Origin of the sequence: Nitrospirillum amazonense (assembly GCF_007828035.1) — a bacterium.
In the GTDB taxonomy this organism is placed as follows: domain Bacteria; phylum Pseudomonadota; class Alphaproteobacteria; order Azospirillales; family Azospirillaceae; genus Nitrospirillum; species Nitrospirillum amazonense.
Window position 1 is genome coordinate 57,672 of sequence record NZ_VITV01000001.1, and the last position, 55,461, is coordinate 113,132.

The window sequence follows — 55,461 nt, forward strand, 5'->3', positions numbered from 1 at the left end:
ACCTTCGTCACCGGCTACCTCGCCATACGCCCCAAGAAAGGTGCCGCCCTGCAGGCCGCGATCAATGCGGGGCTGGAGGCGCTGGCCAAGGGCTTGGCCCTGGAACTGGCGCCGGTGCGGGTCAACGCCGTCTCCCCCGGCTTCGTCGATACCCCGCTGTGGGGTCACGCCCCGGCGGCGGAAAAGGCCGCCCGCCTGGCCGGCATCGCCAAAGGACTGCCCGCCGGCGTCGCCGGCCAAGGCGAACACCTCGCCGTTCAAATTATCTCAGGAATGGTCAATCCCTACCTGACCGGCAGCGTTACCTATGTGGACGGCGGCGGCGCCCTGGTCTGACCCAACGCCCCCTTTTCCCCTGACAGCCCCTTTCCCCGACAAAGAGAGCAGAACCATGCAGATCGACCTGAAGGGCCAGACGGCCATCGTCACCGGTTCCACCGCCGGCATCGGCTTCGCCATCGCGCTGGGCTTGGCCCAGGCCGGCGCATCCGTCATCCTGAACGGCCGCAGCCAGGCCACCGTCACCGCCGCCGTGGCCAAGCTGAACGAACTGGTACCCGGCGCCGACGCGCGCGGTGTAGCCGCCGACGTCAGCACGGCGGAGGGTGCCGCCGCCCTGGTGGAGGCCGTGCCCCAGGCCGACATCCTGGTGAACAACGCCGGCATCTTCGAGCCCAAGGACTTCTTCGAGACGCCGGACGAGGACTGGACCCGCATGTTCGACGTCAACGTCCTGTCGGGCGTGCGCCTGTCGCGCAGCTACCTCAAGGGCATGCTGGAGCGCAACCAGGGTCGCGTCATCTTCATCTCGTCGGAATCCGGGCTGAACATCCCGGTGGAGATGATCCACTACGGCTTCAGCAAGACGGCCCAGCTGGCGGTGTCGCGCGGCCTGGCCAAGCTGACGCGGGGCAGCAAGGTCACCGTCAACGCCGTCCTGCCCGGCCCCACCCTGTCGGAAGGCGTAGAAGCCATGCTGAAGGACCAGGTGGCCAAGACCGGCAAGCCCATCGAGGAGGTCGGCGCCGATTTCGTCCGCGCCTTCCGCCCGACCTCGCTGATCCAGCGCACGGCGACGGTGGAAGAGGTGGCGAACATGGTGGTCTACGCCTGCTCCCCCCAGGCGTCGGCCACCAATGGGGCCGCCCTGCGCGTGGACGGCGGCGTGGTCGACTTCATCGCCTGATACCGGAAGGTCCATCCCTCATGCGGCGCTTGATTCCCCTGATCCTGGCGGCCGCCCTGGCCGCCAGCCCCGCTGTCTCCACCACGGCGGGGGCCTCCTCCACCGTCGCCCCGGCGGCGGCGGAGCCCATCGGCATCGCGCTGGAGGGATGGCCCTATCCCTTCCCCGTCAGTTATTTCGAGTTCCAGGTGAAGGGGCAGACGCTGCGCCAGGCCTATATGGACGTGGCGCCCGCCGGCAAACCGAATGGCCGCGTGGCCCTGCTGTTCCACGGCCGCAACTTCCCCGCCAGCTATTGGGACAAGGTCATCCGCGCCTTCACCGCTGACGGCTACCGCGTCATCGCCACCGACCAGATCGGCTTCGGCAAATCGTCCAAGCCCGACCTGCCCTACAGCTTCGATTTCTTCGCCGCCAACAGCGCCGCCCTGCTGGACAGTCTGGGCATCAAGCAGGTGGATCTGGTGGGCCATTCCATGGGTGGCATGCTGGCCGCCCGCTTCACCCGCACCTATCCGGAGCGGGTGCGCCGCCTGGTGCTGGAGGCGCCGGTGGGTCTGGAGGATTACCGCCTGACCGTGCCGCCAGTCAGCGACGCCTTCCTCTACGACCGTGAATACGCCCTGACGGCGGACGCCTACCGCGACTTCCTGAAGAACACCTATTCCCTCTCCGTGCCGGTGGCGGAGATCGAGCCCTTCGTCGGCCTGCGCGAGCGGCTGAAGGCCAGCGGCGAGTATCCGCGCTGGGTGACGTCCTTCATCAAGTCCTATCAGATGATCCACGACCAGCCGGTGGTGCACGAATACCCGCTGATCGCCACCCCCACCCTGTTCATCATGGGGTCGGCCGACCACAACGCGCCGGGCAAGCCCTACACCACCAAGAATCTGGGGGCCGGCATGGGCCGCAACGCCGACAACGCCGACAACGCCAAGGCCATCGCCGCGTCCATGCTCAACGCCCAGGTGGTGGTGTTCGACGGCGTGGGTCATCTGGTCCACCTGGAACGGCCGGAAGATTTCAACAGGACGGCGCTGGGGTTCCTGGACCGCTAACACCTCAGAGGTCGTCGTAGAGGTTGCCCTCGTCCAGGGGCGGGGCGTGCTGTTTGCCGGGGCGGGCGGGCGCCTGCCTTGCCGCCGCCGCATCCGCGCGCACGGCGGCCAGCGGGCGGTCATCCACCATCACGTCCTCATCCGTGTCCGGGCCGGGGTCGCTCTCCGGCTTGACGCCGGCGTTGCGCAGCCATTCCCCGCACCAGTCGGTGGACAGGGTGGTGGGGAAGACGCCGCCCGGCGCCCGGTCGGTCACCACCGGCGGATAGCGCCGGCACTGTCCCTTGGGCCCCCGCTCCCGCACGCCGCCACCCAGCCAGTGGCGGCAGGTGTAGCAAATCTCGGAACGGCGGACGGCCATGGGACCAGGCTTTCAGCTGCGGATGTCGTGTGCGCCCCTTATACCATGCCCTCGAGCCGGCGATGCAAATGAGGATAAGCCAATGCCCATTTGCGGCGGGCGGTCACGCCAGTATCCGCGTATATGGTTTAAGGCCAACTTTGGAGAGCTTCATGGGCAAGACCAAGTATTCCCTGCGGCCCCGATCTTGGCCAAAATTGATTGCGAACCGTCTCACCAAGAAGCTGTCCGCCTTGGAAACGGAGGCATTTTTCCGCGACCGAGCTACCGACGGTTCACGCGATGCCTTCCTGGCTTTTCTGGATGGCGCTGGGGATGAAAAACCTGCCGCTGGCGATAGCCCTACGGAACCATCGCACTGACATGAGGGGGAGGACAGGCACAAACCCGCCCTCCCCACGCCCATCACGGCACAAATGGATCGACGGTCTGGATCGAGCCGTCGGCGTTGAAGTGCAGCTCGGTCACCTTGACGTTGCGCAGGTGGTTTTTGCCGCTCAGCTGGTTGTCGGCATAGAACAGCCAGGTCTTGCCGCCCCAATCGACGATGGAGTGATGGGTGGTCCAGCCCTGTACCGGCAGCAGGAAATGGCCCTGGTACTTGAAGGGGCCATAGGGGTTGTCGCCGGTGGCGTAGGCCAGGAAGTGGGTGTCGCCGGTGGAATAGGTGAAGTAGTAGGTGCCGCCGCGCTTGTACATCCACGACGCCTCGAAGAAGCGCCGCTCATGGTCGCCGCCCAGCAAGGGCTTGCCGTCCTGGCCCAGGATGACGACGTCGCGCGGCTTTTCCGCGAAGGTCTTCATGTCCGGCGACAGCTTGGCGATCTTGGCGCTGAGCGCGGGCTTGTCGTCCTGCTTCAGGTCGGTGTCGCCGATGCCGGCGTCGTAATGGCCCTTGGCCCACTTCTGCAGCTGGCCGCCCCAGATGCCGCCGAAATACATGTAGCTGCTGCCGTCCGCGTCGGTGAACACGGCGGGGTCGATGGAGAAGCTGCCGGGGATTGGCTTGGGCTCCGCCTTGAAGGGGCCGGTGGGCGAAGTGCCGGTGGCGACGCCGATGTGGAAGACGCCCTTCTTATCCTTGGCGGGGAAATAGAGGTAATAGGTGCCGTTCTTGTACGCGGCATCCGGGGCCCACATGAATTCCTTGGCCCAGGGGACCTGCTCCACCGACAGCGCCACGCCGCCGATGGTCACCTTGCCGCCGATCGCGTCCATGGACAGGACGCGATAGTCGCGCATGGCGTACTGGCTGCCCAGGTCGTCGTCGGGGATGCCGGCATCGATGTCGTGGCTGGGATAGACGTAGATTTTGCCGTCGAACACATGCGCCGAGGGATCGGCCGTGTAAATTTCGGTCACCAGCGGCTGCGACAGGAAATGCTTGCCGTTGAGCGCCACCGGATTCTGGGTGGTCGACTGGGCGGCGGCCTCGGGGGGCTTGTCCTGGGCTGTGGCGACCCCGGCCGCCATGAGCGCGCCCACGACAGGCAGGGTGAAACCGAACAAGCGACGCATGTGTCCTCCCGATATTTTTATGGCCCCTATCCTCGCGGCGGGGCGGCAAGGCCGGAAAGTTACCGCTACCATTGGCCGAACACAAGGGCATCCGCGCGGGCGTCACCTGCGGGCCATGGGCCTGATTTGCCAGCATTGGCTGTGTGGTTTCCCCGCCACTCAACGCAATATGCGGGGGCCAATATGCGGGGGTCGCGCTTGAAGGGCGCCCTTGGCCTCACTAGTCTCTGCACATCTCTTCCGGGCCGCCGCTGGGCGGCGCCGGGCCCAGACATGACGGAAGACGGCTTTGGACATACGCGACGGTTTCATCGGAACGATCGGCCATACCCCCTTGGTCCGGCTGGAAGCGGCCTCCAAGGCGACGGGCTGTGACATCCTGGCCAAGGCCGAGTTCCTGAACCCCGGCGGGTCGGTCAAGGACCGCGCGGCCCTGGCCATCATCCAGGATGCCATCAAGCGCGGCACGCTGAAGCCCGGCGGCACCATCGTCGAAGGCACCGCCGGCAACACCGGCATCGGCCTGGCCCTGGTGGGCAACGCCTGGGGCTTCAAGACCGTCATCGTCATGCCCGAGACGCAGAGCCAGGAAAAGAAGGACATGCTGCGCCTGATCGGCGCCGACCTGCGCCTGGTGCCGGCCGTGCCCTACAAGGACCCGGGCAACTATGTCCATGTCAGCCGCCGCATCGCGGAGGAACTGGCGGCGACGGAGCCCAACGGCGCCGTCTGGGCCAACCAGTTCGACAACCTGGCCAACCGCGAGGGCCACCGCGCCACCACCGGCGTGGAAATCTGGGAACAGACCGGCGGCAAGGTCGATGCTTTCACCTGCGCCGTGGGCACCGGCGGCACGCTGGCCGGCGTGGCCCTGGCCCTGAAGGATCGCAACCCCAACGTTCGCATCGTGATGGCCGACCCGCTGGGCAGCGTGCTGTACAGCTGGAAGAAGACGGGGGAACTGGTGTCCTCCGGCACCTCCATCACCGAGGGTATCGGCCAGGGCCGCGTCACCGCCAACCTGCTGGACGCCCCCATCGACGACGCCGTGCAGATCCCCGATGAGGAAGCCCTGCCCATCATCTTCGACCTGGTGAAGACGCAAGGCCTGGTGGTGGGCGGATCCAGCGGCATCAACGTCGCTGCCGCCATCCGCGTCGCCCGCGACCTCGGCCCCGGCCACACGGTGGTGACGGTGCTGTGCGACTTCGGCACCCGCTACCAGTCCAAGCTGTTCAACCCGGAATTCCTGCGGGAACGGAACCTGCCCGTTCCCGGCTGGCTGTGACCCGGCTGGCTCTGTGATAAGGAGGCGAAGCCCATGACCCCCAGTTCCACGACCCCGGGCGCCCTCGTCAGCACCGACTGGCTGGCCCAGCACCTGAATGACCCGGACATCCGGGTGGTGGACGCCAGCTATCACATGCCGGCCGTGCCGCGCGACGCCCAGGCCGAATTCATCGCCCAGCACATCCCCGGCGCCGTCTTCTTCGACATCGACGGCATCGCCGACAAGACCGTCCCCCTGCCCCACATGCTGCCCACCGCCGAGGTGTTCGCCCAGGCCGTGGCCGACCTGGGCATCGGCCGCGACAGCACCGTCGTCGTCTACGACGTCTATGACCTGTTCAGCGCGGCCCGGGTGTGGTGGACCTTCCGCGTGTTCGGTCACGACAAGGTCTATGTCCTGGACGGCGGCCTGCCCAAATGGCTGGCGGAGGGCCGGCCGGTGGAGGCCGGCCCCGCCCAGCCCAAACCGGCGGGAGAGCCGATCGCCGCCCGCCTGAACCCGGCCCTGGTGCGCGATGCCGACGCCATCCGCGAAAACGTGGACCGCAAGGTGGAGCAGGTGGTGGACGCCCGCTCGCAAGGCCGGTTCGAGGCGACGGCGCCGGAGCCGCGCGCCGGCTTGCGCGGCGGCCACATCCCGGGCAGCCGCAACGTGCCCTTCAACGACCTGATCGCGGGCGGCCGCCTGCGGCCGCCGGATGAACTGGCGGCGCGCTTTCAGGACGCCGGCGTGGACGTGAACCGTCCCTTGGTCACCAGCTGCGGCAGCGGGCTGACCGCCGCCATCCTGGCCCTGGCGCTCTATGAGATCGGCCAGCCTGAGGTCGCCATCTATGACGGGTCATGGACGGAATGGGGCGGCCGGGCGGACCTGCCCGTCGCCACCGGTCCGGCCTGAGGCCGTCCATGAAGCCCGAGACCTGGACGCTGCCGGCCGACCTGCCGGCCGGCAAGCTGCCCGTCACCGTCACCTACCTGGAAATGGCGGAGCCGCCGGCCGGCCCGGCGCGGACGAGGCCCGAGGACGTGGACGGCCCGGTGCATGCCCGGAACTGCCCGCCCGCCTATTACCGCTTCCTCTACGACACGGTGGGGGAGCCGTGGCTGTGGGAATACCGCCGCCGCATGGCGCCGGAGCGCCTGGCCGAGATCCTGGCCGACCCGGCGGTGGAGGTGCACGTCGTCTCCGTCCAGGGCGTGCCCGCCGGCTATATCGAGCTGGACGCGGAAAAGCTGGCCAGCGACGGCGCCATGGACGTGGCCTATTTCGGCCTGATGCCCTGGGCCATCGGCCGGGGCATCGGCCCCTGGCTGCTGGACTGGGGCGTGCGCCTGGCCTGGACCAAGCCGTCGGTGCGGCGGCTGACCGTCAACACCTGCACCTTCGACCACCCGTCGGCCCTGGGACTGTACCAGCGCGCGGGCTTCAAGGTCCTGCGGACGGAGGACAAGCTGGTGGACGATCCGCGCCTGACCGGCCTGCTGCCCCTGTCGGCCGCCCCGCACATCCCCCTGGCGCGCCGCCCTTAAGTCCCCGCCCTCAAGCCTGCGCCATTTGCCGCATCCCAAGACCCGCAAGGTTGCATGATCGTCCGACGTGCCATCCCCGAAGGGGCGCAACGCGTGCAGTTCTGCGCGCACTCCTGCACAGGAGCCGCCCCGCCACCAGGCAGGGGGAACGGGGCGATGACGACCATGGTGACGACGGCAGAGGCGCCGGCCGGCAAGCTGCCGGTGCTGGTAACCTTCATGGAGATGGCCAAGCGGCCCGGGACGCCGGAATGGCCCATGCCGGAAGGGGTGCACGGTCCGGTATTGGCCCGGCACTGCACCCTGGCCTATTATCGCTTCCTCTACGACACGATCGGCGAGCCATGGCTGTGGGAGATCCGGCGGCGCATGGACCAGGGTGAACTGGCCCGGATGCTGGCCGACCCGCAGGTGGAGGTGCATGTGATCCATGTCGACGGCATGCCCGCCGGCTTTGTGGAACTGGATTGGCGCCTGTTGCCGGCCGATGGCACGGTCGCCATCGACTATCTGGGCCTGATGCCCTGGGCCATTGGCCGGGGCCTGGGGGGCTGGCTGCTGGACTGGGCCGTGCGCCGGGTATGGGAACGCCCGCGCGTCCGCCGCCTGACCATCAACACCTGCAGCTTCGACCACCCCGCGGCATTGCCCCTGTACCAGCGCGCCGGCTTCCGCCGCCTGCGGCAGGAACGCAAGTTCGTCGACGATCCCCGGCGCGCGGGTGTCCTGCCGCTGGGGGCCGCCCCCCACATTCCGCTGGCGCGGCCGGTACCCCCCGCCCCGCCCCTTGCCCCGGCGCCTGACGGCGCACCGCCGCAAGCCGGTGACCCGTCCCGCCGGCCCATGGCCTTCCGCCCCACGGCTGGCAGCCCATGAGTTTGCTGGCGGCTGTGCGTGCGCCTGAGGTGCGATTGGCCTTCCGCGTCACCGTCGCCGGCACGGCGGCGCTGGCCATGGCCCGCCTGTTCAACCTGCCCCAGGGCTACTGGGCCGTCATCACCGCCATCATGGTCATGCAGGCCAGCATCGGCGGCTCATTGAAGGCGGCGCTGGACCGGTTCGCCGGTACCCTGTCCGGGGCCGCGTGGGGTGCCCTGGTCGCCACCTTCGGCCTGCACGACACGCTGTTGCACCTGTGCCTGACCCTGGCCATGGCGCTGGCGCCCCTGGCTTGGCTGGCCGCCCGCTATCCCGTGTGCAAGCTGGCGCCGGTCACCGCCGTCATCGTGCTGCTGACCTCCGGCGGGGGGACGCAATCGTCCTTCATGCTGGCGCTGGACCGGGTGTTCGAGATCGTCATCGGCAACGTCATCGGCCTGGCCGTGGCCCTGTTCGTGTTTCCCGCCCGCGCCCATGGCGTGGTGCTGGCCACCGCCGCACGGGTGGCCGACCTGTGCGCCGACATGCTGGATGTGCTGCTGGACCCGGACTTGGCCGACGATGTGCGCCAGGGACTGTCCAAGCGCCACGCCCAGCTGTGGGCGGCGCTGCGCCCTCTGGATACGGCAGCGGAAGAGGCGCAGCGGGAACGCCGCACCTGGCTGGGCGATCAGCGTGACCCGGCCCCCCTGGTACGCACCCTGACGCGCGTGCGCCATGACCTGGTGATGGTGGGCCGCGCCACCAGCAACCGCGCGCCCTCGGGCGTGGCCGCCGCCCAGCGGCTGGAAGGCCCCCAGGCGGAAGTGCGCCGGCAAGGCGTCCTGTTCCTGCGCCACGCCGCCATGGCCATGCGTGCGCCTTCGGCGCTGCACGGACAAGGACAGATACCGCCCGTCGAGCCTGTGCAGGCCGCGACCCACGCCTATCTGGACATGGTGCAAACCTTGCGGGCGGAGGGTGTGTTGCGGGAGCTGCCGCGCGGCGTGACGGGACAGATCTACACCCTGTCCTTCGCGCTGGAACAGCTGAGCCAGGATCTGACGGACCTGCATGCCCGGGCGGAGGAGATGATCCCGCCGGCCCGGCATCCGGAAAAGAAGCCGGAGGAAATCGCCGTGCTTGCCGGTGTGGAACCTGTGGCCACCCAGCCGCCGACGACGCCGCAGGATACCCCGTCACCAGGGTAAGGGTCCCCAGCGTGAGGCGGACCAGCGTGGGGCGAGAGCGGGCAAATCCCGCCGTCCCGCCCCGCACCGGAGAGACGCTGGTGGGCTTGATCAGCGGGCGGTGTCGGCCACCTGCTCGGCCGGCAGGGTGGCGAAGTCGCGGGCCACGACCTTCAGGTCATGGATGGTGCGATCATAGCTGTTGGCGATGGCGGCACGGCCGTCGGGCGTCCAGGCGATAACGCTGCGGGCGCTTAGATTGTCCAGGCAGGCCAGGCGGGCCTGGGTGGCCTTGCCATAGGCGCGGACCTCGGCCGTGGCGGCGCTGACCTCGGCGGCCGTGGCGGTGGCGGACAGGTGGTTCACGGGGGCCACGGGAGCCTTGCCGCAGGCGCGCTCAACACCCAGGGATTGGGCGGAGGCAGGAAGGGTGGCGGTGACCATGCCACCCAGGACCAGGGCGGCGAAAACACGGGAAACGGAAGCCATGTTGATCTCTCCGATGGCGAAAGGTTGTGCCTTGACGGTCGCGCCCTCCCCGCGGATTGATTGGCGAAACTGCCATTTCGCATACGCACATTATTTATTGTGCGCCGCGGCAACCGTACGATCGCCGGGTTGGGGTGTCAACAATGACCCGACCATTGATAACGCTATCATCGCCGAACAATTTTGCCCGAACCCCTTGGCTGAAAACAGAATTATCCTTCTGATCTGAATATTTTGCAGCCGCGCATGGCTGCCATGAGCAAAATGACAAAGGCGGCCGGTGACCGGCCGCCTTCGCTGATGAATCGTGAAAGAGACGACGCGGTGGCTAGTCGCCGGATGGCGCCGGGGCCAGGGTCGGGCTAGTGGTGCCGCTATTAGCGGCGACCTTGGCCAGGCAGGCGCTGCGCGCCTTGGCCTTGGCGGCGTAGCTGTTCACCTGGGCCACGAAGGCGTCGCCGTTGATGGACGCCGGCCGCGCGTCCAGGCGCTTCAGCGACAGGGTGGGCGCCGGACCGCAAGGGCTGGCCGCATCCGCGGCCCAAGCGGCGCTACTGGTGACGGTGCCACCGGCCAAGCCGGCCAAGGCAAAAAGGGCGCAAGCAATGGATTTGGACATCGCAGTCATGGGTCATCTCCTTGAAAAAACAAGGCCTTGGTGTCTTCTCGACCCGTACCCGCCCCGGTGCGGTCCGGCCTGTCGCCGGCTTCGTTAATTTCACGTTATAGTGGTTGCGTTATGTAATAACGCTACCTTTGCCTGTTACCGGTGTCAATCACGCCGACGGCAGGGAAGAGGCGCCTTCGCCATAGGGCGACGGGCGCAAAAGGTAGAGGGCTGAACCACTTGCCCACGGCATCGGCGCCTTAAGCGCGATACGTCGGTCACCGGTACGCATAGCTGCCATGCATCAACGCGAACCTGCCACAGGCTGGCCCGCGCGGGGCGGACAGGTACCCTTGCCGTCAGAAGGCTGCGCCGGATCAAGGCGATGGCGGCAAACAAGAAGGGGCGGTGACAATGGGTAAGCGGCATTTCGGCTGGATATTGGCCCTGGGCACGAGCGTGGGGGGCCTGATAGCCGCCGCCCTGCCGGCCCATGCCGGTGATCGTGAAACGGCGCAGGCCACGTTGGACACCCGCGCCGCGGTGGAGCAGCCCAAGATCATCGCCTGGCGCCGCGACATCCATGAACATCCCGAGCTGGGCAACCAAGAGACGCGCACGGCGGCCCTGGTGGCCAAACACCTGAAGAGCCTGGGCCTGGAGGTGCGCACCGGTGTGGCCAAGACCGGCGTGGTGGCCGTGCTGAAGGGCGGCAAGCCCGGCCCCGTGGTGGCCCTGCGCGCCGACATGGACGCCCTGCCGGTGGCGGAGCAGGTGGACGTGCCCTTCGCCTCGAAGGTGAAGACCCAGTACAATGGCCAGGAGGTGGGCGTGATGCACGCTTGCGGCCACGACACCCACGTCGCCATGCTGATGGGCGTGGCCGAGGTGCTGGCCGGCATGAAGGACCAGCTGCCCGGCACAGTGAAGTTCATCTTCCAGCCCGCCGAGGAAGGCCTGCCCAAGGGGGAGGTCGGCGGTGCCGAGCAGATGCTGAAGGAAGGTGCCTTCGATAACCCCAAGCCCGACGCTGTCTTCGGCGTGCACGTCATCTCTACCCTGCATGCCGGCGACGTGGGCTACCGCCCCGGCCCCTTCATGGCGGCGGCGGATGAGTTCGTCATCACCGTGCATGGCAAGCAGAGCCACGGCGCCCTGCCCTGGACCGGCGTGGACCCCATCGTCACCGCCTCTCAGATCGTGCTGGGGATGCAGACCATCGAAAGCCGGCAGATGGAGGTGATCAAGGAACCGTCCATCCTGAGCGTGGGCAGCATCCATGGCGGCAACCGCAACAACATCATCCCCGACACGGTGACCCTGAACGGCACCATCCGCACCTTCGACGAGGGCATGCGCGCCGACATCGACAAGCGCCTGCGCCGCACCGTGGCCGGCATCGCCGAGTCCGCCGGCGCCACCGCCGATGTGGACATCATCAAGGGCTATCCCGTCACCATCAACAACCCGGAACTGACGGCCAAGATCGTCCCCACCCTGCAGCGGGTGGCGGGCAAGGAGCATGTGAAGCTGATCGACAAGGTCACCCCGTCGGAGGACTTCTCCTTCTACGAACAGCAGGTGCCGGGCGTGTACCTGTTCGTGGGCATCACCCCGCCGGAGACGGACCTGTCCAAGGCGGCGTCCAACCACTCGCCCAAGTTTTTCGTGGACGAGTCCGGCCTGATCGTCGGCGCCCGCACCCTGGCCCACCTGACCGTGGATTACCTGTACGGGCTGTAAAGGACCATTGTGAATGGTCATATTCGTATAATAGCTTAAAACCTTGTCTTTATAGGGACCTGTTCAAAATGGAAGGAACGCCAGAACCTACAAAAGAGACGTATGCTGCAGTCGGTCATTTATGCGTGGCTTGGTCATATGTCGAGATGCTGAGCGAACAAACGCTATGGGGAATTCTCAGCCTAAACAGGGAACAGGGTGAGGCATTTATTTGGCGCATGCCATTACTACAACGCTGGCAGGTAATTGTCAGGGAGGCAAAAAAGAAATTTAACGAATCTGAAATTAAAGAATTGTTGAAAATAAAGCATCTGGTAGAGACGGTGCAACGGGATCGCAATATAGTAGTTCACGGCATAGTTCATGCATCTATCGCCTTGGCCAATCCCATCTCAAAATACGATAGAATTGCGGGCATCGGTGATCCGATTCAATTCTCCAGACCTCCCTGCTGGACTATCTACATCGGCGAAGATGCGGGTAAGAATTTTCAAGTCTCGACAGAGGCCGTACTTATTATAAAAGAGAATGCTGAAAAAGTTCAAGAGCTCATAAGATCGTACAATATTAATAAAGGCTTTACTGCAGGAACTGTTCCGAATGATAATATAGAGCCAAATTGGCCCAAAAGAATATAGAACTCAGGCGACCTATATTATATAATTTCAGCAGGACTGTAATATATTGCCCCTTCTTGGGACCGCGCGTAACCTCATTTCAAAACTTTGGACGCATTGGTGGCATGCCTCTGCATAGGAATGGCTCCGCTTCCGTCCGGTCCGTCACGGTGCCACCATATAAGCGCCCCTTCCCGCTTCGAACCTGCGCGCTATGGCTCACGACACAAAAAGCTCCAGCGACCCGACAAACCCCGCCACCCTGCTGGTCCATGCCGGCCGCAACCCGCTGGACAATTATGGCGTGGTCAACGTGCCGCCCTATCGCGCCTCCACCATCCTGTTCTCCTGCCTGGATGAGTTGGAGGGGCACGATCCCGAGCATAGGGCGCCGCGCTACGGCCGTCGCTCCACCCCCAGCAGCCTGGCGTTCGAGGACGCGGTGGCGGCGCTGGAGGGCGGGCACCGCGCGGTGGTGGCCAGCTCCGGCCTGGCCGCCGTCACCACCGCCCTGCTGGCCTATGCCAAGGCCGGCGGTCATCTGCTGGTGGCCGACACGGTCTATGGCCCGTCGCGCGATTTCTGCGACAAGGTGCTGACGCGCCTGGGCGTGAGCGTGGAGTATGTCGACCCGCTGATCGGCGCCGACATCCGGCACAAGCTGCGGCCGGAGACCACGGCCATCCTGCTGGAATCCCCCGGATCCCTGACCTTCGAGGTGCAGGACGTCCCCGCCATCGCGAAGGCCGCCCACGACAAGGGCGTGGCCGTGCTGGTGGACAGCACGTGGTCGGCCGGCATCTGCAGCAAGCCGCTGAACCTGGGCGCCGACGTCGTCATCCACGCCGCCACCAAGTATTTCGTGGGCCATGCCGACGCGACCGTGGGCGTCATCGTCGGCACGCGCGAGGCTTGGCAGCGGGTGAAGGACACCGCCCTGCAGCTGGGCCAGAACGTGGGCGGCGACGACCTGTATCTGGCCATGCGCGGCATGCGCACCCTGGCCGCCCGCATGGCCCGCCACCAGGAGACGGCACTGGCCATCGCCCGCTGGCTGAAGGGCCGGGACGAGGTGCAGCGCGTGCTGCACCCGGCCTTCGCCGACTGCCCCGGCCATAACATCTGGAAGCGCGACTTCACCGGATCCAGCGGCCTGTTCACGGTGGAACTGAAGAAGCAGCCGCGCGCCGCCGTCGCCGCCCTGGTCGACGGCATGTCCCACTTCGGCATCGGCTTCAGCTGGGGCGGGTTCGAATCCCTGATCCTGCCCACCGACCCGCGCAAGATCCGTACGGCCACGCCCTGGACTGGCACCGGCACCCTGGTCCGCCTGCATGCCGGCCTGGAGGATGCCGACGACCTGATCCGCGACCTGGAACGGGGCCTTGCCCGCATGAAGGGAACCACCGCGTGAGCATGAGTGCCGACATCGCCTATCCCCTGCCCGCCGCCACCGTCGAGGCGACGCTGGCCGCCATCCGCTTCGACGCCAACGGCCTGGTGCCGGCCATCGCCCAGCAGCACGACACGGGTGAGGTGCTGATGATGGCCTGGATGAACCGTGAGTCCGTGGCCGAAAGTCTGGCCACCGGCCGGGTCTGCTATTGGTCGCGCTCGCGCCAGTCCTTCTGGCGCAAGGGCGACACCTCGGGCCAGGTGCAGCACCTGCGGGAACTGCGGGTGGATTGCGACGGCGACACCCTGCTGCTGCTGGTCGACCAGGTGGGGGTGGCCTGCCATACCGGCCGCCGGTCCTGCTTCTACCGTTCGGCGACGCCGGACGGGCTGTCCACAATCGCGGATGTGGTCACCGACCCCCTGGACCTGTATCCGCCGCATGGCCACAAACACACAACAACTTAGCTAAAAGTCCAGCAATCGTTTCCTGTTTCCAGTATTGTCCAATTGACGGCGACTGCTTGGTGGCCGACCATTTGGCAGTGGGGTCCGATCCGGTTTTTGGGTGGAACCGGTGGATCCCCCGTGGGGGAAGACGGGTATGACTGGCGCTGTTCAGGGGGCTGGTGGCGAATTGGGATCGTCATCCCCACGCCCCCGTGACTTGGCGCAGGCCGCCACCCTGTTCGCGGCCCCCACCACACCATCGCAGCACGCGGCGGCCTTCCTGGTCGGCCTGGCGATGCTGGCCCTGTTCCTGATCGGCGCCATGGGGGCGAAAACGCCCGTGGGCAACATCCCCGGCCTGCTGCCCGCCTACGCCGTCATCATCCTGGTCACCGACCTGCTGACGTCCTTCCTGATCGCCAGCCAGTTCCTGCTGTCCGGCCACCGCGCGCTGCTGTGGCTGGTGGGTGGCTACGCCTATTCCGGCGCCATGGCCGTGCTGCAGGTGGCGGCCCTGCCCGGCGCCTTCGCGCCCCTGGACCCGGACGGCCCGCTGTCGCAGTCGGCGCTGTGGCTGTACACGGCTTGGCACATGGCCTTCCCGCTGGCGGTGCTGGGCTTCGCCCAGCGACAGCGCCAGGCCCCGCCGCCGGTGGCGGGCGACGTGCGCAAGATGCTGGCGCTTGGCATTGGGCTGGGCGCCGTGCTGGCGGCCGGCCTCACCCTGGCCGCGGTGCTGTTCTCCGTGGACCGCTGGCTGCCGCGCGTGACCCTGGTCAACACCTACAACAATGACATGGCGGTCAAGGTCATCTACGTGGCCATGCTGCTGATCAACTTCTGCACGCCGGCCATCCTGGCGACGGTGACCAAGGTCCGCACGGTGGGACATCTGGGGCTGTTGATCTCCACCGTCGCCCTGGCGATGGACACGCTGCTGAACGGCCTGGGCCTGGCACGCTTCACCTTGGGCTGGTTCCTGGCCCGCGCCGATGGCGCCATCGCCTCCAGCGTCGTGCTGCTGCTGCTGTTGGCGGAAATGGTCGCCCTGTATCGCCGCGTCCACCTGATGAACGGGCAGCTGAACGCCCAGCGCGAGCGTCTGCTGGCCCTGACCGGCGACCTGGACCGCGCCCGGCGCACGGCGGAAGAGGCCCGGCAGGTGGCGGAGCGGGCCAACGCCGCCAAGTCTGACTTCCTGGCCAACATGAGCCACGAAATCCGCACCCCCATGAACGGTGTCACCGGCATGGCACAAATACTGCTGGACACACCGCTGACCACCCAGCAACGCGGATATGCCGAAATCATCCGCGACAACGCCGACGCCCTGCTGGGGGTCATCAACGACATCCTGGACATCTCGAAGCTGGAGGCGGGCAAGGTCAGCCTGGAACGCATCCAGTTCAACCTGGATGAGCTGGTGGACGGTGTCCTGTCCATCCTGGGGCCCAAGGCCCGCGACAAGGGGCTGGAGATTGGCGCCCTGGTGCATGAAGGCGCCATGGGCATGTGGTGGGGCGACCCCACCCGCGTGCGCCAAGTGCTGCTGAACCTGGTGGGCAACGCCATCAAGTTCACGGCCAAGGGCGCCGTGTCGGTGGACATCAAGCTGCTGGGCGACGGACCCGTACTGCCGGAACAGACGCGCCGCCTGCGCGTCACTGTGCAGGACACCGGTATCGGCATCGACCCGGCGAAGGCGGGCAGGCTGTTCCAGATGTTCGAGCAGGCCGACAGCTCCATCACCCGCCGCTTCGGCGGCACCGGCCTGGGCCTGGCCATCAGCCGCCAGCTGGTGGAGTTGATGGGGGGCGCCATAGGGGTGGAGAGCACGCCCGGGGAGGGTGCCACCTTCTGGTTCGACATCCCGTTGGAACGGGCGGTGGCGCCCAGCCGCACGGTCCAGCCCCTGGGTGACCGCCTGCGCGGCCGCCGCGCCCTGGTGGTGGACGACACCCCCGTCAACCGCCTTATCCTGGTGCATCATTTGATGACCTGCGGCATGACGGTGGATGAGGCCTCGGGCGGGATTCAGGCCCGCAACCATCTGCTGCGAACCATGGCGGTGATGGACGGAACCCTGGACGGCGCGTGCACGGATGGCGGTCAGGCCGCCCTGCCGGATGTCATCCTGATCGACCACCACATGCCTGAGCTGGACGGGCCCGGCCTGGCCGCCTGGATCCGGGCGGAACCGCGCCTGGCCGGCGTGCGCCTGTTGCTGGCCAGCTCACTGGAAGCGCCCGCGACGGGGGACGGCGCCCGCGAAAGCCTGTTCGACGCCGTGGTGCCCAAGCCCATCCGCCGGCCCCAGCTGCTGGAGGCACTGGCCAAGGCCTGCGGCCTGCGCGTCGACCTGGCGGAGACCGCCCCGCCCCGCCCCGCCACGGCCGCCACCCCGGCGGGCGCCACCAAGCCCCGCATCCTGGTGGTGGAGGACAACCTCACCAACCAGACCATCGCCTCGGTCCTGCTGGAAAAGGCGGGATACCACGTGCAGATCGCAGAGGATGGGGCGCAGGCTGTGCGCGCCTGCCTGCAAACCCGTTTCGACCTGGTGCTGATGGACGTGCAGATGCCCGTCATGGACGGCATCGAGGCAACCCGCCGCATCCGCGCCGTGGACGTGCGCGTGCCGCAGATGCCCATCATCGCCATGACCGCCAATGCCATGGCCGGCATGCGCGAGGAATACCTGGCCGCAGGGATGGACGACTATGTATCCAAGCCGTTCAAGTCCGATCGCTTCCTGGAAACGGTGGGCCGCTGGCTGGCGGAGCGCGCGCCCCAGCCGGCGACCGAACCGGACGCGGCCACCCTATTGCTGGAACCCCGGGTCCTGGCGCGGCTGGAACGGACGGTGCCGCCAACGGACTTCCGCGCCTTGGTCGACGGCATCGTCAGCCGCGGCCGTGGCCGGCTGGATGCCGTCCTGGACCTGAGCGCCGCCCACGCCACCGGGGCGCTGCGCGAAGCCACGCGCGACCTGGCGGTGATGGCCGACAGCTGCGGCCTGGTGCTGCTGGCCCGCCAGGCACGCCTGCTGGGCGACAGCCTGGCCCAGTCGGGCAGTGGGGCAAACGGTGGGACGGACGGTGGGGCGGACGTGGAGGAGCAGCTGCGGGCCCTGGCCGACCTGGGCCACCGCTCCTGGGATGCGCTGCGCCAACGCTTCCTGGGTTTGGACGTGGCGTAGACTTCCCCCAGATCCCCCCTGGCCTTGGCCTGTGCTATCGCCATGAAAAAAGGCGGCCCCCGGATGGGGACCGCCTTGCCAGAGGTGCGCGAAGCGCCCGGATCAGAACCGGAACTTGCTCACGAAGCGGGCGTCATAACCGATGAAGCCACGACGGTCTTCGCCGCCCAGCTCCAACGCGATGTCGGAGTAGCGGTTGCCGCCCTGCACCGTGATGCGTGCGATGGGGCCGCCGCCGACCACGGACTGCGGCATCAGGGTGAAGCTGGACCCACCGGCGAAACTGGCGGTGGTGTCGCCCGGGCCATCGCCGAACACCTGCTTCCACCCCACGGTCAGGGAGGGCTTCCACTGGAAATCGCCGCCCAGCTGGGTCCCGAAGGTCAAGGCGGCCTCGGCGTTGCCCTGCTGGCCGGTGCGCTCGTCGATCTTCAGGTTGAAGCCGTCGCTGCCGCCGCTTTCCTGGTGGGCGCCATCGGATAGCACGAAATAGTCCAGCGAGGCGGTGGGCCGCACGAACATGAAGCCCAGCGACTGCTCATACCCCAGGCCGAAATGGGCATCGCCCAAATAGCCCGACCAGTGGGCGTTGGCGTCGCGCTCGAACGCGGCGCCCTCATCGTCGGTGCCGGTGAAGACGCGCTTGCTGGAGAACCGGATATAGCCGGCGTTCAGGCTGGCGCTGGCCATCAGCCCACCATACCGGTCGCGCCAGTAGGCGCCGCCGGTGAAGACTTCGCCCTTCACCTGGTTGCCGCTGGAGGCGTCCGGATCGTTGACGGCGGTGATCATATAGGAGGAGGACAGGCCGACGATGCCGACATTCTCCACCGACTTCTCATAACCGCCCATCAGCGCCACGCCATTGCCGTTGTAGCCGGGGCCCTCGCCCCGGTTCTGCGACACGGCGAAACCCAGCTCCTGCACCCAAGCGCCGCGCTTCTCATCCTTCATGGCCACGGTGGGGTCGGATTCGGTACGGGCCAGCGCCATCATGCCGCGGTTCAGCAGCTGGAAGGGGCCGCCGTTGTAGTCGGGCAGCATCTTCTCATAGAGGCTGCCGAAGGAGCTGGCGCTGGTGGCGTTGAAGAAGGCCTCGCCGATCTGCGTATCCTTGTCGAAGGCCCCGTAGACGGCGTTGAACGCGCCGGCGCCCACGGTAATGCCCGCCTCGGCCGCCGTCCGACGCGCCACATTCACCGTCACGGTACCGGCGGTGGTGTCGGTGGCGACGTTGGCCTTGTACCAGTAGGACACGTCGCCCAGCAGCGACTGGTCGGTGCTGCCCACGCTCAGGCTGCTGGCCTTGATGACGGTGAAACTGTTGCTGTCGGTGACCTTGCTCTTGAAGATCAGGCCGATCTTGGTGCCCGACGCCAGCGAAGCGGCGCCGGAAACGTTGAACAGGGTGTTGGTGTTGTTGACCGGGTCGGCGGTGAAGTCGATCTCGCCGCTGGACCCCACGGTCAGAGAGCGCATGGTGATGGTGCTGGTGCTGCTGTTGCGCAGCTTGCCGTTGGTGACCGTGGCGGCCAGGGTGCCGTCGCTGGTCAGGGCGCCGGCGTAGACGGCGCCGCCGTCGATGGTCAGCGTGTTGGTGCCGCTGCCGAAGGACAACGCGCCCGTGACCTTGCCCCCCGTCAGGTTGACGGTTGCATCGCCCGAACCCAGCAAAATGTCGCCGGTGATGGTGCCGCTGCTGGTGATGGTGACGCCGACGGTGTTCGCCCGCAGGTCCAGCGCTGTGGCCGTGCCGGTGATGCCGGTGTTGTCCGTGGATTTCGTGACGGTGGCCAGGATAGTGCCACTGTTGTTGATCTGCGTGACGGTGCCGCTCGCATCCTTGATGGCGATCGCGTTGCTGGCCACCGAGGTCGTGGCGCCGGCATAGCCGGTGGCGTAAGCCGCGACCGTGCCGGTGATGTTGATGCTGTTGACAGTGGCGCCACTGGCGATGGAGATGGCGGTCGCCGTCGAGGACTGGGACGACACCGTGGTGCTGATGGTGCCGGAAATGGCGATGTCGGTGACGGTGGCGCCCGAGCCGATTAGGATGCCGGTGGAATCCGCCTTGTAGGACAGGCTGGTCAGGGTGCCCGACAGACTGAGGCCGCCCAGGACGTTGACAGTCCCGCCCTGGCCGCCGATCTGAATGCCCGTGGTGCTGAAGCCGTCGTAGACGCCGTTGGCCACGATGCCGCCCGCCAGAACCAGGCCGCGGGTGTTGTCGGGATAGGTGCCCAGGGTGATGTTGTCGGTGGCGTCGCCGACCACCAGGGCCGGGGCCGAACCATAGGACGTGAGCGAGCCCGTCGATTCCAAGTAAAGGCCGCCCGTTATCGTCTGGGCGATGCGGAAGGCGGCGCCGCCCTGCAACTCGTCATTGGCGGTCAGCGCCGCGAAGCCGGCCGTGGTGGTGGGCCGCGTGGTCGACAAATAGCCGGTGGAGGTGACGCTGCCCGTGACGTCTATCGCCCCTTCCATGACCCCGTCGACGGCCACACCGACCGACCCGGTGCCCAGCGCGCTGACCGTGCCGGAAATGACCAGGCCCCCCACGGTGTGCCCAGTGTACTGGATGCCATATGAGTTGTTGCCCGTCACCGACACCGTGCCGCTCATCGTCACGCTGCCGTCCATGTCGGACGCGACCCGGATGCCGGCGCTGTCGTTGCCGCGCACCGTCAGGGTGGCCGAGGTGTTGATGTCGCCCGTGAACACCCCTGTGCCGGTGACCCAGATGCCATTGCGCCCCTCGGCCGAGGTCAGCGGGATGGTGGAGCTGACGCTGCTGTCGGTCAGCGTCAGGGTGCCGCTGAGGCTGACGCTGCCGGTGGTGCCGCCCTTCACCAGGATGCCGGTGGTGTCATCGCCGCCGGTGATGGAGATGGTGCCGGAACTGCTGACCGAGTTGTTGCTGTCCAGCGTCACCGCGGCGCCACTGGATGGGCTGACCGTCCCCGTGATGGTCAGATCGCCGGCGGAAGAGGTCGCCACACCGGTGGTCCGGGTGTCGGAAATCGTCGTCGCCGCGTGAAGGTCGGTCAGGGCGGCGAGGCACAGGGGTGCTGCGGCCACCGGCGCGAGAAGGCGCTTCATTTGCTGAAAAATCCTGCCTGTTCAGACGAATAACGGACATTTGGCCGGTGTACCGGCGGAAAGGGACGGAACTGGCCGGGTTGTAGCGGCCGGATTGTGGGCGGGGGATTGCGGCCCATACGGACCGGGTTACACGGCCCGGTCGTCCAAACCCGGCGCGCCATTTCGAGAAAAATTCCCGCCGTCACGGTGATCGGCCAATTTGCCGCAGCCCTACCCGCGCCTATCCTTCCGAACGGCGGGACGCGATGGGCCTGGGATATTTGCAACTGGCGGCGGCGCGGAGACCTGGCGTAGAGTTCCCGCGCCCCAGCCTGCCGGAACGCGAGCGCATGAAGGAACTACGCTGCATCGTCTTCACCGACCGCGAGGTGGTGAGCGCCATCACCGAACGGCGGCGCAAGCTGAACGACGCCTTCCCCGACGGGGATGTCACCAGCCTGGAGTACACGGTCAACCGCGGCGTCAGCGCCCGCCTGTCCGTGACCCTGAACGGCGCCGCCAACGACGTCACCATTCCGGAACAGGAGCTGCAGGCGGCCCTGGTGGGCTATTGCATGTCCCGCAACGTTCCGCTGCCCGTCGTGGCCGACAAGGCCCTGTACGTCATCAAGGGACGGGCCACCCTGATGATCACCATGAATTTCAAGAAGCCGGCGCGCCTGGTCGTTTTGGGCGTGGAATGACCCCAGCGAATCCCCAGGCCTGAGCGCGAAATGAAAAAGGGCGGCCCGCTGGGGACCGCCCTTTTCCTTGTGCCCGCCGCTGTCCGGGACCGGGGCGGCGGGAGGGGGATCGGGTGGCCTTTTGCCACGCCGCCGCCCGCCCCGCCGTCACCGATTAGAACAGCTTCAGGATGGCCTGCTGGCTCTGGTTCGCCAGCGACAGGGTGGTGACACCCAGCGACTGGCGCGTCTGCAGGGTCAGCAACTCGGCGCCGGCCTGGTTCTGGTCGACCTGCACCAGGCTGTCCGCACCGTCCGACAGGACGTTGTTGAAGGCGTCGGTGAAGTCGGACCGGGTCTGGATGACGTTCAGGTTGGTGCTGAGCGTCTGGCCAGCGGACCGCAGCTGGGTGGTGGCGTAGGTCAGCTGGGCCACGGCGGCGTCGATATCTGACCGGTCCAGGAAGTCGTTCTGGGCATAGTCGAGACGCAGGCCCTGGCCGTCGGTGGTGACGTTGGTGGACTTGACGCTCAACGAGTTGGTGTTGGTCTCGTTGAACTGCACCAGAAGATCGTTCTGGGTGTTGGCCGGCGTCTGCTGCGACGTCGTCATGTTGGCGGAGCGGTTGGCCGAAGCCGCCTGCATGATCTTCGTCGAGTCGACGTTGATGCGCACCGTGCCGGTGGTGAAGGACATGGCATTTTCGCCGTCCGTCAGCTTGCCGCTGCCCCGATCATTGGCGCCCGACCGGGTGATGGACACACCGTTCAGGTCGGTAGCCGTGACGGCCAGATCCACATCCTTCTCGATGGTGGAGGTGCCGTTGCCCGCGGTGCCCAGTCCTTCCAACGTGGAACGGTCGACGGTGAAGGACACGACCGAGCCCGAGGAGAAGGACACGGAGATGTCCTTGGTCAGGGCGTTGACGGTCGAACTGCCCAGCGTGAAGCTGTTGGACGTGCCATAGGGGCTGGCCGCGGTGATCTGGAAGGTGCCGGGCGTCGAGGAACTGACGGTGAAGCCTGAGATCGAGCTGCCCGGGACGGAGATGGAGTTGGTGATGAGGTTCTGCAGGTTGGTCGCGATGGCGGTCTGGCGCAACGTGGGCGACGGGTTGGCCACGTCACCGGCCGAGGCGGTGTAGCTGAACGTCCGGCCATTGATGGTGACGTTGAAGGTATCGCCCTCGTCGATGTTGCCGGTGATGTTCACCTGCGATATCTGCGGCGTGCCCGAGGTGCCGGCGCTCACCAGGCTGTTGGTGGCGCTCTGGGTGTTGTCGAAGAAGGTGATGGACCGGGACTCGCCGCCTTCGGTGACCACGGCCGTGCGGGTCTGTCCCACGGCGCCACGGATTTCGATCGACACGTCGGAGAAGTTGCCGGCCGTGCTGCTGAGCTTGCCGGACACCTTCAGGCCGAACAGGCCGCGGGCGTCTTCCGCAGAGGCGATGTCGCCGGCGTTGCCGGAGATGTCGCCCGTGCCGGATACGCGGATGGAATAGGTGTCCGAGGTGGTGACGTTGGTCACGCGGCTGTTGGACAGGCCGGTGATGGAGTTCACCGTGGACCGCGACGTGGAGGTGGCGTCGAAGGTCTGGCCGCTGCCGGCCAGCAGGTTCTTGCCGCCGTAGCCGCTGTCGGCGGCCAGCTTGTCGATCTGGTCCTTGATGTCATTGAACTGGGCGGCCAGCGACTTGCGGGTGGCGATCGAGCCGGGGTCGTTGCCCAGGTTGGAATAGGCCGAGGTCGTCAGGCCCTTGGCCTGGTCGATCAGCTTCTGGATGGAGGTGATGCCCTGGTTGCCCGCCTTGATGGTGCTGATGGCCTGGCCCATCGCGTCCTTCAGGGTGGACAGGTCGCTGGCACGCTGGTTCAGCCCCTGGGCCGCGAAGAAGGCCGTGGGGCCGTCCAGCGCGCTATTGACCTTGTTGCCCGTGGACAGTTGCGCCTGGAGCTTGTCGATCGAGCTGTTGGTGTTCTGCAGCAACAGCAGGTTGGAACGCATTGCCGAAGAGAGGGCGACTTGAGAGGACATCATCTATCTCCTTTTGAGCTGCCGGAGGGCGGCCGTTTGGGCCGGTCTGATCCTTCTGGCGAGAGCAAGCTGCTGGTCCCATGCCATCGAAGAGCACCACCCGCCCGCTGCCGGGGGGGCCTAAGTCCCCGTCTCCGGGCGGCAACCCGTTCCCTGCCGGGATGGCGGGACGGATTGGTCCGGGGTTGCCCGGGGGCGCTACGCTGGTATGGACGCCATCAACCTCCTCTGATGGACGGTTAAGTTCGTCCGCTTAACCGCAGAAACCGTGCCAACAGCCCACGGCGATGTTTACACGTCTGTAAATAAAGGGATTTTCAGGCGCTGGGCGGCTGGCCGCGACAGGAATGCGAACAATTGGGGCGGTCGGAATTTCCCGCCGCCCGGTCAAAATTGCCGGGTGACGCGGCCCAAGGCGGCCGGGATTTCCTGGTTGCCGGCCCGAAATTGGCCTCGCCTGCGCCCCGCCGGGCCCCGGAATGCCCCTGCCCTGGGGCCTGCGGGCTGACACCGGCCGCCGCCATGGCGCTTTTTGCCGGGCACCGCACCACTCTTTCGTGCGTTGGGGGGCCAGGATTTCAGCTGAAAAGCCGGGCACAAGGCGGGGCAGGGTTGCCGGGCGCCCGGCCGCTTTCCTGATTGACCATGGCCCCGCGAACCGCGTAAACCCTAGCTCGCGATGGTTTCGGGGCGTAGCGCAGTCTGGTAGCGCGACGGTTTTGGGAACCGTAGGCCCCCGGTTCGAATCCGGGCGCCCCGACCATCGCCCGGACCGGCGCCGGAATGGCGACGGCAGGCAACAGGTGTTTCGTTCAACCGGGGACGTTCCAGAGATGCAGGTTCGTATCTATCAGCCGGCCAAAACGGCCATGCAGTCCGGCCGGGCCAAGACCCATGCGTGGATTCTGGAATATGAACTGGCCACCCCCCGCCGGCCGGAGCCGCTGATGGGCTGGACCAGCTCGGGCGACACCCTGAACCAGGTGAAGCTGACGTTCGACAGCGCCGAAGAGGCCATCGCCTACGCGACCCGCAAGGGGTGGGCCTACGAGGTCATCACCCACAACGACCGCATCGTCCGGCCGAAGAATTACGCCGACAACTTCCGCACCGACCGTCCCCGCGTCGGCCGCTTCTGACCCCTTCCTGATATTGGGCGCCCCGGCCCTCGGGCCCGGGGCCGCCTCCGGGCCCCATAGCTCAGTTGGATAGAGCAACCGCCTTCTAAGCGGTAGGTCGCTGGTTCGAATCCAGCTGGGGTCGCCAATCCGCCGGACCTGCCTGTGGGAGGCAGCATAGTTTGGCCTTTTTCGGCCATAGTCTGCCTCGGAATGCACCATAGTCTGGCGTCTGTCTTGTGAAAAAGCCCGCCGCGGATCGTCCGCGGCGGGCTTTTCGTCTCTTAACACCACGATAACTTAGAGTTGTTCCGTCTTCGGACTATCGCACCCAAACTTAGCCAAGGCTCACGACGATCTTCCCTTTCGCGTCACCCGATTCCATGAGGCTGTGAGCCTCGCGAATATCGTCGAAGCCGAAGACATGGGCCGGCGTCGCACGATAGGCGCCTGAGGTCGCCTTATCGATGAGCGACTGGAACGGAACCTCCGATAGAGGAAATTCAGATCCGCCCAGGACGAGGGCACTTGCAAAGACGCTCAGTCGCCGCCCGCTCGGGATGTTGAATACCGGCTGTAAGCTGAGTGGTTCTCCACCGCCCAGGAAGCCGATGAGGCATACCTCGCCGTCCCGCTTCAGCATGGCCAGCGAGTCCAGCACGGTCGAGTTCCCCACGATATCGAGGACGGCATCGACGCCGTCCTTATGTTCCCGACGCAAGGTGGTTGATAGTTCCGGCCCCTCGATCATGGCAGCGTGAGCGCCGGCGGCCTCGATCAGGCCTGCGCGCGCGTATCGCCGTGTCGTGCCGATTGCCAGCACACCCAGGTCGGCGGCGATGTTAACCGCCGCCTGGCCGAGCGCCGAGGTTGCGCCGCGGATGACCAGTGTCTGCCCGCGCTTGAGCTTCAGGATGCTGATGATCGCCGACCACGCCGTCGCGTAGGACTCCGGCAACGCTGCGAGATCTTCCCAGGACAGGTCGGTTTCGACCGCGACGACGTTACTTACGGGAACAAGGGTAAGCTCGGCATAGCTGCCGTTCAGGCTTCGCCCCATCCCGCCGACGAGGCCGACGACAGTCTGACCTGGGCGGAATTGGCCGGACGGATCAGACCTGACGAGACCGGCGCACTCAATGCCGCTGATCTCCGCAACCTCGCCCCATGCCCCGCGCCGGAAGTAGATTTCCGCGTGGTTGAGGCCGAAGGCCTTGACCTCGATGAGGACATGACCGGCCCGCGCCACCGGGTCGGGCCGCTCCTCGATCGCCAAAACCTCCGGCCCACCATATTGCTTGATTACGATCGCCTTCATGTCCCGGTCCTCCCTGTTCGCGAGTGAGCACCAAGATAGAACCGGGCTGCGCCAATAGATTTTACAAAGTTTCGTCCATGATTGTAGATTGAACCATGCCACGCGCCATGACCTTAACCCAGCTTCGAGTGCTCGACGCCGTAGCGGCGGAGGGTTCTCTGCAGGCGGCGGCGGCGCGCCTCGGTCGTACCCATCCGACCCTACACACCGCGATCGCCAACATTGAACGGGAGATCGGATTCACCCTGTTCGACCGGAGCGGCTATAGGTTGACGCTCACCCCCGCAGGCGCCGCCTTCCTGGCCCGCGCTCAACGGGTGCTGGTCGAAGTGGACGGGCTGCTTGTCTATGCCGACCACGTGGCTGCGGGCGACGAGATCGAACTGACCGTCGTCATCGGCGACCTGACGCCGTTGCCCCCCATGCTGGAGCTGTTGAAGGACTTTTTTGCGGGACACCCGCAGACTCGCCTCAATCTGCGGTTCGAGACGCTATCGGCCCCTTGGGAGCTGCTCGAAAATGGCCGTGCCGATTTGATCCTGCATCACGTCGAACAGGGCGACACTCGCTTCGAAACCCTCCCGCTTCGCCGGGTCAAACTGATCCCCGTCGTGGCGCCGGGCTTCCTGACCTTTCCAGCCCAGGCGGCGACGGTCGAGCGCATGCGAGACTTCACCCAGTGCGTCATCCGCGACAGCGCGGTTATGCCCGCCGATCGGGAGTACTTCATGATCGACGGCGCCAGAACCTGCACGGTAACCGACCAAATCATGAAGCGTGAGGTCATCCTGCAGGGCCTGGGCTGGGGACATATGCCCGATTACCTGGTGGCCGAGGATATTAGGAAAGGTCGACTTCACTCCATCGCGAACTCAGTGTTCCGAGGCGGCTCAGTCGACATCGTCGCAGCGCGCAAAGCTGGCAATACGCCCGGACCAATCGCCGCCGCCTTGTGGGGCGCGATGGCCCGGCCACCAAGTCAGCTCTTCGCTCAAGTGGACACCCCCGCATAGCCGGTGCCACGGGTCCCGTCGTTTCCGATGATGGCGATGACGCCCCCATGGCGCATCCACAGGGCAGACGCGCGCCAGCCCATGCTTGCAAAGAGACCGGTGGCGGGGTTACTGAGAATGACTCGCACTTCTCAACCGGGCCGCACCATGGTCAGACCGCGTCACCTTCTCGCCGCCGCCCTCATGCTGCTGGGCCTGGCCACCGCCCTGCCTGCCGGGGCGGCGGAACCGGCCACGGCGCAGACCATCTGGCGGCTGCTGGACTATGTGGCGGTGGATTACGCCGGCGCCGTGACCGACGGCCGGGTGACCAGCGAGAGCGAATATGCCGAACAGGCGGAGTTCGCGGCCAGTGCGCGGGAGCGGATGGCCGAGCTGCCGCCCACCCGCACCCTGCCCCGGTTGCAGGCCCAGGCCGACGCGCTGAAGGCCGCCATCGCCGCCAAGGCGTCCCCGGTCGAGGTGGCGGGCCTGGCCCGCGCCCTGGGCCGGGATCTGCTGGCCGCCTACCCCGTGCCGCTGGCGCCCACCACCCCGCCGGATCTGGCGCGGGGCCGGGCCCTTTACGCCGAGAATTGCGCCGCCTGCCACGGCGCCACCGGCCATGGTGACGGCCCGGTGGGCGTCACGCTGGACCCCAGGCCCGTGGCGTTCAGCGACGCCGAGCGCGCACGGCAGCGCAGCGTCTTCGCCCTGGAACAGGTGATAGAGCAGGGGCTGGACGGCACGCCCATGGTCAGCTTCGCCCACCTGCCGGCCGACGACCGCTGGGCCCTGGCCTTCATCGCCGGCGGCTTCGCCTACACGCCCGGCGACATCCAGGCGGGCGAGGCGCTATGGCGCGCGCGGCCGGACCTGCACGCCCTGTTTGCCAATCTGGAGGCCCTCACCCAGGCCTCGCAGGCCGCCCTGGAGGAAAAGGTGGGCACCAGCGACGCCCAGGCGCTGCTGGCCTACCTGCGCGCCCATCCCGACGCGGTCATGCCCAAGGCCAACGACAGCCTGACCATCGCGCGCGCCAAGCTGGGCTTGGCCGTGAAGGCCTATGAGGCCGGCGACGCCAAGGCGGCGGGCGACCTGGCCCTGGCCGCCTACCTCGACGGGTTCGAGCCGGTGGAGCCCATCCTGAAGGCGCGCGACGGCGGCCTGATGACCCGTGTGGAAAGCGCCATGGGCGCCTTCCGCGGCGTCATCAGCCAAGGCCGGCCGGCGGACGAGGTGCGCGCCCAGGCCCAGGCCATCACCGGACTGCTGACCGAGGCGGAGCATGCGCTCTCGCCAGCCGCCGCCAGCGACGCCTCCACCTTCGTCGGCGCCTTCACCATCCTGCTGCGCGAAGGGCTGGAGGCCTTGCTGATCGTGGTGGCGATGATCGCCTTCCTGCGCAAAGCCGGGCGCGCGGATGTGCTGCGCCATGTCCACCTGGGCTGGACCACCGCCCTGGCTGCCGGCCTGGCGACGTGGGCCGCGGCGACTTACCTGGTGTCCATCAGCGGCGCCAGCCGGGAACTGACGGAGGGCCTGGGCTCGGTGTTCGCCGCCCTGGTGCTGCTGTCGGTGGGCGTGTGGATGCACGGCAAGTCCCAGGCCGGCGCCTGGCAGCTGTACATCAAGGAGAAGCTGTCCCACGCCCTGTCGCGGCAGTCGGCCTGGTTCCTGTTCCTGCTGACCTTCGTGGTGGTCTATCGCGAGGTGTTCGAGACCATCCTGTTCTACATGGCGCTGTGGGCGGAGGGGGCGCACATGGCCGTGCTGGCCGGCGCCGGGGCGGCCGTGCTGCTGCTGGCCGCCATCGCCTGGGGGCTGCTGCGCTACAGCCGCCGCCTGCCCATCGGCGCCTTCTTCGCCTGGAGTTCCGGGCTGATGGCCGTGCTGGCCGTGGTGCTGGCCGGCAAGGGCGTGAAGGCCCTGCAGGAAGCCGGCTGGCTGGACGTCATCCCCCTGGCCCATGTGCCCAGCGTGGAGATCGTGGGGCTGTTCCCCACGGCGCAAACCGTGGCGGCGCAAGCGGTCATGGCCGCCGCGCTCGCCGCCGGCTTCGCGTATAATGCCCTGCGGGCCGGCCGGAAAGCCTAAGGCTTTCCCCCTCAAGCGCCGGGCGGCGGGTTACGGCTTCGCCCCCTGGCGGGCCAGCCAGCGTCCCATCTGGTCGTGCAGGATGTCCATGGGCATGGGGCCGTCGTCCAGCAGGGCGTCGTGGAAGGCGCGGATGTCGAAGCGGGCGCCCAGCGCCTGCTCCGCCCGCTGGCGTTCCGCCAGGAACTTCAGCTCGCCCACCTTGTAGGCCAGGGCCTGGGCCGGCCAGGCGATGTAGCGCTGCGTCTCGCCCAGCACCACGCGTTCCGGCAGGGCGGTGTTGTCGCGCAGGCAGCTGGCGGCCTGATCGGCGCTCCACCCCTTCCAATGGATGCCCACGTCCATCATCAGGCGGCAGGCGCGCCACATGTCGAAGGACAGCCGGCCGAAACGTTCGTAGTCCGTGCGGTAGACGCCCATATCCTCGCCCAACTGTTCGGCATACAGCGCCCAGCCCTCGATGAAGGCGGTGGGTTCATCCTTGCGGCGGAAGGCCGGCAGATCCGTGCGCTCCTGCCCCAGGGCGATCTGCAGGTGGTGGCCGGGCACGCCCTCATGCAGGATCCAGGACGGCAGGCCGAACAGCGGGTCGCCGAAGGATTTGGCACCCACCACCACGCGGCCGGGCACGCCCTTCACCGGGTCGCCCAGGTCATAGCCGCTGGACGAGCCCTCCTGCTCCGGCGGCTTCTGCCGGATGGTCCAGGTCAGGCGCGGCAGCTTGCCGAACCACAGGGGCAGCAGGCCGTCGATGCGCTTGCCGATCTCGCTGGCCTTTTCCACGTACGTTGCCAAATCCGGGGCGTAGAACTGTTTGTCCGTACGCAGCTTGGCGATGAACTCGGGCAATGTGCCGGTGAAGCCGGTGGCCCGCATCGCGGCCTCCATCTCCCCCCGGATGCGCGCCACCTCCCGCTCCCCCAGCGCGAACACGGCGTCGGGTGTCAGATCCGTGGTGGTGGAGCGTCGCACGGCGTAGGCGTAGTACTCGCGCCCATCCGGCAGGCTGCTGGCCCCCAGCGTGTCGCGCGCATGGGGCACGTAGTCCTGCTCGAAGAAGGCCACCAGCTTCGCCTGCGCCGGCTTCACCGCCTGGGTCACCGCCGCCAGGGCATCGGCGCGCAGGGCCGCCTGACGCTCGGCCGGAATGGTGGCGGGCAGGACCTTCAGCGGCCCCAGCAGGGGGCTGGCCTCCGCCGGCTGGTCAGACGCGATCTTCAGGATGTTGAGGACGGAGGTGGCGGTGGCGCGCGGCTGGACGAAGCCGGTTTCCAGCCCGCGCCGCATGTTGGCGATCTGCTGGTCATAATAGGCGGGCAAGGCCCTGAGGCGCGCGATCCAGGCCTGGGCATCTGCCTCCGTCCGGATGACGGTGGTGGCGGCGGCGTAGTTGGCGGTGTTGAAGAAACCGTCGCCATTGTCGAAGGGAATGCGATCCTCATCGAACCTGGCACCGTCCATCAGCACGCCCAGACGCCAGTCCAGCAGGCGCCGGGTCAGCGCCTCCTCGCCATCGGGGGCCGAGGGCGGCAGCCCGTCCAGGCGGGCCTTCAGCGCGGCATAGCCCTGGGCGCGGCGGTTGGCGGCGGCCTTGCTGACATCCGGCCAGCCGGGCCCATCGGTGCCATCCGTCTGACGGGCCAGCGCCTCATAGTCGGCGATGACGGCATCCACGCCGCCGGCGGGCTTGGCGATCGGAATGGCGGGCTTGGCCCAGGCGGAAAGGGGGACGGGGGATACCGCCGCCAGAGTGAATGCCAGCGCCACCGCGGTACGGTTCATCATCGCCCCCTGCTGCCCGTTATTTCCACACAAGGTCGATGATGGGATATTATATGTCAAATATTTTATACTATTTTACGGCGACGTGCCGCCGCGCCCGGGACCGGAGCACCGATCCGCATAAGCGGCATGGCCCCAACCCTTCCACGCCACCACCCCAGAGTCGCCACAATGCCCGTGCAGGTAAAGGGGCGACGCGGGGACGGGCGCGTGACGGGGAAATCGCCCTGCCTGTCCGCCTTCCCCCGTCGCCCAGTCCCCGATGAGGAAGAGATGCGCCTGACACTCCGTGCCCTGGCCCTGGGCGTCGCGCTGGCCGGTTCCGGCCTGGCGTCGTCCCAGGCCGCCCCACCCCCGGCCAACCAGGCGGCCGGCGCCACCAGCACCCGCATCCCCGACAGCGCGGCGGAAGGCGAGGCCAACCGCCAGACGGTTCTGTCTTTCTACGACGCCTTCTTCAACAGGCATGACCTGTCCGCCGCCGACCGCTACGTCGCCCAGGACTACCGGGAGCATACTCCCGGCCTGGCCGATGGCCGCCGCGCCCTGCAGGACGCCTACGCCACGGTCTTCCAGCATCATCCCGACGCCAAGGTGGAGGTGGTTCGCAGCATCGCCCAGGGGAACCTGGTCGTGCTGCATGTGCACGCCATCCCCGGCCCGGATGCCCAGGGCACGGCGGTGGTCGACATCTTCCGTGTGCTGGACGATAAGGTGGTGGAGCACTGGTCCGTCAGCCAGCCGGTGCCGGCCAGCGACCCCGACGGCAAGGGCGTGTTCTGAAGCCTCGCCCTTGACGCCGGCGGCGGCGCGGGGCTTAGTCAGCAGGCCCGCACCACCCAGCCCCTTCGGCCCGCCTGCCATGTCCCTCCCCAGCCTGCCTGAGGCGACCCGCGTCTGGGCGCGCATTGGCCTGCTGAGCTTCGGCGGCCCCGCCGGGCAGATCGCCCTGATGCACCGTGAGCTGGTGGAAGACCGCCGCTGGATCGGGGAGGCGCGGTTCCTGCACGCCCTCAGCTACTGCATGCTGTTGCCGGGACCGGAGGCGCAGCAGCTGGCGACCTACATCGGCTGGCTGCTGCACGGGCGCCGGGGCGGGCTGATCGCCGGCGGCCTGTTCATTCTGCCCGGTGTGCTGGTCATGCTGGGCCTGAGCACCCTCTACACCCTGTACCATCAAGCGCCGCTGACGGGCGCCCTGTTCCATGGGCTGAAGGCCGCCGTGCTGGCGCTGGTGATGGATGCCGTGCTGCGGCTGGGCCGGCGGGCGTTGCGCGGCTGGCCATCGCTGGCCGTGGCGGGGCTGGCCTTCCTGGCGCTGGCGGTGGCGCACCTGCCCTTCCCCCTGGTTGTCCTGGCCGCCGCCATCATCGGCATGGCGGCGCGCCGGTTCTTCGCACCCACCGCCACCACGGCTGGCGGGGACGCCTTGCTGGACCGGCAGTTGGAGGCTGCCGTGCCGCCGCACGCGCAGCCCAGCCGGGGCAGGGCGCTGGCCACCCTGGCCCTATGGCTGCCCCTGTGGCTGGGGCCGCTGGCCGTCCTGCGCCTGGTCACCGGCGCCGACAGCGTGTGGACCCACCTGGCGCTGTTCTTCAGCGGCATGGCCCTGGTCACCTTCGGCGGCGCTTACGCCGTGCTGGCCTATGTGGCGCAGGCGGCGGTGACGGGATACGGCTGGCTGACCCCAGGGGAGATGATCGACGGTCTGGGCCTGGCGGAGACCACGCCCGGCCCCCTGGTCCTGGTGCTGCAGCATGTCGGCTTCCTGGCGGCCGCCCACGCCCCCGGAACCCTGCCGCCGCCGCTGGCCGGGTTCCTGGGCGCCCTGCTGACCAGCTGGGTCACCTTCGCGCCCTGCTTCCTGTGGATCTTCCTGGGCGGCCCCTATGTCGAACGGGTGCGGACCAACACCACGATCACCGCCGCCCTGGCCGCCATCACGGCGGCCGTGGTGGGCGTCATCCTGAACCTGGCGGTGTGGTTCGGCTGGCATGTGCTGTTCAGCGGCAGCCGGCCGCTGAACCTGGGCCCATTCAGCCTTTCCCTGCCCACCGGGCCGGACATCCCCGCCGCCTTGCTGGCGCTGGTGGCCTTCATCGCCTTGCGCCATACCCGCCTGGGCCTGCTGCCCACCCTGGCCGCCTGCGCCATGGTGGGCGTGCTGCTGAACGTTTTAGGCATATAGCCCAACATTCGCGTCAAGATCGGGAGTGGCCGTCTCATGATGGCGGCGACGACGCCCATATCGCCTGCGGGCCGATCCCGTCGACGACTTGGCCGAGTGGCTGGACCCCATAGCCGGAAATCCGCTTCATGAGCCCTGACAGCCCGCCACCCAAGCCGCTTGACCTGACCCGTCCAGGCCTGACCAATCCGGGCCTGACTGGCGTGCCGGAGACCATGCTGTGGACCCTGCACAACCGGGCGGCGGAGGCCATGCGGCCCAACGCCCGTTTCCACGACCCGGAGGCGGTCCGCATCTACCAGGCCCTGGCCTACGACTATGAACGCCACTTCGGCCGCGCCGACGGGTCGCACGCCATGCGCGCCGCCGCCATCGATGTCCTCCTGCGCCGCTGGCTGGAACGCCATCCGGACGGCACCATCGTATCCTTGGGCGAAGGGCTGGAGACGCAGCGCCACCGCGTGGATAACGGCCGCCTGAGCTGGCTGACGGTGGATTTGCCGGAGGGCATCGCCCTGCGCGACCATTTCCTGCCACCCGGCCCCCGCGTGCGCCACCTGGCAGCCGACGCGCGCGACCCCGCCTGGATGGACGCGGTGACGGGCAACGGCCCCGTGCATATCGTCGCCCAGGGCTTGTTCATGTATCTGCCCGAGGCCGACGTGCGCCAACTGGTGGCCACCCTGGCCCGGCGCTTCCCCGGCGGGCAGCTGGTGTTCGACACGGTGCCCGCCTGGCTGTCGCGCCTGACCCTGCGCGGCCTGCACCGCACGCCGCACTACCGCATCCCGCCCATGCCCTGGGGCATCGACGCCGACGCCGTGGCCCCCACCCTGCGCAGCTGGTCGCCCCGGGTGGCAGTGGTGGAGACGCTGGACTATCGCATGCCGCGGGGCCTGCCCCGCCTGATGGACACGCTGTTCCGCCTCACGCCCGCCCTGCGCCACAAGCTGCCCGGCCTGGTGCGGGTGGAGTTTGAGGGTTAGCTGGCAGTCGCCGGGGCGGCGTCCGCCTCCGGCTTGCGCCAGGTCCTGGGCCCTAGCACCAGCAGGTTGCCCGCCACCGCCAGCGCCAGGCCGATGAAGGCCGCCGCCGACCAGTGATAGCCCTCGAAAACGGTGGAGATGATCAGCGCCAGGATGGGGATCATCACGGCGACGTAGCCGGCGCGATCCGCCCCGATGCGGCTGATCAGGGAGAAGTAGGCCAGGAAAGCGATGACCGAGCCGAACAGGGCCAGATAGGCCAAGGACGCTGCGTAGCTGAGGCTGGCCGGAAAGCTGAAGACGGCACCCCGGGCTAGGGCCACCCCCACCATGAGGACGGCGCCGAAGGCCATGCTCCATGCCGTGGCCGGCAGCAGGGGGACGCCCAGCTTGGCGCCGCGCTGCACGCAGATGCTGCCCAGCGAGGCACTGACGTTACTGAGCATGACCAGGGCCAGGCCCACCGCCGCCTTGCCCGTCAGACCGTCCACCCGCAGTTCCGGCAGGAACAGCAGCACCACCCCGCTCATGCCGACCAGCCCGCCGAGCAGCACCAGGGGGCGGATGGGCTGGCGCAGGAAGATGCGGGCATTCAGCACGTTCATGAGGCTGAGGGCCGAGCCCGCCACCGCCACCAGGCCGGACGGCAGCCGCTCGGTCGCCAGGTAGACCAGAAGGTAGTTGGTGGAGAAGGTAAAGGCGCCGACCAGCGCCACCTGCCGCCAGGCGTGCCGGGGCGGGATCACCTTCTGCCCCCGCGCCACCAGCCAGCCCATGAGCAGCACGGCCGCCAGGCCGAAGCGATAGGCCACCGATACCGCCGGATCCACGGCCCCCAGCTGGAACTCGATCACATACCAGGTCGACCCCCAGATGAGGACGGCGGTCAGGTACAGGCCCAGGATGGGGGACATGGCGGCAACCCGTGAACGGCAATGCGGCCGGCCACGGCCGGCGCAGGCGGCAACGTTAGAGCGAGGGGCACGTCCGGCCAATCCGTTTCTTGTGCCGGTGACATTTTTCGACAGGTGCCCGAGACTGCCGGCCCGTTCAGCCACAAGGCGCTTCGCATGTTCATCTTCACCGGCCTATTCGCCGACCCCGCCGAAGGCTTACCCGAGCAGTTTTCCCGCCTTTGGCCCGGGCTCGACATTATCCGTATCGATCGGCCAATCGTGGCGATCGCGGCGCGGTTCGATCCACATCTGGATGATGAAGCCATGGATCGGGCGGTCCCCCTGGTCGAGGCCTTGTCGGCGCGCCATCCCGCCGGCCGTTTTCTGCTGCTGCACACCGAGTGTTTCGGCGGCGACTGTGGATACAGGGGCCAGATCCTCCAGGACGGCCGGACAGTCTTGAAGGCGGATGGGGACGGGGCGGCGCTGCGGCGCCTCATTGGATATTGGGGTATCGACCTGGGGCCGCAGGCGCGGTTCGAGCCTCTACGGCGGGATTTTCCGTGGCGCCGAGAAACGCCCCCAGGGTGACCCTGGTGCTGGACAAGGCCACTGCCACCCGCGCGTTAGTGGAGGGCAGCGGCGCCTTCGCCCTGTAGGTGCCGACGCGGGCAGCGACGTTAGAGCGAGGGGCCCGCCCGGCCAATCCGTTTCTTGTGCCGGTGACATTTTTAAAAGCGGGAGATGCCGGCACCGCCAAACGGCGCGGCCGGCACCCCGATCCCGTACTGTACGATACGAATGGATCAGCTGCCGCAGCTGGGCGTCACCGCACCCATCGCCGAGACCTGGCGGTTGGTGGTGACCCTCACCTGCCCACCCGCGGCGATGGACATGTAGCCCGGAACGGCGCCCGCCCAATGATAAGCGCCGTCTTTGAGCGGCAGGTTGGTCCCCAGCCGCACCGACGCGCCACCGCCCGGCGGCAGGTAGTCGATGGTCACGGCGGTGGCTGGCAGCTTGGGCGTTGAGGTTACGGTGCCGTCGACGGACAGCAGGCAGGATGCCGCCGCCGTCGGCGTGTTGACGACGATGTCACTGTCGGCCGCCCAGCATGCGGCCGGAACAAGGAACGAGGCTGCGGCGCAAACCGCGGCGAATACCGATTTCCGCATAATTATTTTCCTTCCATATCCTGCCGGGAATAGGGCTTCGTGAACCCCACCCTGTGTCGGCATGTTATCCATACCCATCCGGCGGCAGGGGGCCCCGTCGCCGGCCACACAACCGTACGGTAAGGGCCGCTTATTTCCTTCTTCCCTTATTCTTCCGCCCGCCTTTGCGCAGATTCCCGTTAAGCGCGCAGCGGCGCGCCCATCAACGATGACGTCGGCCATCGGATGGGTTACCTCTGCCGTGCGCAGCCCACCGCCAGAGAGGCAGACCCTTGGAAATCGCCCCTATCCAGCCCGTCGACCTCGCCAAGGCCTATCGCCTGCTGAACCACGGCCCCACCGTCCTGGTGTCGGCCCACCATGGCGGGAAGGACAACGTCATGGCCGCCGCCTGGGCCTGCCCGCTGGATTTCGACCCGCCCAAGGTCACCTTGGTGCTGGACAAGGCCACTGCCACCCGCGCGTTAGTGGAGGGCAGCGGCGCCTTCGCCCTGCAGGTGCCGACGCGGGCGCAAGCGAACCTGACCCGCGGCGTCGGCGGAGAAAGCCTGGCAGACGCCCCCGACAAGCTGGCCCGCCACGGTGTGGAGCTGTTCCGCATGGCGGGACACGTCCCGCCCCTGGTCGCCGGCTGCGCCGCCTGGCTGTCCTGCCGCGTCATTCCCGAGCCGCATAATCAGGAAACCTACGACCTGTTCATCGGCCAGGTGGTGGCCGCTTGGGCCGACGCCCGCGTCTTCAGGGACGGGCACTGGATGTACGAGGTGGCCGATCCCGCCTGGCGCAGCCTGCACCACGTGGCCGGCGGCCATTTCTACGCCATCGGCGAGCCCGTCAGGGGCTGAGGCCTGCACCCGGGCGATGGCTTAACCATCAGCCTGTGCAAAAAATTCAGAAGCGCTGCCCCAGTCGTTAGCAACCTGTTCATCTTCCCGGGCGTAAAAATAACGTCATGAGCCGCAACGCGCTGCTTCCCGCCTTAATCCTTCCACAATAAAGGACGATGGTTTGGGAAGTTTAGGAGTAAGGACCATGACCGCCGTGTTCAATAAAGATCGCCTGGTCACTTTGAGCCTGTGGGTGCTGCTGTTGAGCATTGCCTGGTCCCTGCCGGTGATCAGCTATATGCGTTCGGAACACGAACGCGCCCTGGTCAAGGCCGGCCACTACTATAAACCCGCCTTCCCGGCCGAGTTCTACGTGAACCAGCAGCCCTCCAGCGCCGTCACCCCGCGCTAAGTATTCCGACGCGCCGCGACAGTCCTTCATTTGCCTACCAGTTGACGCGCATTACCAGTCAACACGTACCCCGCCGGAGATAATCCGCCCCGGGGCGATCGCCACCAGCCCATCGATGCGGCGTCCTGATTCCACCGTGCGGTCGAACAGGTTCTCCGCCGTGGCAAAAACCGCCAGATAATCCGATATCCGCCAGGTGCCCGACAGGTCCACCGTGACCGTGGGCGCCAGCGAGCGGCTGTTCAGTCCATCCTCATATTGCTGGCCGCTGGCCTTCACCCGCAGCGCCGTGGTGAAGGCGGACGACGGCGTCCAGGTCAGGTCCGCCGTGCCGGTGTGCAGCGGGCTTTGCGCCAGGCGCTTGCCCACCAGCGCCGCGAAGCCATCGGCGCGCAGCACCGTCGACCGGCTCCACAGATAGCCCAAGGTGGCATCCAGCGTGGGGTCCAGGGCCCAGGTCGCCCGCATCTCCGCCCCCTCCGCGCGCACCCGGTCCAGGTTGCGGCGCTGGGCGAAGGTGCCGCCGGCCGGCACCACCACGCCGAAGCCCGGCACCGTCCCCGGCTTGGTGGTGATCAGCACATTGTCCACGGCGTCGGTCACGCCGTCGTGATATGCGGTCAGGCTGACCGTGGGACCATGCGCCGGCGCCCAGGTAACCCCGGCCTCCGCGCCCACCATGCGTTCCGGCTTCAGCTGGGCGTTGGCCTCGATGATGTCGTTGCCCACGCGATAGGGGCGGTAGAGTTCATTGATGGTGGGCAGGCGGAAGCCGGTGTAGGCGGCCGCGCGCAGGGTCCAATCCGACAGGGGTCGCCAGTCGGCGCCCAGCCGCGCCGTGGGCAGGACGCCACCCCGGTCATCGTAGTGGTCGTTCCGGGTCACGGCGCCGGTCTGGATAGAGCGCTCCACCCGGTGGCCGTCGCCCGTGCTCCAACCATCCAGGCGCACGCCGCCGTGCAGGTCGACAACCGGCGTCAACGGCCACGTCTGCTCGGCATAGACGCCGCCCACCACCTGATCGCCGCCGGCGTCGCGATCGCGCTGGAACACCCCGGCCACGGGCTGGAAGCGCTCATGCGTCGCCCCCTCGGCCCAGCGCAGGTCGGCACCCAGCACGGTGCGGCGGCCACCCCCCTCCTCCACAATGGTGGACAGCGATCCCCCGGCGGCCGTGGCCGGTACGCGGTACTGGTCCAGGGCCGGCGTTTCAGCCGTGCGGGTGGCGTTGACGGAGGAGAACCTGTTCCTGAAGACATAGCGGCGCAGGTAAAGCGTGCCGTGCCAGGGCAGGCCCAGGGGGCCATCCTCATCCGCCAGGCGCAGACTGCCCTCCAGCGCGTCGGTGCCGTTCTCCTGCAGGGGCGTGCCGTTGCCGCGGTGCTCATGGAAGGCGGAGAGGGTGCCGGCCAGCGCCAACGGCCCGGCATCGCCTTGCGCCTTGACATCCACCCAAGCGTCATCCCAGCCGGCCTGGGTGTCGATGGGGCCGCGCTGGTCGGACCGCACGAGATAGCTGCCGTCGCTGCGGCTGGCGTGCGCCAGGACCGAGACGCCACCGGCGGCGGCGCCGGCCGTGCCCTCCGCCAGGCCATTGCTGCCGGCACGGACCTCGCCCCCTTGCAGCGGCTTGGTGGTGATGCGGATGACGCCGTCCAGGGCCTGGTTGCCCCAGGGGCCGGCGCCGCTGCCCTCCGTCACCGCCACACTGGCGACGGCGGCGGTGGGCAGGCGGCTCCAGTACACCCAGCCGCCGAAGGGGTCGTTGACCGGGATGTCGTCCACCAGCACCAGGGTGCGCCCGGCACCGTTGGGTCCCAGGGCGCGCAGCGAAATGCCCTGCGATGTGGGGTGGGCGCTGGTACTGCCCGTCCGGCGAAACAGGGAGAAGCCGGGCACGCTGCGCAGCGCCTCATCCAGCCGCCGCTCGGGTGCCGCGTCCAGCCAGGTGCTGTCCAGTTGCAGGGTGCCGTAGATGCGCTCGGTGGCGGCGTCGGGCGGCACCCGGCCGGTGACGATGATGGTGGGCAGCTGGTCCGCATCCCCCGCCCCCCACGCGGCCGCCGGCAACAATGCCGCCGCCAGCGCGATCCCCGCCCGCCTCATGACGATTTACTCCCCGCATTGCCCCCATGTCCGGGGCCCGACGGCTTAAATGCCGCCCGGGGCCCTGTCAAATCCCGATGGGGGGCGCGGGCCCCTTGACTTCCCCCCACCGGATGGCGTCCAAAAACGCCATGGCACCCTACCATGTTCCAGACCCTGCTTCGGCCGATACTTTAGAACCATTCCAAGATGGTTCAGCCGAGCAACCGTTGCCCCCCAGCCTCGCAGCGGCCGCCTTTCATGTGCTGACCACGGCGGCGCCAATGGAAAAGGTGCGGCTGACCCAGACCTATGCCGCCGCCTGGGCGCGAGGCCTGCTGTCGGATCTTCCCGGCCCCATCCCACCCGACCGGCCGGCGCGGCCGGAGCGGCCGGAACTGAAGCTGCCCCGCGACATGCCCAAGCGGCGCAAGGCCGGCAGCGTGGCGGGCCGCGTGGCCCTGCTGCACGCCCTGGCCCATATCGAGCTGAACGCCATCGACCTCGCCTGGGACATCGTCGCCCGCTTCACCACCTTCCCCGATGGCAGGCCGGCCCCCCGCGCCTTCAAGGACGACTGGGTGACGGTGGCGGATGAGGAAGCCAAGCACCACGGGCTGCTGGCCGGCCGTCTGGCCACGCTGGGCGCGGCGTACGGCGACCTGCCGGCGCACGACGGGCTATGGCAGGCCAGCGAGGTCACGGCCCACGACCTGGCCGCCCGCCTGGCCCTGGTGCCCATGGTGCTGGAGGCGCGCGGCCTGGACGTGACGCCCATGATGATCGCCAACCTGAAGAAGGTGGGGGACGAGGACAGCGCCGCCGTACTGCAGATCATCCATGATGAGGAGATCGGTCACGTCGCCGCCGGCCGCCGCTGGTTCGGCGTCATCGCTGCCGCCGCAGGGGAGGAGCCAGCGGAGCATTGGCGTGCCCTGGTACGCCAGTATTTCAAGGGCGACATCAAGCGACCCTTCAACGACGCCAGCCGCATCCGCGCCGACTTCCCGCCCGACTGGTACGAGCCGCTGGCGCCCCCGGAAACCATCCTGACCGGCGGGGCATCCCCGGACTGAACACCCCGTTACCATTCGGTAACAAACTCATCTTGGGCGGTGCCCATCGCCCTTGCTACCATCCGCGCCATCCGGCTGGGCCTATGCCCGGTTCCCGCCTTCCGCTGGTCGCCAGCCCCATCACGGTATTAAAACCCCCATGACCGCTTCCTCCTCCCGTGAGACCATGACCCGCCGTACCCTGCTGCGCCGCGGCCTGATGGCCGGTACCGCCCTCGTGGCCCTGACGGCCGCCCCCGGGCTGATCGCCCAACCCGCTGCCGCCGCGGAGCCGTCGGAGACGGAGAAGGCGCTGAACGCGTTCTTCGAGGATTGCTGGAACGAGGATCTGGCCCGCGACCCGCAGCAGCGCACCGTGCTGGGCCTGCCGGGCCCGCACGACAAATGGACCATTCCCGACGACGCCCACCTGCTGGAAAGCTTCCACCTGGCCGAACAGCGGTTGAAGACCCTGAAGGGCTTCAAGGTGTCGGAGCTGTCGCCCGGCGCCCAGGTCAGCGCCCGGCTGTTCGAGAATGAGCTGCAGCAGACCATCACCCAATATCCCTGGCGCAACCACAGCTATGTCATCAGCCAGCTGACCGGCCCCCACACCGACATCGCCAGCTTCCTGATCACCTACCACGCCGTCGGCAGCGCGCAGGACGCGGAGGACTATGTGGCCCGCCTGGTGGGCATCGCCCCGCTGATGGACGCCTACATCGCCCGCATCGGCAAGCAGGCCGACATGGGCGTGCTGCCGCCGGCCTTCGCCTTCAAATCCATCCTGGAAGCGGCGCGCAACGTCATCACCGGCAAGCCGTTCACGAACGGCGCCACCGAAAGCAGCCCCCTGCTGGCCGACTTCACGGAGAAGGTGACGGCGCTAAAGCTGGCCGACGCCGAGCAGGCCCGCCTGATCACCGCCGCGGAAAAGGCCCTGACCGGCCAGGTCCAGGCCTCGTTCCAGAAGCTGATCAGCACCGTGTCGGCGCTGGAGACCAAGGCCACCACCAGCAACGGCGTCTGGGCCCTGCCGGATGGCGAACGCTTCTACCGCTCACAAGTACAGCTGATGACCACCCTGCCCCTGGACCCGGCGGCCGTGCACGCCCAGGGCCTGAAGGAGGTGGCGGCGCTGCAGGACGAGATGCGCGCCATCATGGCCAAGGTGGGCTTCAAGGGCGAACTGCGCGCCTTCTTCGATTACCTGCGCACCGACAAGCGCTTCTTCGATCCGGCCACGCCGGAGGGCCGCGCCACCTTGCTGAAGCGCGCCACCGACATCATCGACAGGATGCGCTCGGACCTGGACCGGTTCTTCCTGACCAAGCCCAAGGCCCCCATCGTGGTGAAGGCGGTGGAGCCCTTCCGCGAGAAGGCCACGGCCAGCGCCTTTTATGAGCCCGCGTCGCCGGACGGGTCGCGGCCCGGCGTGTTCTACACCAACCTGTACGACATGTCGGTCAACCCCATCCCCATGCTGGAAAGCCTGGCCTATCACGAGGGCATTCCCGGCCATCACATGCAGATCGCCATCGCGCAGGAGATGGCCAACCTGCCCACCTTCCGCCGCTTCATCTGGAACAGCGCCTATGGTGAGGGCTGGGCCCTGTATGCCGAGCGCTTCCCCAAGGAGTACGGCTATTACCAGGACCCGTACTCGGACGCCGGCCGCATCGCCTCCGAACTGTTCCGCGCCGCCCGCCTGGTGCTGGACACCGGCATCCATCTGAAGCGATGGACGCGGGAACAGGCCATCGCCTACATGAACGACAATACGGCCAACCCCGAGCACGACAACATCACCGAGATCGAGCGCTACTTCGTCTGGCCGGGCCAGGCGCTGGCCTACAAGATCGGTATGAACAAGATCCTGGAACTGCGCGAGGCCGCCAAAGCCAAGCTGGGCACCAAGTTCGACATCCGCGCCTTCCACGACACGGTGCTGACCTCGGGCTCGGTCAACCTGCCGGTGCTGGAGGCGCTGGTGCAGGATTGGGTGAAGCGTACCGCCTGAGATCGATTTCAGTTGCCCCGGATTTGGGACGGCCATGCCAGATAGCCTGCCGTCCCCGCCATATCGGGTATGCGTCATATTATCACACAAACTGATGGTACGTGGCGCCGGGTCGTTGCACGGTGCCGCGTATAAGGCGTAAGGGTGGCCCAACCAAACGTGGCGCCCAATCCGACGAGAGCTTTGGCAGTTCACGGCATGCGTGGGGGCGGCATCCCGATCCGGGGCCGCCCCTTCGTGTTCTGGCCCTGGCCGCTTTCGTGCCCTACAGGCAAGGGTTGGAAACCGGCGGCCGGGGCACCGACAGCGCCGCCACCAATTCCGCCCGCAACTTGTCCAGCGACGCGGATCGCAGACCGCCCAGCATGCGTTGGGCGTCGCCACCACCACATATCTTGGCCTGGGCCTCCGGTCCCCGCAAGGCGGCAGCGTCCCGCTGCTTTTTCAGCCGCGCCTCTTCCGTTGCCTTCAACGCGTCCTTGGTGATGGGCGTCAAGCTGTTGGCGACCACGAAGTCGTCGATCTGGTCCAGGCCCTCATCCATGAAGCGGCGCAGCGCGTCATCCCCGTCCTGGCGGCAGGTATCCAACCCCTCGCGCAAGGCGACATAGATTCCCCGCAGGCACAGCACGGCGCCGTGGCCGCTGCGATCCTCCATCACCGTCTGCGGCTTGCTGCTGCCATCCCGCCATTGGTGGGCGACGACACCGCCGGCATAGGTGATTTCCCGCGTCTCGTTTCCCCTGGCATCCCGCCCCAGGCGCACCGTGGCACCGGCGGGAACCGGAACATCCCCCCAATCATCGGACGGCGCCGTCCCCGCCTGTGCGATCGTCGACAGGCCGACACCCAACAGTATGGTCAACATCAGAGCGCGCACGGTTTCCTCTCCACCCCAAGACGAAAGACTTCTTCGCCTGCGCCTGATTTGTGTCGGTAAGATGGTGGCCCCATCCGGCCCTGCCGCGTCATTTTGTGTCGTGTGTTGTATCGTGTGCCCGGAGGCCCGCCCAAGATGGATGCCATGCCTGAGATCCCGACACTCAAGACCGCACGCCTGCTGCTGCGCCCTTGGCTGCCGACCGACCGTGACGCCTTCGCCGCCCTGGCGGACGATCCCCGGGTGATGGAATTCCTCACCCCCCTGGACCGCGCCGGCAGCGACGCCCTGGTCGATCGCGTGCAAGCACACTTCGTCCAGCATGGCTTCGGCTATTGGGCGGTGGAGGTGCCGGGGGTGGCATCCTTCATCGGCTTCGTCGGGCTGGGCACCGTGGGGTTCGAGGCCGCCTTCACCCCGGCGGTGGAGATCGGCTGGCGGCTGGCCAGCGCGCATTGGGGGCGGGGTTATGCCACCGAGGCGGCGCGGGCGGTGATGCACGCGGCCTTCACCCGCTTTGACCTGCCAGAGGTGGTGGCCCTGACCGTGCCGGCCAACCGCCGGTCCCGCGCCGTCATGGAACGGCTGGGCATGGCCCACGACCCGGCGGAGGATTTCGACCATCCCCGCCTGGCTGAAGGCCACCCCCTGCGCCGCCACGTGCTGTACCGCAAGCGCCGCGCTTAAACCGCCGGCTGGATGGCCGGCCGGCAACAAGACCTGGACGCGCCGCCGCAGCCGGCGTAAGCGCTATCCGCCCGCCACAGCACAGCGGCATCGGGCGCCTTGGAGGGAATGGGATGGATCAGCGGACGCTTGCCGCCTACGACACCGCCGCAGAGGCCTACGCCGAGGACTGGCACAGCCAGCCGGCGCCATCGGACCTGCACGATCTGATCCGCCGGCACTTTACGCCCGGCCAGCCCACGGTCGACATCGGCTGCGGCAGCGGGCGGGAGGTCGCGTGGCTGGCGGCCAACGGCTATCCGGCCGTGGGCTATGACGCCTCCGAAGGCTTGCTGGCGCAGGCGCAGGCCCGCTACCCCGGGCTGGACTTCCACGCCGCCAGCCTGCCCGACTTGGCCGGGCTGCCCGACCACGGCTATGCCAACGTGCTGTGCGAAACGGTGATCATGCACCTGGGCGCCGGCTTGGTCGCGCCCGCCGTCCGTCGCCTGGCCAGCCTGGTACGTCCGGGCGGCACCCTTTATCTCAGCTGGCGGGTGACCCGCGGCGCCGACGCGCGCGACGGCGCCGGGCGCCTCTATGCCGCCTTCGACAGCCGCCTGGTGCGGGAGGCGCTGGCCGGTGCGTCCCTGCAGCTGGATGAGGAGGCCACCAGCGCCTCCTCCGGCAAGACCATCCACCGTCTGGTCGCGCGGTTCTGAAAAGGGCTCCTTTGAAAATGATAAGGGCCGGTGGATCGCTCCGCCGGCCCTTTATTACGTTATCAAAACAACATAGGCGGACTGCGGCTTACGCCTCCGCCTCATCGCCCTGCCCCTTGATGCGGTGGGCCAGGGCGGCCTGCAGGAACTCGTCGATGTCGCCATCCAGAACGGCCCCGCTCTGGCTGGTTTCGACCCCGGTGCGCAGGTCCTTCACCATCTGGTAGGGCTGCAGGACGTAGGAGCGGATCTGGTGGCCCCAGCCGATCTCCGTCTTCTGCGCTTCCAGGTTGGCGGCGGCCTCCTCACGCTTGCGCAGCTCCATCTCATAGATGCGGGCGCGCAGCATGTCCCAGGCCTTGGACCGGTTCTTGTGCTGGCTGCGTTCCTGCTGGCAGGCGACCACGATGCCGGTGGGCATGTGGGTCAGGCGCACGGCCGAGTCCGTCTTGTTCACGTGCTGGCCGCCGGCGCCCGAGGCGCGGTAGGTGTCCACCCGCACGTCCTTCTCGTTGATCTCCACCACGATCTTGTCGTCGATGACAGGGGTGACGGAGACGCTGGAGAAGCTGGTATGCCGGCGGGCCTGGCTGTCGAAGGGGCTGATGCGCACCAGGCGGTGCACGCCCGATTCCGTCTTCAGCCAGCCATAGGCGTTGTGGCCCTTGATCTGGATGGTGGACGACTTGATGCCGGCCTCTTCCCCGTTGGTCTCGTCCAGCAGTTCGACCTTGAACTTATGCTGTTCGGCCCAACGGCTGTACATGCGCAGCAGCATCAGGGCCCAGTCCTGGGCCTCCGTCCCGCCGGCGCCGGCGTTCACTTCCAGATAGCAGTCGTTGGCGTCGGCCTCACCCGACAGCAGGCTTTCCAGCTCCAGGGCCGCGGCGCGCTTCTGCAGGGCGACCAGGCCCTGCTCGGCGTCGGCGATGATCTCCTGGTCGCCTTCCAGCTCACCCATCTCGATCAGCTCGATGCCGTCGTTCAGGTCGCGCTCCAGCGCGCGATAGCCTTCGATGGCGGTCTCAAGCTGGGTCTTTTCCCGCATGATCTTCTGCGCACGGTCGGAATCGTCCCACAGCTTGGGGTCTTCCGACAGGGCGTTCAGTTCGTCGTAGCGGCGGAGGGCATTCTCCCAGTCAAAGATGCCTCCTTAGCAGCGTCAAGGACTGTCGCACAGCCTCGACGACCGCCTCGATCTCGGCCCGCATCGCGGTCCTCCTCGTCTCGGGTCATAAAATGGTCTTGTAACGGACCGCTTAGATAACCGCTTGGACGCCCGATTAAAACCCTGCATTTCGATGGAGGGCCTTGCGACGCCCGCCCCCCCTGGTCACGTGCAAAAAGGGTCACGTGACAAAAAAGGGCGCCCCCGAGGGGACGCCCTTCAAGGTCCGGGTCAACAAGGTGGGGGTCGTCAGCCGACCATGGCCAGCGAGGCCTCGTTGATCCGGCGGGTCAAGGCGTTGGCGCCATTGGTGGCGTCGGCGATCTTGGTCAGGCTTTCGCTGATGCTGGAGACGCCGTCGGCGGCGGTCTGCATGTTGCACGAGATGTCGCGGGCCACCGCGTTCTGTTCCTCCACCGCCGCCGCCATAGCGCCGGAGATGGCGCTGATGCGGTTGATGATGCCGCCGATGCCCTGGATGGCGCTCGCCGATTCCGTGGTGGCCAGCTGCACCGTGCTGATCTGCTCGGCGATCTCGCCCGTGGCCTTGGCCGTCTGGTTGGCCAGGGCCTTGACCTCGCTGGCGACGACGGCGAAGCCTTTGCCGGCCTCACCGGCGCGCGCCGCCTCGATGGTGGCGTTCAGAGCCAGCAGATTGGTCTGGCTGGCGATGTCGCTGATCAGCTTCACCACCTCGCCGATGCGCTGGGCGGCGCTCAGCAGGCCGGAGACGGAGGCGTTGGTCCGGTCCGTCTGATGCACCGCGTCCTCGGAAATCTTGGAGGCTTCCGCCATCTGGCGGCTGATCTCCTCGATCGAGGCCACCAGCTCGGTGGCGCCGCCGGCGATGGCCTGCACGTTGCCCGAGGCGATCAAGGCGGCGTTGGAGGCGTGGCTGACCTGCTCATCGGTCACGGTCATGGCGCCGGCTAGGCCGTTCAGGTCCTGGGAAATCACCTTCTGCGTGGCGGCGCGGCGGTCGCGCGCCTCGACCTGCTCGGTGATGTCGGTGGCGAACTTGACCACCTTGTAGGGCTTGCCGCTGATGTCGAAGATGGGATTGTAGGTTGCCTGGATCCACACGGCGCGGCCGCCCTTGCCCAGGCGCTTGTATTCGGCCGACTGGAACTCGCCCCGGGCCAGCGCCGCCCAGAAGCGGCGGTACTCGTCACTGGCCTTGCAGGCCGGGTCCACGAACATGCTGTGGTGCTGACCCTGGATCTCCGCCAGGCTGTAGCCCAAGGCGTTCAGGAAATTCTCGTTGGCCGTCAGGATGGTGCCGTCCATCTTGAACTCGATGACGGCTTGGCTCTTGTGGATGGCCTTCAACTGGCCGCACAGGTCGTCGTTCCGCGACCGGCGCTCGGTGATGTCGGTCGCCAGCTTGATGACCTTCACCGGCTTGCCGGTGATGCCGAACACCGGGGTGTAGGTCGCCTGCAGCCAGACCTCCCGGCCGCCCTTGGCCACGCGCTTGTATTCGGCGGTCTGGAATTCACCGCGGGCTAGGCTGGCCCAGAAGTTCCGATACTCGTCGCTGTTCCGGTAGGTCGCGTCCACGAACATGCTGTGGTGCCGGCCCTGGATCTCCGCCAGGGTATAGCCCATGGCCTTCTGGAAGTTCTCGTTGGCCGTCAGGATGGTGCCATCGAGTTTAAATTCAATGATGGACTGGGAGCGGTTGACAGCATCCAGAATGGACTTCAGATCAGAGCCCGCACCCTGTGAAAACAACCCGTTCATCATGATCGACCCCGATCTTCTGATTATTGCGCGTGGTCAGGATTACCCGACCGGACATGCAAAAAATTAGGGCCGTATCCTTAAGTTTCCCTTAAATGCACAGACTACAAATACCTTGGTTAACGGTTTAAATTCAGGCACTTAGCATGTCATTCACATGCCATTCATTACTAACCTGAAGGATTGGATCACCTTACAGTTGAACTCATTTTACTGCTAACGATCCGCATCAAAAACGGCTGGGCCGCCCCACGCGTGGTGGGACGGCCCGGCCTTTCGACAACCAATAGAATGATGCGCGCATCAGAAGCGGTAGCCCACGCCAAAGCCGACCAGCCAGGGGTTGATGTCAACGTCCGCCTTGATGGGCGTGCCCAGGCCGGCGTTCACCGTGGCCGTGGTGTTGAGCATCAGCTTCTTCAGGTCCAGGTTCAGGGACCAGTGGTCGTCCAGTTTGTAATCGACGCCGGCCTGGAAGGCGTAGCCGAAGGTGTTGTCGTACTTCAGGCCCAGGGCATCGCCCTTGTCGACGCCGTAGAACAGCGTGTAGTTCACACCGACGCCAATATAGGGGCTGATCTTCTCATGCGGCATGAAGTGGTACTGGAAGGTCAGCGTCGGCGGCAGCAGCCAGACATTGCCCAGGTCCACCTTGCCCAGCGGCGTGCCCGACGCCTTCACATTGTGCGGCGTGGTGCCGGCGATCAGTTCCGCGGCAATGCTGTCGGTGAAGAAGTAGCTGAAGTCCACTTCCGGCACGATGGCCGTGCTGATGTCGGTGTGGCCGGGAATACCGGCGCCCCCCAGCGACAGGGAGCTGCCGACGTCCGGCGCCACCACAAGGGCGCGACCGCGGATCAAAAAATCACCAGCGTCGGAGGCATGAGCCGCCGGGGCCACACCGTAAATCCCGGCCAAGAGCGCAGCGGCAGCCACCGTGACGGACAAGAACTTCATCACTTACCCCTCCTTGAACAGTGCGGCCGGCGAATGTTCCACCACCTTGGCGCCGCACTTATTTTTCAATGAGAGGAGTTTTATTGGAGTTCTGGCCGCCTATCCCTGACCTGTATCAATCAGCATCTTCCAGCGACGCAATACGGACCGGCGGAAAGGCCATGACTGGATCATCGCCTACCCCGGCAACCAGGGCCGCCGCGATGGCGTCCAGGTCGGCGCCATCCAGCCGCATCAGCCCCACGGGCAGGCTGAACCCCCAGCCCATGGCCGCCAGCGCCCCGTCCAGCACGGCGGCCAGCGGCACCGGCCGCGACGGCAGATAGGCGACCGGCACGCAGGCCCACGCCCGGCCGGCGGCGTCATGCTCGACATACGTCCCACCGGGCAGGACGTGGCCCACCGCCAGGAAACAGGAGCCACCCGAGGCGTCAGGGGCAAAGCAGGCCACACGCTGCCCCGCCGCCACGCGGCGCAGCACGCCGTCGTGGCGGACCGGCAGGCGCACGTCCCCGGCCGCCCGGCCCCGGCCGATGGCACCGACGGAGGCCACCCACACCCACCCCGGCATACCGGTGGCCAGGGGCATGGCAGGCGGCAGACAGCGGGAAGCGGGGGCGGTTTCGGGGGTCATGGCGGCGCTCCATCGACGGATAGATCTGCATCCTAGCGTTACCCCCTGACAGATCCTGTCAGCAGCATCGCCACCCTCGCCAAACCATTCGGCAGGCGGTAGGGTCCCTGCCTTTCGCGCACGCTCGATAGGCGCCTAGCTCCATACCCGCCTGGGGGGACAGCATGCTTTTACGGATCCCGATACTGGCCGGCCTGGCCGCCGGCGCCGTTACCCCTGCCTGGGCCCCCGCTTGGGCCCATGATTGCCAGCCCTACCAGCCGGAGCCCGTGACCCTGACGGGGGAGATTACCCTGCAGCACGGCACCCGCAGCGGCGCCAAGGGCGTCACCCATGAGGACTATTACGTGCTGACCTTGCCGCAGATGATCTGCGTGGCGGGCGGCACGGCGGAAACGGATGAGGACGTGGAGTCCATCGACGCCCTTCAGCTGAAGCTGCCCCAGGGCGTCAAGCCCCCGCTGGGCCGCCGGGTGGCCGTGACCGGCACCCTGTTCCACCGCCTGGCCGATGGCCATACCGAGGTGCTACTGACCTATGACAGCATGAAGCCGGCGCCTTAAGGGGCCTCCGGGTCCATGGCGTCCATCTCCGCCTTCCAGTCGGCCAGCAGGGCGTGGCGGCGGCGGGGATAGCGGTCGGCCTCCACCGTCACCTCGACGATGCGGTCGGTGCGGAAGTGGCGGAAGGCCTGCCGCGTCTCGCACCACGCCGCCACCATGCGGATGCGCTCCATGAAGGCCAGGGCGAAGGGCCAGATGGTGCGGTCGCTGGCCCGCCCTTGCCCGTCGGTGTAGGCGATGCGCAGCTTGCGCTCCGTCCGGATGGCGCGGCGGATTTCCGTCAGGTCGCGCGGTTCCGTCACGCTGGGCTTCAGCGACACCGGCACCAGGCCGCTGTCCTCCGCCAGGGCCTTCAGGTCGGCCGGCAGCACGGCCGTGATCTTGGCGGTGGCGTTCTGCGCCGCCAGGCCCAGGGGGCCGTCGCCCCGCTGCGCCACCCAGCGCAGGCCCAGCACCAGGGCCTCGATCTCATCATCGCCGAACATCAGGGGCGGCAGCATGAAACCGGGGCGCAGGACATAGCCCAGGCCGGCCTCCCCCTCCACCGGCACGCCCTGAGCCGCCAAGGTGGCGATGTCGCGATAGACGGTGCGGATGGAAATCCCCAGCTCCCCCGCCAGGTCGGCGGCCGTCACCGGCCGGCGATGGCGGCGCAGGGCCTGGATGAGGTCGAGCAGGCGGGCGGAACGGGACAAGGCGGCGGGTCCGGATGAATCAAGGTCACCGCCAGGATAGCCCGCGCGCCGTCAGGCCGTCTGCACCAACCCGTCCGTCACCACCGGGAAATTGACGGAGTTGGCGATGAAGCAGAAATGATGCGCCTTGTCGTGCAGCGCCTGGGCCAGCGCCGCATCGCCACCGGCGGCGATGGTCACCGTCGGGCGCAGGGTGACCTGGGTGAAGTGGCCGTTGCCGTCCGCCGTCTCCACCATCATGCCCTCCGCCTGGTCCTGGTAGGCGGTGACGACCAGCCCGGCCTCGGCCGCCAGGTGCAGGTACCACAGTTTGTGGCAGGTGGAGAGGGAGGCGACCAGTATCTCCTCCGGATTGTAGCGGGTGGCGTCGCCCAGGAAGGCGGGGTCGGAGGAGCCGGGGATGATCGGCTTACCCGCCGCCTGGATCTCATGGTCGCGAGTGTAGGCGCGATAGTTGGCCGTGCCCTGCCCCTTGTTCCCGGTCCAGGTGACGGTGACGCGGTAGGTGTGTTGCTTGCCGGCCATGATGTCGCTCCCTTTGGCTGATGGTTGTTGCCGGCATTGGAGGGGAGCCACTCTTGTTGCGCCAGGGGGAACCACCGCAGAACGGACATGCGCTCTGACCCTGGGCGGTGTACGATTTCGGACAGTATTGTGGGGGACTTTGCATCGATGACACAGAAAAGCGGCCGCATCCTGATGGTGGACGACGACCAGGACATCCTGGTGGCCGCCCGCCTGCTGCTGAAACGGGAAGGCATCCTGGTCCATACCGAGAGCCAGCCGGATCGCATCCCGCAGCTGTTGAAGGATGAGGTGTTCGACGCCGTCCTCCTGGACATGAACTTCGCCATCGGCGCCAACACGGGGCGCGAAGGCTTCCAGTGGCTGAAACGCGTGCTGGAGATCGACCCCACCCTGTCCGTCATCCTGATGACCGCCTATGGCGACGTGGGCACGGCGGTGGAGGCGATGAAGCAGGGCGCCTGCGATTTCGTGCTGAAGCCCTGGTCCAATGAGCGGCTGGTGGCGACCCTGATGAGCGCCATGACCCTGACCGCCTCCCGGCGCGAGGCGGCGCAGCTGGGTGCCCGCAACAAGGAGCTGGCGGCAGCCTTGGACCAGCCGGGGCAAACGCTCATCGGCAGCAGCCCGGCCATGGCCCGGGTGCTGACCCTGGTGGACCGCGCCGCCCCCACCGACGCCAACGTCCTGATCCTGGGCGAGAACGGCACCGGCAAGGAGGTCATCGCGCGCGAGATCCACCGCCGGTCCCGCCGCGCGGACCAGGTGTTCGTGGCGGTGGACCTGGGCGCCATCGCCGAGAACCTGTTCGAGAGCGAGCTGTTCGGCCACAAGAAGGGCGCCTTCACCGACGCCAAGGAGGACCGCGTCGGCCGGCTGGTGGCGGCCAACGGCGGCACCCTTTTCCTGGATGAGATCGGCAACCTGCCCCTGTACCAGCAGAGCAAGCTGCTGTCGGTGCTGGAGCAGCGCGTGGTCATCCCCGTGGGCGGCAATCGGCCCATCCCCATCGACGTGCGCCTGATCTCCGCCACCAACATGCCGGTGGAACAGCTGGAAAGCCCGGACACCTTCCGCCAGGATCTGCTGTACCGCATCAACACGGTGGAGCTGCGCCTGCCCCCCTTGCGCGACCGGGCGGACGACATCCCGGCGCTGGTCACGCATTTCATGGGGCTGTACGCCCGCAAATACGCCATCCCGCCGCGCCGCCTGTCCGCCGACGCGCTGGCGCGGCTCAAGGCCTATCACTGGCCGGGCAACGTCCGCGCCCTGCGCCACGCGGTGGAGCGCGCCATGATCCTGGGCGCCGGCGACGTGCTGGAGGCGGAGGATTTCTCCCTTCCATCCGCCCCCGGCGGCGCCCCCCGGCCGGCGGCACCGCCACCCACGACCTTGGCGCCGGTGGGTGATGACGGCCTGACCTTAGGCACCCTGGATCTTGAGACGGTGGAGGCGCAGGTGATCCGCCGGGCGCTGGACAAGCACCAGGGCAACATCAGCCACGCCGCCAATGAGCTGGGCATCACCCGCACCTCCCTCTACCGCCGGATGGAGAAGCATGGTCTTTAAGTCGTCGTTCAGCACGGCGCTGACCCTGCGGGTGACCCTGCTGTGCCTCAGCTGCGTGGCCCTGGGCCTGTTGCTGCAGGCCACCGACTACCACGCCACCGAAGCGCTGGTGCTGTTCCTGATCGCCTTCCAGATCGGCGGCGTGGTGCGGGTGGTGAACACCACCAATCGCGAGCTGGCGCGCTTCCTGAACGCGCTCAGCCACTCCGACTTCACACAGAGCTTCAGCTATCGCGCCATGGGTGCCAGCTTTCAGGAACTGGGCCACGCCTTCGCCGGGGTGTTCGACAAGTTCCGCGACGCCCGCGCCGACGCCGAGCGCAAGGCCGATTACCTGAACGTGCTGGTGGAGCATGTGCCCGTGGCCCTGGCGGAGGTGCATCCCGACGGCCGCGTCAACCTGCTGAACAACGTGGCCCGCCGCCTGATCGGCCATGATGACCTGAACCGCCGCCTAGTGGACGGCGGCACCCTGGATTCGGCGCTGCGCGTGCTGGAACCGGGGAAGAGCGCCCTGCTGAAGGTGGCGGGCGGCATCACGCCCCTGCACCTGACGGTGCGCGCCACCCAGCTGACCCTGGCCGAGGGGCCGCGCCTGCTGATCAGCCTGCAGAACATCGGCGGGGAGCTGGAGGCGACGGAGGTCAAGGCCTGGTCGGACCTGGTGCGGGTGCTGACGCATGAGATGATGAACTCGCTGACGCCCGTCTCCTCCCTGGCGGGCACGGCGCAGTCACTGCTGGCCGACCTGCGCACCCAGCTGGAGACCATCCCCGGCCTGCCGCCCGCCGTGCTGCTGGACGCCGCCGACGCGGGGGAGGCCATGGACACCGTCACCCGCCGCGCCGGCGGCCTGCTGCGCTTCGTCGAGCGCTACCGCCGCTTCACCCAGATGCCCCGGCCGAAGGTGGAGCGGCTGAAGGTGCGGGAGCTGTTCGGCCGGGTGGAGCGGCTGATGGGTCCGGCGATGGCGGAGCATGGCGTGGCGCTGGAGGTGGTGGTGCTGCCGCCCTCGCTGGAAATCAGCGCCGACCCCGACCTGATCGACCAGGTGCTGATCAACCTGGTGAAGAACGCGGTGGAGGCGCTTGACGAGTGGAAGGCCGGCGGCACGGCGACCCGCGCCCCCGCCATCACCCTGGCGGGGCACCTGGACGTGACCGGCCACCTGAACCTGCTGGTGCGGGACAACGGCCCCGGCATCCCGCCCGACGTGGCCGACAAGATCTTCGTGCCCTTCTATACTACCAAGCGCGAGGGCAGCGGCATCGGCCTGCCGCTTGCCCGCCAGATCATGCTGGCCCACGGCGGCACCATCGCCGCGTCGCCCGTGGAAGGTGGCGGCACGGTGTTTACTCTGCGGTTTTAACCCCGCCCCAAAGCCGCCAGCCGGTGTGCGTGAGCAGATAGCGCACCCCAACCAGCGCCGCGACCAAGCCGGACGCGGCCCCCAGGCCCAGGGACCAGCGCGGGCCGGCCACATCGGCCACCCAGCCGACGACGGGGGCGCCCAACGGTGTGCCCCCGACCGCGATGGCCAGCAGCAGGGCCACCACCCGGCCGCGCATGGCGCTGTCGGTGGAGAGCTGCACCAGGCTGTTGGTGGAGGTGGTGAAGGTCTGCGCCGCGACGCCGACGACCACCAGCAGGATGCCGAACGCCCAGGTGGTGGGCATGACCGCCGCCAGGGCACATCCCACGCCGAACAGCAGCGCGGCACCCGTCAGCAGGGACACGGTGGGCGTGGCGCGCCTGGCCGCCAGCAGGGCGCCGGCGACGGAGCCGATGGCCATGGTGGAGCTGAGCACGCCGTACTCGTCCGCGCCGGCGCGGAAGACGTGCACCGACATGGTGGAGATGAAGATGGGGAAGTTCAGGCCGAAAGTGCCGATGAGGAACAGCATCAGCAGCACGGCCTGCAAATCCGGCCGGCCCCAGACATAGCGGAAGCCCTCGACGAAGCTGCCCCGGCTGCGCGCCGCCCGCACGCGCGGATGGAAATCCGCCACCCGCAGCAGGCATAGCGAGCCGATGACGGCGACGAAGGAGGCGGCGTTGATCAGGAACACCCAGCCGGTACCCACCGCCGCGATCAGCACGCCCGCCACCGCCGGCCCGATCATGCGCGCCGCGTTGAAGGAGGTGGAGTTGAGCGCCACGGCGTTGGCCAGGTCCGCCTCGCCCACCAGCTCACCGATGAAGGTCTGGCGGGCGGGCGCGTCGAAGGCGGCGACACAGCCCAGCAGGAAGGCGAAGATGTAGACGTGCCACAACTGCACCAGGCCCAGCACGGTCAGCAGGCCCAGGCCCAGCGCCAGCAGGGCGGAGGCGGCCTGGGTGCAGAACAGCAGGCGCCGCCGGTCGAAATAGTCGGCGGCGAAGCCGCTGAAGGGCAGCAGCAGGGCCAGGGGCCCGAACTGCAGGCCCATGACGATGCCGACGGCGGAGGCGCCGTTGACATGCGCCAGTTCCGTCAGCACCAGCCAGTCCTGCGCCGTACGCTGCATCCAGGTGCCGACGTTGGACACGATGGCACCCAGGAACCACAGGCGGAAATTACGGTTGGCCAGGGAGCGGAACGTGCCGGTGGCGGCGGAAGCGATGGGCGCCGTCATGAGGCCCCGTCCAGCAGGGCCAGGATCTCGGCCGTGGTGCCGGTCTCGCCCAGACGGGGAAAGATGCGCGTGAGGCTATGGTCATGGGTTTCGGCGTCGCGGTCGGCCATGGCATCGACAGCCAGCGTGACGTTGTAGCCCAGCGCATGCGCCTCGCGCGCCGTGGATTCCACGCCGATGCTGGTGGCGACGCCGGCCACCACCACCTGGGTCACGCCCCGGCCCTTGAGGTAGGCGTCCAGGTCGGTATGGGGAAAGGCGCCCCAGGTGCGTTTCCCCACGCGGTGGTCCCCCGCCTGGGCATCCAGTTCAGGGACCAGCTCGGCCCAGTCCGGCGGCAGGTCGCGCGGGCCGCGCCTCTGCTCCGTCCGGCCCGGGGGGCCGCCGGCCACGGTGACCAGCACCACCGGCAAGCCCTTGCGGCGAAAGGCGGCGGCCAGATCGGCGGCGTTGCGCAGGACCCCGCCCAGGGGCGGC

The 55,461-nt window shown here is 67.5% G+C and carries 51 protein-coding genes and 2 tRNA genes (2 of these 53 running past the window's edge); 33 read left to right on the forward strand and 20 right to left on the reverse strand.

Translation table 11 applies throughout. From position 1 onward, the window contains the following. The 3 genes in view from FBZ87_RS00225 to FBZ87_RS00235 are tightly spaced (at most 55 nt apart) and all read left to right on the forward strand, a layout consistent with a single transcriptional unit that may run on beyond the window. A protein-coding gene (locus FBZ87_RS00225) for an SDR family oxidoreductase (RefSeq protein ID WP_145608213.1) crosses the window boundary here: on the forward strand, positions 1-336 show its final stretch. Its footprint begins 390 nt before the window's first position; only the last 336 of its 726 coding nucleotides appear in the window; its start codon lies off the left edge, out of view; it ends in the stop codon at positions 334-336. A gap of 55 nt (positions 337-391) precedes the next feature. Continuing rightward, complete coding sequence (locus FBZ87_RS00230) at positions 392-1,186, forward strand: SDR family NAD(P)-dependent oxidoreductase (protein WP_145608215.1); 795 nt, start codon at positions 392-394, stop codon at positions 1,184-1,186. Between the two features lie 20 nt (positions 1,187-1,206). Further along, positions 1,207-2,244 carry an alpha/beta hydrolase gene (locus tag FBZ87_RS00235; RefSeq protein ID WP_246134162.1) on the forward strand — a complete coding sequence of 346 codons (1,038 nt, stop codon included), beginning with the start codon at positions 1,207-1,209 and terminating at the stop codon, positions 2,242-2,244. Positions 2,245-2,248: 4 nt separating this feature from the next. On the opposite strand, the gene FBZ87_RS00240 is transcribed toward FBZ87_RS00235, so the two are convergent. Continuing rightward, on the reverse strand, positions 2,249-2,605 hold the full coding sequence (locus tag FBZ87_RS00240) for a hypothetical protein (protein ID WP_145608217.1): 357 nt from the start codon (positions 2,603-2,605) through the stop codon (positions 2,249-2,251). Between the two features lie 152 nt (positions 2,606-2,757). Between FBZ87_RS00240 and FBZ87_RS00245 the strand changes: the two genes are divergently transcribed. Next, positions 2,758-2,967 (forward strand): toxin-antitoxin system HicB family antitoxin, encoded by a 210-nt coding sequence (locus FBZ87_RS00245; RefSeq protein ID WP_145608219.1) that lies wholly within the window; start codon positions 2,758-2,760, stop codon positions 2,965-2,967. Positions 2,968-3,010: 43 nt separating this feature from the next. On the opposite strand, the gene FBZ87_RS00250 is transcribed toward FBZ87_RS00245, so the two are convergent. Continuing rightward, positions 3,011-4,123 (reverse strand): glycoside hydrolase family 43 protein, encoded by a 1,113-nt coding sequence (locus FBZ87_RS00250; RefSeq protein ID WP_145608221.1) that lies wholly within the window; start codon positions 4,121-4,123, stop codon positions 3,011-3,013. Between the two features lie 289 nt (positions 4,124-4,412). Here FBZ87_RS00250 and FBZ87_RS00255 point away from each other — a divergent pair, with 289 nt between their 5' ends. The 5 genes from FBZ87_RS00255 to FBZ87_RS00275 all read left to right on the forward strand — a co-directional run bounded on the left by FBZ87_RS00255 (position 4,413) and on the right by FBZ87_RS00275 (position 9,012). Further along, entirely contained in the window at positions 4,413-5,411 is a 999-nt protein-coding gene (locus FBZ87_RS00255) for a cysteine synthase A (RefSeq protein ID WP_145608223.1), read from the forward strand. 33 nt (positions 5,412-5,444) lie between these two features. After that, positions 5,445-6,311 carry a 3-mercaptopyruvate sulfurtransferase gene (sseA, locus tag FBZ87_RS00260; protein WP_145608225.1) on the forward strand — a complete coding sequence of 289 codons (867 nt, stop codon included), beginning with the start codon at positions 5,445-5,447 and terminating at the stop codon, positions 6,309-6,311. A gap of 8 nt (positions 6,312-6,319) precedes the next feature. After that, entirely contained in the window at positions 6,320-6,943 is a 624-nt protein-coding gene (locus FBZ87_RS00265) for a GNAT family N-acetyltransferase (protein ID WP_145608227.1), read from the forward strand. 156 nt (positions 6,944-7,099) lie between these two features. Beyond that, on the forward strand, positions 7,100-7,819 hold the full coding sequence (locus tag FBZ87_RS00270) for a GNAT family N-acetyltransferase (RefSeq protein ID WP_145608229.1): 720 nt from the start codon (positions 7,100-7,102) through the stop codon (positions 7,817-7,819). Further along, a complete protein-coding gene (locus FBZ87_RS00275) occupies positions 7,816-9,012 on the forward strand; it encodes an FUSC family protein (RefSeq protein ID WP_145608231.1) in 1,197 nt (398 codons plus the stop codon). Before FBZ87_RS00270 ends, FBZ87_RS00275 begins: the two co-directional genes overlap by 4 nt. Before the next feature lie 90 nt (positions 9,013-9,102). Here FBZ87_RS00275 and FBZ87_RS00280 read toward each other — a convergent pair whose 3' ends face one another. Both FBZ87_RS00280 and FBZ87_RS00285 read right to left on the reverse strand, forming a co-directional pair. Then, positions 9,103-9,480, reverse strand: a complete 378-nt coding sequence (locus FBZ87_RS00280; RefSeq protein WP_145608233.1) for a hypothetical protein — start codon at positions 9,478-9,480, stop codon at positions 9,103-9,105. Between the two features lie 328 nt (positions 9,481-9,808). Next, positions 9,809-10,108 (reverse strand): hypothetical protein, encoded by a 300-nt coding sequence (locus FBZ87_RS00285; RefSeq protein WP_145608234.1) that lies wholly within the window; start codon positions 10,106-10,108, stop codon positions 9,809-9,811. A gap of 393 nt (positions 10,109-10,501) precedes the next feature. On the opposite strand from FBZ87_RS00285, the gene FBZ87_RS00290 reads away from it, so the two are divergent. From FBZ87_RS00290 to FBZ87_RS00310, 5 genes are all read left to right on the forward strand, one after another. Continuing rightward, entirely contained in the window at positions 10,502-11,830 is a 1,329-nt protein-coding gene (locus FBZ87_RS00290; protein WP_145608236.1) for an amidohydrolase, read from the forward strand. 68 nt (positions 11,831-11,898) lie between these two features. Beyond that, entirely contained in the window at positions 11,899-12,468 is a 570-nt protein-coding gene (locus FBZ87_RS00295; protein WP_145608238.1) for a hypothetical protein, read from the forward strand. A gap of 193 nt (positions 12,469-12,661) precedes the next feature. After that, entirely contained in the window at positions 12,662-13,861 is a 1,200-nt protein-coding gene (gene metC / locus FBZ87_RS00300) for a cystathionine beta-lyase (RefSeq protein WP_186454494.1), read from the forward strand. A 2-nt stretch (positions 13,862-13,863) separates the two neighbouring features. Next, entirely contained in the window at positions 13,864-14,310 is a 447-nt protein-coding gene (gene hisI, locus FBZ87_RS00305) for a phosphoribosyl-AMP cyclohydrolase (RefSeq protein ID WP_145609025.1), read from the forward strand. Positions 14,311-14,446: 136 nt separating this feature from the next. Beyond that, the gene (locus FBZ87_RS00310; RefSeq protein ID WP_145608240.1) at positions 14,447-17,491 is read left to right on the forward strand and encodes a response regulator; all 3,045 of its coding nucleotides are present in this window, start codon (positions 14,447-14,449) and stop codon (positions 17,489-17,491) included. 102 nt (positions 17,492-17,593) lie between these two features. Here FBZ87_RS00310 and FBZ87_RS00315 read toward each other — a convergent pair whose 3' ends face one another. Continuing rightward, positions 17,594-20,590 (reverse strand): autotransporter outer membrane beta-barrel domain-containing protein, encoded by a 2,997-nt coding sequence (locus FBZ87_RS00315; protein WP_145608242.1) that lies wholly within the window; start codon positions 20,588-20,590, stop codon positions 17,594-17,596. Positions 20,591-20,922: 332 nt separating this feature from the next. Between FBZ87_RS00315 and FBZ87_RS00320 the strand changes: the two genes are divergently transcribed. Then, the gene (locus tag FBZ87_RS00320; RefSeq protein ID WP_145608244.1) at positions 20,923-21,276 is read left to right on the forward strand and encodes a hypothetical protein; all 354 of its coding nucleotides are present in this window, start codon (positions 20,923-20,925) and stop codon (positions 21,274-21,276) included. A 154-nt stretch (positions 21,277-21,430) separates the two neighbouring features. On the opposite strand, the gene FBZ87_RS00325 is transcribed toward FBZ87_RS00320, so the two are convergent. Next, entirely contained in the window at positions 21,431-23,293 is a 1,863-nt protein-coding gene (locus FBZ87_RS00325) for a flagellin N-terminal helical domain-containing protein (protein ID WP_145609026.1), read from the reverse strand. Positions 23,294-23,979: 686 nt separating this feature from the next. Here FBZ87_RS00325 and FBZ87_RS00330 point away from each other — a divergent pair. The 3 genes from FBZ87_RS00330 (at position 23,980) to FBZ87_RS00340 (ending at position 24,559) form a co-directional block, all read left to right on the forward strand. Next, positions 23,980-24,056 (forward strand) — tRNA-Pro (locus FBZ87_RS00330). 70 nt (positions 24,057-24,126) lie between these two features. Further along, the gene (locus tag FBZ87_RS00335) at positions 24,127-24,432 is read left to right on the forward strand and encodes an ETC complex I subunit (protein WP_145608246.1); all 306 of its coding nucleotides are present in this window, start codon (positions 24,127-24,129) and stop codon (positions 24,430-24,432) included. A 50-nt stretch (positions 24,433-24,482) separates the two neighbouring features. Beyond that, positions 24,483-24,559, forward strand: a tRNA-Arg gene (locus tag FBZ87_RS00340). 189 nt (positions 24,560-24,748) lie between these two features. Here the strand turns inward: FBZ87_RS00340 and FBZ87_RS00345 are convergent. Then, a complete protein-coding gene (locus FBZ87_RS00345) occupies positions 24,749-25,729 on the reverse strand; it encodes a zinc-binding dehydrogenase (RefSeq protein WP_145608247.1) in 981 nt (326 codons plus the stop codon). Positions 25,730-25,824: 95 nt separating this feature from the next. Here FBZ87_RS00345 and FBZ87_RS00350 point away from each other — a divergent pair, with 95 nt between their 5' ends. Beyond that, entirely contained in the window at positions 25,825-26,742 is a 918-nt protein-coding gene (locus tag FBZ87_RS00350; RefSeq protein WP_145608249.1) for a LysR family transcriptional regulator, read from the forward strand. A 147-nt stretch (positions 26,743-26,889) separates the two neighbouring features. Continuing rightward, on the forward strand, positions 26,890-28,818 hold the full coding sequence (locus FBZ87_RS00355) for an FTR1 family protein (RefSeq protein WP_145608251.1): 1,929 nt from the start codon (positions 26,890-26,892) through the stop codon (positions 28,816-28,818). A gap of 30 nt (positions 28,819-28,848) precedes the next feature. On the opposite strand, the gene FBZ87_RS00360 is transcribed toward FBZ87_RS00355, so the two are convergent. Continuing rightward, the gene (locus tag FBZ87_RS00360; protein ID WP_145608253.1) at positions 28,849-30,603 is read right to left on the reverse strand and encodes a DUF885 domain-containing protein; all 1,755 of its coding nucleotides are present in this window, start codon (positions 30,601-30,603) and stop codon (positions 28,849-28,851) included. 270 nt (positions 30,604-30,873) lie between these two features. Here FBZ87_RS00360 and FBZ87_RS00365 point away from each other — a divergent pair, with 270 nt between their 5' ends. From FBZ87_RS00365 to FBZ87_RS00375, 3 genes are all read left to right on the forward strand, one after another. Then, positions 30,874-31,383, forward strand: a complete 510-nt coding sequence (locus FBZ87_RS00365) for a nuclear transport factor 2 family protein (protein WP_145608254.1) — start codon at positions 30,874-30,876, stop codon at positions 31,381-31,383. A 79-nt stretch (positions 31,384-31,462) separates the two neighbouring features. After that, positions 31,463-32,788, forward strand: a complete 1,326-nt coding sequence (gene chrA, locus FBZ87_RS00370) for a chromate efflux transporter (protein ID WP_145608256.1) — start codon at positions 31,463-31,465, stop codon at positions 32,786-32,788. A 128-nt stretch (positions 32,789-32,916) separates the two neighbouring features. After that, positions 32,917-33,774, forward strand: a complete 858-nt coding sequence (locus FBZ87_RS00375; RefSeq protein WP_145608258.1) for a class I SAM-dependent methyltransferase — start codon at positions 32,917-32,919, stop codon at positions 33,772-33,774. Here the strand turns inward: FBZ87_RS00375 and FBZ87_RS00380 are convergent. Next, a complete protein-coding gene (locus FBZ87_RS00380; RefSeq protein ID WP_246134163.1) occupies positions 33,771-34,688 on the reverse strand; it encodes a DMT family transporter in 918 nt (305 codons plus the stop codon). The genes FBZ87_RS00375 and FBZ87_RS00380 overlap by 4 nt on opposite strands. A gap of 156 nt (positions 34,689-34,844) precedes the next feature. On the opposite strand from FBZ87_RS00380, the gene FBZ87_RS00385 reads away from it, so the two are divergent. Beyond that, entirely contained in the window at positions 34,845-35,261 is a 417-nt protein-coding gene (locus FBZ87_RS00385) for a hypothetical protein (protein WP_145608262.1), read from the forward strand. 215 nt (positions 35,262-35,476) lie between these two features. Here the strand turns inward: FBZ87_RS00385 and FBZ87_RS00395 are convergent, their stop codons facing one another. Then, a complete protein-coding gene (locus tag FBZ87_RS00395) occupies positions 35,477-35,845 on the reverse strand; it encodes a hypothetical protein (RefSeq protein WP_145608263.1) in 369 nt (122 codons plus the stop codon). A 272-nt stretch (positions 35,846-36,117) separates the two neighbouring features. Here FBZ87_RS00395 and FBZ87_RS00400 point away from each other — a divergent pair, with 272 nt between their 5' ends. Together FBZ87_RS00400 and FBZ87_RS00405 are read left to right on the forward strand one after the other, a co-directional pair. Next, positions 36,118-36,690, forward strand: coding sequence for a flavin reductase family protein (locus FBZ87_RS00400; RefSeq protein ID WP_145608265.1), 573 nt, complete (start codon positions 36,118-36,120; stop codon positions 36,688-36,690). Between the two features lie 187 nt (positions 36,691-36,877). Beyond that, a complete protein-coding gene (locus tag FBZ87_RS00405; protein ID WP_088873568.1) occupies positions 36,878-37,084 on the forward strand; it encodes a hypothetical protein in 207 nt (68 codons plus the stop codon). 51 nt (positions 37,085-37,135) lie between these two features. On the opposite strand, the gene FBZ87_RS00410 is transcribed toward FBZ87_RS00405, so the two are convergent. After that, positions 37,136-39,190 (reverse strand): TonB-dependent receptor plug domain-containing protein, encoded by a 2,055-nt coding sequence (locus FBZ87_RS00410; RefSeq protein ID WP_145608267.1) that lies wholly within the window; start codon positions 39,188-39,190, stop codon positions 37,136-37,138. A 263-nt stretch (positions 39,191-39,453) separates the two neighbouring features. Between FBZ87_RS00410 and FBZ87_RS00415 the strand changes: the two genes are divergently transcribed. Together FBZ87_RS00415 and FBZ87_RS00420 are read left to right on the forward strand one after the other, a co-directional pair. Beyond that, positions 39,454-40,245, forward strand: coding sequence for a ferritin-like domain-containing protein (locus FBZ87_RS00415; protein ID WP_425465723.1), 792 nt, complete (start codon positions 39,454-39,456; stop codon positions 40,243-40,245). Between the two features lie 139 nt (positions 40,246-40,384). Next, complete coding sequence (locus FBZ87_RS00420; RefSeq protein WP_246134165.1) at positions 40,385-42,244, forward strand: DUF885 domain-containing protein; 1,860 nt, start codon at positions 40,385-40,387, stop codon at positions 42,242-42,244. Between the two features lie 265 nt (positions 42,245-42,509). Here the strand turns inward: FBZ87_RS00420 and FBZ87_RS00425 are convergent, their stop codons facing one another. After that, complete coding sequence (locus FBZ87_RS00425) at positions 42,510-43,112, reverse strand: hypothetical protein (RefSeq protein WP_145608271.1); 603 nt, start codon at positions 43,110-43,112, stop codon at positions 42,510-42,512. Between the two features lie 156 nt (positions 43,113-43,268). Between FBZ87_RS00425 and FBZ87_RS00430 the strand changes: the two genes are divergently transcribed. Both FBZ87_RS00430 and FBZ87_RS00435 read left to right on the forward strand, forming a co-directional pair. Continuing rightward, positions 43,269-43,811 (forward strand): GNAT family N-acetyltransferase, encoded by a 543-nt coding sequence (locus FBZ87_RS00430; protein ID WP_211106796.1) that lies wholly within the window; start codon positions 43,269-43,271, stop codon positions 43,809-43,811. A gap of 113 nt (positions 43,812-43,924) precedes the next feature. Next, a complete protein-coding gene (locus FBZ87_RS00435; RefSeq protein WP_145608275.1) occupies positions 43,925-44,512 on the forward strand; it encodes a class I SAM-dependent methyltransferase in 588 nt (195 codons plus the stop codon). Between the two features lie 88 nt (positions 44,513-44,600). Here FBZ87_RS00435 and prfB read toward each other — a convergent pair. The 4 genes from prfB to FBZ87_RS00455 all read right to left on the reverse strand — a co-directional run bounded on the left by prfB (position 44,601) and on the right by FBZ87_RS00455 (position 49,014). Beyond that, positions 44,601-45,723 (reverse strand): peptide chain release factor 2 gene (prfB, locus tag FBZ87_RS00440; protein ID WP_145608277.1). Its coding sequence is split into 2 segments (ribosomal slippage): positions 44,601-45,653 and positions 45,655-45,723, totalling 1,122 coding nucleotides; the frame shifts between segments, so codons are not numbered across the junction. 206 nt (positions 45,724-45,929) lie between these two features. Then, entirely contained in the window at positions 45,930-47,426 is a 1,497-nt protein-coding gene (locus FBZ87_RS00445; RefSeq protein ID WP_246134166.1) for a methyl-accepting chemotaxis protein, read from the reverse strand. Positions 47,427-47,726: 300 nt separating this feature from the next. Further along, positions 47,727-48,380 (reverse strand): OmpW/AlkL family protein, encoded by a 654-nt coding sequence (locus FBZ87_RS00450; RefSeq protein ID WP_145608279.1) that lies wholly within the window; start codon positions 48,378-48,380, stop codon positions 47,727-47,729. Positions 48,381-48,495: 115 nt separating this feature from the next. After that, on the reverse strand, positions 48,496-49,014 hold the full coding sequence (locus FBZ87_RS00455) for a hypothetical protein (RefSeq protein ID WP_145608281.1): 519 nt from the start codon (positions 49,012-49,014) through the stop codon (positions 48,496-48,498). A 164-nt stretch (positions 49,015-49,178) separates the two neighbouring features. Here FBZ87_RS00455 and FBZ87_RS00460 point away from each other — a divergent pair, with 164 nt between their 5' ends. Beyond that, positions 49,179-49,577 carry a hypothetical protein gene (locus FBZ87_RS00460; RefSeq protein ID WP_145608283.1) on the forward strand — a complete coding sequence of 133 codons (399 nt, stop codon included), beginning with the start codon at positions 49,179-49,181 and terminating at the stop codon, positions 49,575-49,577. Here FBZ87_RS00460 and FBZ87_RS00465 read toward each other — a convergent pair. Further along, on the reverse strand, positions 49,574-50,272 hold the full coding sequence (locus tag FBZ87_RS00465) for a helix-turn-helix transcriptional regulator (protein WP_145608285.1): 699 nt from the start codon (positions 50,270-50,272) through the stop codon (positions 49,574-49,576). The two genes, FBZ87_RS00460 and FBZ87_RS00465, sit on opposite strands and share 4 nt — an antisense overlap. Positions 50,273-50,323: 51 nt before the next feature. Next, on the reverse strand, positions 50,324-50,797 hold the full coding sequence (locus tag FBZ87_RS00470; protein WP_145608287.1) for an OsmC family protein: 474 nt from the start codon (positions 50,795-50,797) through the stop codon (positions 50,324-50,326). Between the two features lie 147 nt (positions 50,798-50,944). On the opposite strand from FBZ87_RS00470, the gene FBZ87_RS00475 reads away from it, so the two are divergent. Together FBZ87_RS00475 and FBZ87_RS29450 are read left to right on the forward strand one after the other, a co-directional pair. Then, a complete protein-coding gene (locus FBZ87_RS00475; RefSeq protein WP_145608289.1) occupies positions 50,945-52,369 on the forward strand; it encodes a sigma-54-dependent transcriptional regulator in 1,425 nt (474 codons plus the stop codon). After that, positions 52,359-53,738 (forward strand): sensor histidine kinase, encoded by a 1,380-nt coding sequence (locus FBZ87_RS29450; protein ID WP_211106797.1) that lies wholly within the window; start codon positions 52,359-52,361, stop codon positions 53,736-53,738. The genes FBZ87_RS00475 and FBZ87_RS29450 overlap by 11 nt, the downstream gene beginning before the upstream one ends. Here the strand turns inward: FBZ87_RS29450 and FBZ87_RS00485 are convergent. Together FBZ87_RS00485 and FBZ87_RS00490 are read right to left on the reverse strand one after the other, a co-directional pair. Beyond that, positions 53,722-54,984, reverse strand: a complete 1,263-nt coding sequence (locus FBZ87_RS00485) for an MFS transporter (protein WP_145608291.1) — start codon at positions 54,982-54,984, stop codon at positions 53,722-53,724. The genes FBZ87_RS29450 and FBZ87_RS00485 overlap by 17 nt on opposite strands. Continuing rightward, positions 54,981-55,461 carry the 3' portion of a cysteine hydrolase family protein gene (locus FBZ87_RS00490; protein WP_145608293.1) on the reverse strand. Its footprint extends 80 nt past the window's final position, so the window shows 481 of its 561 coding nt (coding positions 81-561); the start codon falls outside the window, past its right edge; it ends in the stop codon at positions 54,981-54,983. The genes FBZ87_RS00485 and FBZ87_RS00490 overlap by 4 nt, the downstream gene beginning before the upstream one ends.

What these genes read in the sequence shown, in the direction of transcription:
- FBZ87_RS00230 (WP_145608215.1), top strand. Translation starts at nt 392, where the DNA reads ATGCAGATCGACCTGAAGGGCCAGACGGCCATCGTCACCGGTTCCACC.
- FBZ87_RS00235 (WP_246134162.1), top strand. Translation starts at nt 1,207, where the DNA reads ATGCGGCGCTTGATTCCCCTGATCCTGGCGGCCGCCCTGGCCGCCAGC.
- FBZ87_RS00240 (WP_145608217.1), bottom strand. Translation starts at nt 2,605, where the DNA reads ATGGCCGTCCGCCGTTCCGAGATTTGCTACACCTGCCGCCACTGGCTG.
- FBZ87_RS00245 (WP_145608219.1), top strand. Translation starts at nt 2,758, where the DNA reads ATGGGCAAGACCAAGTATTCCCTGCGGCCCCGATCTTGGCCAAAATTG.
- FBZ87_RS00250 (WP_145608221.1), bottom strand. Translation starts at nt 4,123, where the DNA reads ATGCGTCGCTTGTTCGGTTTCACCCTGCCTGTCGTGGGCGCGCTCATG.
- sseA (WP_145608225.1), top strand. Translation starts at nt 5,445, where the DNA reads ATGACCCCCAGTTCCACGACCCCGGGCGCCCTCGTCAGCACCGACTGG.
- FBZ87_RS00265 (WP_145608227.1), top strand. Translation starts at nt 6,320, where the DNA reads ATGAAGCCCGAGACCTGGACGCTGCCGGCCGACCTGCCGGCCGGCAAG.
- FBZ87_RS00270 (WP_145608229.1), top strand. Translation starts at nt 7,100, where the DNA reads ATGACGACCATGGTGACGACGGCAGAGGCGCCGGCCGGCAAGCTGCCG.
- FBZ87_RS00275 (WP_145608231.1), top strand. Translation starts at nt 7,816, where the DNA reads ATGAGTTTGCTGGCGGCTGTGCGTGCGCCTGAGGTGCGATTGGCCTTC.
- FBZ87_RS00280 (WP_145608233.1), bottom strand. Translation starts at nt 9,480, where the DNA reads ATGGCTTCCGTTTCCCGTGTTTTCGCCGCCCTGGTCCTGGGTGGCATG.
- FBZ87_RS00285 (WP_145608234.1), bottom strand. Translation starts at nt 10,108, where the DNA reads ATGACTGCGATGTCCAAATCCATTGCTTGCGCCCTTTTTGCCTTGGCC.
- FBZ87_RS00290 (WP_145608236.1), top strand. Translation starts at nt 10,502, where the DNA reads ATGGGTAAGCGGCATTTCGGCTGGATATTGGCCCTGGGCACGAGCGTG.
- FBZ87_RS00295 (WP_145608238.1), top strand. Translation starts at nt 11,899, where the DNA reads ATGGAAGGAACGCCAGAACCTACAAAAGAGACGTATGCTGCAGTCGGT.
- metC (WP_186454494.1), top strand. Translation starts at nt 12,662, where the DNA reads ATGGCTCACGACACAAAAAGCTCCAGCGACCCGACAAACCCCGCCACC.
- hisI (WP_145609025.1), top strand. Translation starts at nt 13,864, where the DNA reads ATGAGTGCCGACATCGCCTATCCCCTGCCCGCCGCCACCGTCGAGGCG.
- FBZ87_RS00310 (WP_145608240.1), top strand. Translation starts at nt 14,447, where the DNA reads ATGACTGGCGCTGTTCAGGGGGCTGGTGGCGAATTGGGATCGTCATCC.
- FBZ87_RS00315 (WP_145608242.1), bottom strand. Translation starts at nt 20,590, where the DNA reads ATGAAGCGCCTTCTCGCGCCGGTGGCCGCAGCACCCCTGTGCCTCGCC.
- FBZ87_RS00320 (WP_145608244.1), top strand. Translation starts at nt 20,923, where the DNA reads ATGAAGGAACTACGCTGCATCGTCTTCACCGACCGCGAGGTGGTGAGC.
- FBZ87_RS00325 (WP_145609026.1), bottom strand. Translation starts at nt 23,293, where the DNA reads ATGTCCTCTCAAGTCGCCCTCTCTTCGGCAATGCGTTCCAACCTGCTG.
- FBZ87_RS00335 (WP_145608246.1), top strand. Translation starts at nt 24,127, where the DNA reads ATGCAGGTTCGTATCTATCAGCCGGCCAAAACGGCCATGCAGTCCGGC.
- FBZ87_RS00345 (WP_145608247.1), bottom strand. Translation starts at nt 25,729, where the DNA reads ATGAAGGCGATCGTAATCAAGCAATATGGTGGGCCGGAGGTTTTGGCG.
- FBZ87_RS00350 (WP_145608249.1), top strand. Translation starts at nt 25,825, where the DNA reads ATGCCACGCGCCATGACCTTAACCCAGCTTCGAGTGCTCGACGCCGTA.
- FBZ87_RS00355 (WP_145608251.1), top strand. Translation starts at nt 26,890, where the DNA reads ATGGTCAGACCGCGTCACCTTCTCGCCGCCGCCCTCATGCTGCTGGGC.
- FBZ87_RS00360 (WP_145608253.1), bottom strand. Translation starts at nt 30,603, where the DNA reads ATGATGAACCGTACCGCGGTGGCGCTGGCATTCACTCTGGCGGCGGTA.
- FBZ87_RS00365 (WP_145608254.1), top strand. Translation starts at nt 30,874, where the DNA reads ATGCGCCTGACACTCCGTGCCCTGGCCCTGGGCGTCGCGCTGGCCGGT.
- chrA (WP_145608256.1), top strand. Translation starts at nt 31,463, where the DNA reads ATGTCCCTCCCCAGCCTGCCTGAGGCGACCCGCGTCTGGGCGCGCATT.
- FBZ87_RS00375 (WP_145608258.1), top strand. Translation starts at nt 32,917, where the DNA reads ATGAGCCCTGACAGCCCGCCACCCAAGCCGCTTGACCTGACCCGTCCA.
- FBZ87_RS00380 (WP_246134163.1), bottom strand. Translation starts at nt 34,688, where the DNA reads ATGTCCCCCATCCTGGGCCTGTACCTGACCGCCGTCCTCATCTGGGGG.
- FBZ87_RS00385 (WP_145608262.1), top strand. Translation starts at nt 34,845, where the DNA reads ATGTTCATCTTCACCGGCCTATTCGCCGACCCCGCCGAAGGCTTACCC.
- FBZ87_RS00395 (WP_145608263.1), bottom strand. Translation starts at nt 35,845, where the DNA reads ATGCGGAAATCGGTATTCGCCGCGGTTTGCGCCGCAGCCTCGTTCCTT.
- FBZ87_RS00405 (WP_088873568.1), top strand. Translation starts at nt 36,878, where the DNA reads ATGACCGCCGTGTTCAATAAAGATCGCCTGGTCACTTTGAGCCTGTGG.
- FBZ87_RS00410 (WP_145608267.1), bottom strand. Translation starts at nt 39,190, where the DNA reads ATGAGGCGGGCGGGGATCGCGCTGGCGGCGGCATTGTTGCCGGCGGCC.
- FBZ87_RS00415 (WP_425465723.1), top strand. Translation starts at nt 39,454, where the DNA reads ATGGAAAAGGTGCGGCTGACCCAGACCTATGCCGCCGCCTGGGCGCGA.
- FBZ87_RS00420 (WP_246134165.1), top strand. Translation starts at nt 40,385, where the DNA reads ATGACCGCTTCCTCCTCCCGTGAGACCATGACCCGCCGTACCCTGCTG.
- FBZ87_RS00425 (WP_145608271.1), bottom strand. Translation starts at nt 43,112, where the DNA reads ATGTTGACCATACTGTTGGGTGTCGGCCTGTCGACGATCGCACAGGCG.
- FBZ87_RS00430 (WP_211106796.1), top strand. Translation starts at nt 43,269, where the DNA reads ATGCCTGAGATCCCGACACTCAAGACCGCACGCCTGCTGCTGCGCCCT.
- FBZ87_RS00435 (WP_145608275.1), top strand. Translation starts at nt 43,925, where the DNA reads ATGGATCAGCGGACGCTTGCCGCCTACGACACCGCCGCAGAGGCCTAC.
- FBZ87_RS00445 (WP_246134166.1), bottom strand. Translation starts at nt 47,426, where the DNA reads ATGATGAACGGGTTGTTTTCACAGGGTGCGGGCTCTGATCTGAAGTCC.
- FBZ87_RS00450 (WP_145608279.1), bottom strand. Translation starts at nt 48,380, where the DNA reads ATGAAGTTCTTGTCCGTCACGGTGGCTGCCGCTGCGCTCTTGGCCGGG.
- FBZ87_RS00455 (WP_145608281.1), bottom strand. Translation starts at nt 49,014, where the DNA reads ATGACCCCCGAAACCGCCCCCGCTTCCCGCTGTCTGCCGCCTGCCATG.
- FBZ87_RS00460 (WP_145608283.1), top strand. Translation starts at nt 49,179, where the DNA reads ATGCTTTTACGGATCCCGATACTGGCCGGCCTGGCCGCCGGCGCCGTT.
- FBZ87_RS00470 (WP_145608287.1), bottom strand. Translation starts at nt 50,797, where the DNA reads ATGGCCGGCAAGCAACACACCTACCGCGTCACCGTCACCTGGACCGGG.
- FBZ87_RS00475 (WP_145608289.1), top strand. Translation starts at nt 50,945, where the DNA reads ATGACACAGAAAAGCGGCCGCATCCTGATGGTGGACGACGACCAGGAC.
- FBZ87_RS29450 (WP_211106797.1), top strand. Translation starts at nt 52,359, where the DNA reads ATGGTCTTTAAGTCGTCGTTCAGCACGGCGCTGACCCTGCGGGTGACC.
- FBZ87_RS00485 (WP_145608291.1), bottom strand. Translation starts at nt 54,984, where the DNA reads ATGACGGCGCCCATCGCTTCCGCCGCCACCGGCACGTTCCGCTCCCTG.